Raw genomic sequence first — 57,671 nt, 5'->3', positions numbered from 1 at the left:
GCGGTGGCTACTAACGAATATTGCGGCTCTCACTGATACGCTGCCGCTAATGTTCGGATCCGAAATCATGGATACTGTGGAAGCGCGTATGCATAGCTTCGTCCGCGATGAGCTCTCGACCTCCGCAGCAAATCTGACTGGATCTTTCATGTATCGTACGGAGAAATTTCGTGCTGGCGTCACCGTCCAATCCCCATTCGAACTTTCTACAGTACACGACATTAAGCGTGCCGATACCAACTATGTCAAATCGACCAGTATCGCTGGCCCTGGCACACCATTGGGCGGACGACCCACGCTTTATCTTGGCAAGACCAAAATAGAGATCCCGCTGACAATCGGACTCGGTGCTTCGATACAAGTTACTCCGAAATTCTTAGTTTCCGGAGACATCGAACTGAGATCAACCAGCGGAAACAAATATTTTGTCCGCGCAGAAGAACCGGCCACATCAGAAGATGACCGCAATGTCTTCACGCTGCCGTCCTCAATCTACTATAAGGATTCAACCGAGTCTTCCTACTACGACGCATCAGGCGATCTAGTTGAAATCTACAACGAGTTCGAATTGGGTTATGAGTCGAGCATGCAGATTCGCTTTGGCGCCGAATACATGCTTGCAACAAAGCTCGGCACAATCCCGCTTCGCGGCGGAGTCAGATTCACTCAGCTTCCATTTCGCGATGTAACAAATGTTTACCGAAATCCCTACGGACAGGCGAATGCTGATTTTGAGTTGGGTGACAAGTTGTCGCAGACCAGCTTCACTTTCGGATCGGGAATTCATTGGGAACAGGTTTGGCTTGATTTTGCAGTTGAAATGACCAAGCAAGAACAGTCCGAGTCCGGCATTTCGGCGTTCAATTTCGAATTGACTGATTACAACAATGCTCGTACCAAAGAGACACCGTCATTTATGATGACCTTCACCGGATTCTTCTAAAACCGGTCAACTAACGCAATAAGTTAGAGGGACAAGACTTCGCGTCTTGTCCCTTCTTTTTTAGACCAACCGCAGACAAAGACCTTTTGCTAATTCGCACAAAAAAGTGTTGATAAAATTCGTAAATTGAATAAGTTATTGGTCTTGTAAGTTTAGCCGATAATACTCGAGTAAAGAAGCAGGAGTCTGTTTTTAGATGACCACGAATAAGAAAATGACCAAGCACGAGATGAGAGAAGACCATTTCGTGACCGGCGTCTTTAAGTTTCAGGAATGGGCCGAAGGAAATCTCTCAAAACTCTTGATCGGCGGCGGTATTGTTATCGCCGTGATTGTAGTGGTCGTCTTTATGGCCTGGCAATCAAGCAGCGGGGAAAAGGCCGCTTTTGATAAGCTCGGAAGTGCCGAAGTGTTTGCCCGTACTGGACAAACCCAATTAGCGGTCGCCGACTTCCAGGAAGTAATGAACAAGTACAGCAACTCAGAAGCCGCCTCTCAGGCTGCCTTCAAGCTTGCCGGCCTCTATTTCCAGACCAACGACTTCGCTAACGCCGAACTCGCATTCAAGAACTTCCATGATAAATTCGCTCCCGATGATGTCTTCCGTCGCTCTGCTCAACGTGGCATCGCCGCTTCGCAGGCTGGCCAGGGCAAATTCCAGGAAGCCGGAATCGCATTCTTGAGTTCTGCAAAGGTCGACACCCTTGCTTCTACTTACGAGGAAGATCTTCTTCAGGCAGTCACCAATTCCGTTAAAGCCAATGACGCAGCCACTGCCAAAGAAGCATTCGCCTTGCTCGAAAAGCGCGGAACGACTTCGGATAAGTACCGTAACGCCAAAATCCTCCTGATAGAGCGGGGCATATTAGCTTACGATAAGGGCGAATACAAGTAGCAGGGCAGGGGCAGACAGATGAAGCTCGTTTTCATCTGGCACATGCACCAGCCATATTACAAAGACCTCAAGTCCGGGGAATACTTGATGCCGTGGGTGAGACTCCACGGCTCAAAAGATTACCTCGACATGTTGTTGCTTCTTGACGAGTTTCCCAACATCCGCCAAACATTCAACTTAGTCCCGTCACTTCTTGATCAGATAGTCGATTACACCGACAACGGCGCGTCGGACCGACACCTGTATTTGTCGCGCAAACCTGTCTCTGAGCTAGCCGAAGATGAGCGGCTTGAAATCACCGATACGTTCTTCTCGGCTCATTTCGAAACCATGATCAAACCGTATCCTCGCTATCGGGAACTTCATGCCCGATGCCGAGACTCGTCGCCACGAATGCGCTTAAGTAACCTCTCAGACCAAGACTATCTCGACCTGCAGTTTTGGTCCAACGCGTCCTGGATTGACCCGATGTTTCGCGTCGAGCCCTTTGTCTCTCAGCTATTGAAGAAGGGCCGAGATTTCACAGAAGATGAAAAGAACAGCACCATCGATTACCAGTTATCTATCCTCAAGCGCATTATCCCCGCGTATCAAAAGCGCGCCGCTAACTCAAATATCGAAGTATCATTTTCTCCGTACTATCATCCGATTCTACCGCTGTTGGTTGACACAAACATCGCTCGCATGGCCGTACCGGGCGCCGAATTGCCTTTGCGCCGATTTATGCATCCTGAGGATGCCGATGTCCAAATCGGCCGTGCTGTAAAGCTGTACCAAAGTCTCTTTGGCAACGACGCCCCCGGCATGTGGCCCTCCGAAGGATCCGTCTCCGAAGCCATACTCCCGATCCTTCAGAAACACGGCATCAAGTGGATTGCTACCGACGAAGAAATTTACTACGCTTCAATGAACCTCGCCCAACAAGCAGGCGAACCCGGCATCAGCCCAACGAATGGATTTCATCGCGCCTTCAGTGTCGGTGGACCAGAAAAACCGATCGGTCTGATTTTCAGGGATCACAAGCTTTCCGATAAGATCGGCTTCGTCTATTCTGGATGGGAACCCGACCGTGCTGCTGATGATTTCATCAACAGCGTGCGCCAACTCGACAGAATCCACGCTTCCAGCGGGCAAGAACCGGTTGTTGGCGTCATTCTCGATGGCGAAAACGCATGGGAATACTATCGCAATGACGGCGCTGACTTCCTGCGCGCCTTGTATTCAAGACTCGAGAAAGAGAAGGGCATCACAACTGTTCTCCCGCGAGATTTGTTCGCTCCTGATAAACCTGTCCAAAAACTGCCGCGCCTGTTTGCCGGATCCTGGATCAATCACAACTTCGCGGTGTGGATTGGTCACTCTGAAGACAACTCTGCATGGGATCTCGTTAAGCAAACTCGCGACAAGTTGGTCGAACGTCAAGATTCGAGTACCCCGCCAGATGCAGAATCACTTCAACATGCTTGGGAAGCCATCTACATCGCTGAAGGATCTGACTGGTGCTGGTGGTATGGCGACGATCACCAGACCGATCAATTTCTCACCTTCGACCTGTTGTTCCGCCGGCACCTGACTCGTGTCTGGGAATTGATCGGAGTCGAGCCTCCGTTAGCTTTAATGCGACCCATTCGCAAAGTTCCGCGCTTGTCCGGCGTTCACGAACCGACTGATTTCCTAAACCCGGTTATCGACGGCAAGCAGACCAGCTTTTTCGAGTGGTTTGGCGCTGGGAAAATCGAGTGTCGCAAACTCGGCGGAGCAATGCATCGCGTCGACTCTCGCACGCTCGAAATCATGTTCGGCTACGACGATGACCACGTGTTCTTTCGAGTAGACTTTGAAAAAGAACGCAGCTTAAGCGCTGGCAGCGGTGAGGTTCACATCGAACTCAACTCAGCAACCAAGGCTATTGTGCGTGTTTCGCCAACCGAAGCCGTCTTGACCGGCTTAGACGGACCGGGCGAGCCCACCAAAATCGTGTCCAGTTGGGATCAGGTCGTAGAAGTTGCAATTCCTCGGAGTTTCTTCACCTTTGGCGATGATAAACACCTGCACTTCGCAGTATTACTGCTGGAAGGGCAGAAAATAGTTGAAAGATGGCCTGAGTCCAATTATATACCTATGGAACTACCGAAACCCGGAGATTCATTCTTCTGGCAGGTCTGAGCAAGGAGCTCGCTATGGATGAACAGGATATCAATAACGTCGCTGACAGCGGATACGCTGGACACCCAGGGTCCGATGAAGCCACTCGTACCTATGCAAACGAAGAAGAAATGATCGAAGAGGGGAAGGCAGCAGCCGTCCTCGGTTACGTTCCTTTCCTTTGCTTTATTCCACTCATTAAAATGCGACACAATAAGTTTGCTTTCAGGCACGGAAAGCAGGGTCTGTTCCTCTTGTTCATAGAAATCCTCGCTATCTTCTTCATGTTCGACATCATATCTAACCTCTTTTGGGGTATTTTGCTGATCCTTTCGATTGGCTCCGCTGTTTTTGGAATCCTGTATGCCCTTCAGGGAAAAGAGTTTACGATCCCCTTCGTCGGTGACTCCGCCGACAAGATCAAGATTTAGCTTGTAATTAGTCCACTTTCTGCGTATAATAGTAAGTTGTTACGGATAAGGCGGGCCATCTGCCAGCCAAAAATGGCGGCGATTCGCCCGTTTTCGGTTAGTTGTATGCGGAGGGAAAGGATGCTAATCTTTAAAAAACCGTCGGAAATGGAATTCCGGCAGGTCATGCGGATGGTTGAAAAATACGACATCAGTACCCCGAACGATCTTCCATTGGACTCTTTCACGATCCTTAAGAATGATGACCGAATTCTCGGCTTTGGCGCCTTGCGCTCGCAAGAAGGCTATACCGAACTCGAAGTTGTCGGGGTTGCCGAAGAATTCCGCGGTAAGGGTTGGGGCAAGATGATCATCAAGAAGCTATTGGAAGTCGGTCCCGATACGATCTGGCTTGCCACTGATATGCCGAAGTACTTCGAAAAGTTCAATTTCGTTCCCTCCAAACAAGTACCTCGCGAATTGGCAAGAAAGATCAATCCGGTCGAAACCAACGGTTTTGGTATTGCTCAGCCTTCCAAGCCGGTCACTGGACGCAATCGCGTCAAAGCAATGGTATTCATGCGAAAGAAGTGACTCGCCTCACAGAATCCCTGAGATAAAAAGCGCCCCGCTTAGGCCGGGCGCTTTTTTCGTGTTGTCCTAAATTGCCAAGATCAGCAACCACTGCAAGGCGCTGGTCCTCCGGAGAAGATGAAGCTTATCATGTATACTGCATCGGAAATGCTCAATCCGCCATCACAATTCGAGTCGCCAGCTTCGAGGGGTATTGGAGCCGCTCCTCCGCCAAAGACATAGTTAACCAGATAGACGACATCTGAGATACTTACACCGGCGTTGCCATCAGCATCTCCCGCTACGAATCCACAGCCTGACAACATTATCACTTTGTCCTTGGTTCCGCCAACATTCACAACTACGCCGCTAAGAGTCGAGTCCTGGAAATTCGGATGCTCTACCGTCAGCGTATACGAGCCCGGCTCAACCTCATCCATCATGAACAACCCCGATGCAATCGTCGTGTCCTCATGCTCATGGCCATTCAGATAGACAACTGCCCCTTCGATCGGAAGCGAATCTGAGTCAATCACCATTCCAGCAATCATCCCATGTGCGTGATCGTGATGCAGAAACGTCATTGTACCCGATGACCAACTTCCTGTCGTAGTTCCACCGTCGGTGATCCGGCAATAGACATAGAGCGATGAGTCCTCCGGAACATAAGCAGAATTAACAATAAAGAACCCTTGAGCTGCCGGCGTATGAAGCGATGTCGGCAATAGCACTTCGTTGCCGTTCAAAATTGGCGCGGTATTGTAGAATACCGAAACCCAACATTCGTCCGATTCAGCATCATTGTGGCTCCAACCCACCTTATAGGTATCCAAACCGTGAACTAACATTGTGTCGCCAACCGGTGGATTCACCACAGTAATGACCGGTGCGCCATTTGAAGGCGGATTTATAGTCAATTTGTAGTAGGCGTTTTCTGCACCATTGAACCCTAAGACTCGGGCGTAATACCATCCTTCCGGACGGCCGTTTAGCGATATCGTCTCAACATTGGAAGTGGTGGTCGAAGATGCGATCGAAACTCTGTTCGCATCGTACAGTCTCAAATCCAAGTCACCCTGATTGTTTACCAGATCTATCCGGACAAAGTCCGAAGCCGTACCTGTGCTATTGCAGTAGAATCGATAGTAATCATCATTCCCTGACGCATGAATACTCAGACTGTCTATTACCTTCACAGGATCGCACGGACCAAGATTCGGACTGTTGACTGATCCGACCGGGCGTGCATCGACTTCGTCGAAATTATCACCCGGTTCATATGCGTCGGCGGTATTTGACTCTGGATCGCCTATCACGACCAACACACGCGACGCATTATTCGTCTCCCGTGCTTCTAATATCTTCAGATCGGGATCAACGACCGCTTCCAGCCAGTAGTACCCGTCCGGCACGTCCGTTATGTCAATGCTCTGTCCGGGGAGGTCTTTGCTATAAATATCCGCCCAGCCGACACTCAATCCCTGGATCGTCGACGAGCACGACAAGAACTCGCCGTTAGGATTGTGATTCGGCAGGGACGCATCGTGAATCGTTAAGTCAAGAATACAGAAACTCGTCTTGTCACCAGAAGCCACAATCGCTCCAACTCCTGAGTCGGGGAGCAACTCTCGCAGATGAAACTGGCTCCAGTTCTCGACGTGAATGTGATCGTGCTGCGAGTGAAACACAAACTTTCCCGCGAGACGGTCAAAGAAGCTGCCGTCACTCCGGAAAATGCGTTGCCGAACATCTTGCGTGCCATCTTGGTTGGGCGGCAGTACGCCGTACATGTACAACTTACCAGCTCCGGTGTTTGGCGTCGTTACTGTGAGCCTGATATGACGGCGACCCGGTTCGACCGTCACCGAAATCTCGTTGTCATGCAGGTCGTTGCGTCGAACTGATATGTCCGGAAACAAAGTGTCAACATCACCCGCATCAAACGCCACACCTTCGACATTAATTTCGTAACTTCCTTCGGCGTCGTGATAGCCATCCACGACGATATAGTATTCGCCGGGGAACAGGGCTGCATCCGTAATCCGCGATTGTTTCGTTCCGCACGACGGCGAGTCGTCGTTACAGAACAACGCACTCATATTCTCATCAAGAATCGCAATCTTCGAATCAAACCAAGTAGGGCCGCAGGTTGTCCAAACCGTAAGAAGGGTCGTTGTGTCCGCCGTAAACTTGTACCAATAGTCCGCCGCAACATCAGGTCCCGAAAGCTCACAGCTGATCATGATATCATTGCACGCTCCAACTGTAGTACCTTGATCTGTAAATGGCAGGGAAGTGATCAATTCAGCATTCAGTTGATTTGACCCGCCGGTGCATGGCGGCGGTTGCAACGCCCATGATACATTCAATTGATATTGCCCCGATCCGCCGTTGTATCCGTCAACAACGATGTAATACGTACCTGCATTGAGTGAATGCTCCTCAATCCGTGATTGCACATTGGGAGAGCAAGTCGGATCATCATCGTTGCAGGCTAACAGCGCATTCGCACTGCTGAAGATTCCCAATCTGGTGTCATACGTAGAAGGAAAACTCGAGGCACACGTCGTCCACGCCGTAACGATGACCGGATCAGCAAACGTCACAACATACCACGCGTCCGGCGACGTATCACCGCCTCCCGAAAGGCATGACGGTATCGAAGCATTGTTGCCTTTGCCCACAGTCGTTCCATTATCTAAGTAGTCGTTGCTGGAAATCACCGTTGCACTGCCGGGACCATTCCCACCGTCTCGCGAAAGCGAACCAGCATCAAGTGACGCTTCCGTTTCTTCGCGACGGCCAATCATCTCACCCTCAACTGCGTGCCACAAATCACCTTGGTAGGGAAGTCCAAGTGCTTTTATCGAATCGATCGCCAGTTGAGAGCTTGTCGCCGGCTGCTTTCCAGCAATCGCGAATTGGAAAAGGCTTGCCGCAAGAAGAACTACAGAGATAGGGAAGAAGCGTTTGGAAATCGTCATCAGGACTCCTCAGATACGAAAATGATGGTATGAAAACGAAACAGGAAATATCGCCCAGTATAACCCATTGATTGGTCACGTCGGGTAACACAAATATACTTTATAGACCCTCGAAGTCAATCTTGAAGATATCTCGACCAACTTGCGCCCTCAAACTGGGTTTCCGCGAAAAGGCAATTCGACTCTACAACTTCAAAATCGATCAAAAAACAGCATCTTTTTTGGTGCTGAAAGGCTCCCGAATTGTAAAACGCGTTTATGAAACGCTACGCACCGACTTGCATTTTTTTGACAAATTATTGTTGACGCTAATTGAGTGATATACTATAGCTAGTGCATTGCTGGCCAAGAACAGCAATATATGGTCAATCCAAGATTGGTTGCTGGCCCACTAAATTAATAGTGAAGCCTGCCGACACTTAACACAGGAGTTCAGATTCTGCACAACAGACCTGAACCTGTTGAAAGTGACCAAGATACTCCTTCGACGTACTTTTGCCCGGTGTTGGATGTTCGGGAATAGCACATCTCCGGGTGCCTTACTTCACAAAGAATGGACGAGTTTGTCCGGTTGCGCATGGAATATTTGCTTTTGGGCGCACACCGGAAGTTATTGGACGATAGAGAAATAGGACTTATGACTCCACGGTTTTCTGCCGTAACCTTATCCTCATTTCCCCAAAAGCCTCAATCGGCACAGGCATTGCCTTATATGCGGTTGTCGGAGAGGTAAAAAGGAATTTTTGAGGTGAGGTTGTAATGTCAGATCGCATTTTTGCCAAAATCGCTTTTGTAATATTGAGCTTGGTTGCCATTCTTGCAGTTTCTGCAACGGCTGGACCCGGCACCAATAGCGCAGACTTTCTTAACATCCCGGTGTTTTCCCGTGGCGCCGCCCTCAGCGGTGCAATGGTTGCCAACGCCGATGGCGCAACCGCTCTTTTCTACAATCCGGCTGGTGTTGGCCGCAATGGATCAGGCGAATTCTCCTTCTCACATACCGAACTAATGCAAGACCTGCGCCTTGACAATTTCAGCATGGCAATCCCCATGAAGAACGGCTCAGGCATCGGTCTTGGCCTAACTTACCTTGGTTACGGCAATATCGCCGGCTACGACGTCGCTGGCGTTGCGACTGGGGACTTGTCGGCATACTCTTTTATGGTCAATCTCGGCTACTCCCAGCGCCTTACCGAGACCTTCTCGGCCGGTATTGCAGTAAAGCCTGTGTTCGAGAAGCTCGACAATCTTGAAGCCAGTACCGTCACTTTTGATCTCGGTCTTATGGCCGAATTCGGCCAGTTCTCTGTCGGCGCACAGTACGCCAACCTCGGCGGAAAGCTCAAGTACGTTACCGAAGAGATCAGCCTGCCAGCCACTATGCGCTTAGGCGTATCATACCGGACTTTCGGATCTTCCTCGATGATTTCACTCGCTGGCAACAAAGAGCAAGGTGAAGGCGTTTCACTTGGCGCCGGATTCGAATATGCCTACAATTCCATCCTGACGTTCAGAGCAGGCTACGGCGGCTCACTTGAACAGACGGCTACGTCAGCCGATGGCATGTCGCTTGGAGTTGGACTCCTTCTGGACCACATCGGTCTCGACTATACTTATCGCCCGTCGTCGACAAGCGAAGGCATTCACCAGATTACTGGCTCCTACCGCTTCGGACGTTAACAGCTCAATTGGTCAGACTAAACTATCCCAATTCGCACTCTTTGATTAAGGTTCGTTTTTACCCCATTTTACCTGTGAGATCGCGGAATTGCGAATACCAATGTGTGCATGTGAATGCACCTATTGTGCTATTCATTACTGTGCAAACGACTTAGCTCTCAACTTTGTTAAAATACCCCCTTTGGTTGTGGTTTATTCATAGCTTCAACCGAATCCCGTAACACACTGCAATCTAACTACATGGAACATCAACATTTCCGCCAATATCGATACTTCCTACAACAATCTGAACAATTACCGTTTGGCACCTGATTTGCTCTTAACAGCCTCGAACGGCTACAGTTACTGTGCCAAGAGTAACCAAGGAGCATATTAGAAATGCAGTACACTAAGGACAGAGCAGAGGCTGAGAAGTATCTAAAAGCGACTTCGGCAGCTAGCTACCACTCCGACATCGTTGTTAACGAACGATTCGGCTCGTCGGGGATAACGAGCCTGAAAGAGACGCTGAATGCCGGCCTTCGTAAGGCCCGTTTAGTAGCGAGCGAATACGCTCTCTCTAACGCATTCGTGTTGGCTTTCCTCGCTGCCGCCCGCAGCGATAACTCAACCAAGGCTTCGAAAACCTCGGTTGCCGTTAACCGTATCCAGTTCATGTTTAGCTGGATTGTCGCCTTAGTTGGACTGATTTGTCTTCTGCCGTTGTTCGGTCTTGTCGCCTTGGCAATCAAACTCGATTCTGCAGGCCCGATCTTCTATAAGCAGGAACGCGTCGGAATTAACCGTCGCCGTAATGACCGTCGTCAGCGCCCAGACGATTTGTTAATGTGCAACCGTCGCGCCGACCGCCGTCAGAAGAATGTATTTGGAAAGACCTTCTTTGTATATAAGTTCCGCACGATGGTTTCCGACGCCGAAAAGCGTTGCGGACCAATCTGGGCAACCAAGAACGATCCTCGCATTACCCGTCTTGGCAGATTCCTGCGCAAGACCCGTATTGACGAGTTCCCGCAGTTGATCAATGTCCTCAAAGGCGAGATGTCCGTTGTTGGTCCGCGCCCGGAACGTCCGTTCTTCATCGAGAAGCTCTCGACTGAAGTCCCGAACTATACGCGTCGCCTTGAAGTCCTCCCGGGAATCACTGGACTCGCCCAGGTTGAGGGTGGATACGATGTCACCATCGACGACGTGAAGAAGAAAGTGTCACACGATCTGGAATACATCCGCATTTCGAGCCTTTCCAGCGACGTCAAGATTATGTTCAAGACGGTCGGTGTCATGCTCGGCGCTCGCGGAATGTAGACCAATTTTCCCGACAAATTTTGAAATCAATTTCCGCAAGGTTTTTAACCAAAAAACCTTGCGGACCTTATAAGAACTTCGTTACTTTGCCGATATGGATATTATGAAACTAATTACGGCAAAACGGGTTGCGCTTTGTGTCGGCATGATGCTGACCCTCGCCGGCGCCACCCACGCACAGAACGCAACGGATGCGACTGTAACAGTGACTTCCAACCCCTCTGGGGTTACCGTAATGTTGTCTGGTGATATGACAGTGGCGGGCGTGACACCGGCGACATTCACTCAACGATTAGCAGGGTACTTCAAGATCACTGCCTATCGTGATGGCTACGAAACCTACAATTCCAGCGTCCTGTTATCTGGACGCGAATCCACCACTATTGATCTCAAACTCAAACCGAAGACGCGAGTCAAGGCCGCTTTGCGCTCGATCGTTATCCCCGGCTGGGGACAACGCTATTATGGCGCCAAGACTAAAGGCAACCTGATGTTCGTCGGCGCACTTGTCGGCGGCGCTACAGCCGGAATCATGCACCTTCGCTTCGACAGCAAACGCGATTCCTATCTTGACTTCCTTGCCCGCTATGAAAACGAGCGGTCGGTGTCTGAGAAGTTTCTGATGCTTGCCGAACTTTACGATCGCCAACAAGATGCCTACGATGCCGAACAACAGCGCAATATAATGGGTGCGATTGTTGCCGGAGTCTGGGTCTACAGCGTCCTTGATGCGATGCTCTTTTTCCCTGACTATGGCATCTCGATTTCCGGCGCCAATTTGAGCTTCGCACCAGAGTATGACGGCCAAGCCGTCAAGCTGATGGGGAGGTTGACATTCTAATGAAGAAGATACTTACCATACTTGCATTGGCGTCACTGGCGCTATCCATTGCCTTTATCATTGGTTGTACCGACCAAATTGCTGAACCCTCAAGAACGAATGAAGTCGTTGGCGCTCCCGAAGTACCGCGCAACTTGGCGACATCGGTAGGGGACGGAACGGTGATTCTCTCCTGGGAAATCAGCACTCCGTCAAGAATCTCGCGCTACATGATCTATCGCGGCGACACTACTTTTGCGGCTCCGGAGCTGATTGACTCCACGACAACGCTCAGCTACACCGATACCGGTCTCCGCAATACACTGAGATACATCTATCAAGTGACAGCCATCGGAACCAACGGTTTGGAGAGCGAGCTGTCCAGAGCAGTCTCCGCAACGCCGAATATTTACACCGCTTTGATTAACGACAACTCGCGCTTTACCAATTCTCGTTTTGTCACGGTGTCCTTCGCGGCACCCGTCGGAACTCGGTTGGTCTTATTGGCAAATGACGCAGCATTCACCGGCGCACAATGGGCGAACTTCTCGTCCACACGCAACTGGGAACTCACTTCGGGTGACGGCGTGAAGAGTGTCTTTGCCCGTTTCCGCGATGCCGAAGGCAACGAAGTCGTTGGTACAGTCAGCGACGACATTACCTTAGATACCAGAGCCGAGATTGTCTCTATCATAGAGAATTCTGGTGGTGCAACGCTCACTGCCGGCGAAGAGATTGTCTTCACGATGAACACTGGCGAGACCGAAGGCGAAGCCAGCATCTCTATCGCCAATGTTGCAACGATTCCTCTGCTTGAATCTGGTGCCGGAGTCTATTCCGCAACCTATTCGATTCCTGGCGGCATCGACGCGGTCAATGCCACAATTACCGGCAACTTCACCGACGTCGCCGGAAATCAGGCAGTGGCGATCACGCTGACATCATTCATCAACATCGCTAATCCGCCCGAAGCGGCTCAATTGTCAGCATTCGTAGTTTCGGAAGAATCGATTGAATTGACTTGGACCCGCTCCAATGTCTCCGATTTCCAAGGCTACCAAGTCTTCCGCTCGGAAACCGCTACCGTCAACACTTCGTCGTTGCTCGTAAGGTCCGAAACAAGTGCCGCGAATACAACATTCCGCGACAACGCTCTCGAACCGGGCAAAGATTATTATTACATAGTCTACACTATTGATCGCACCGGCCTCCGGGCAGCGAGCAACACTATCAAATCGACCACCAAAGCAAATGAAACGCCGTCGGCGGTAACCTTGTTCAAGTCCGACGACGATTCAACCAGCGTTTCAATTGGATGGACGCCGAATACCGATTCCGATTTTGAATCATATCGGATCTATCGCTCTGTCACTACACCGGTACAAACCAACACGGCTGTTAACTTGATAGGCGTGCTTACCGGACAGTCGGCGATTAATTTCACGGATGAAAGCATCGATGTCGGCCAGCAATTCTACTATGTCGTAGTTGTCTTCGACAAATACGGCGCACGGTCGGCCAACTCCAATGAGGTGAGAGGACCTAACTAGCAATCTGTGGGTGTGCTTGATAGAGTAAACTTCATAATCGCGACCTATGGGCGGCTGATAGTCGGAATTTTCAACTTCCGACTTTGGCCGCCATTTTTTCTATTCTTCCTTGTCATGTTGCTGCAGATCGTGATGCTGAACAACATGTTCTCGCCCTTGCTCTCGGGATGGTTTATTCCAATCGTCCAGTGGATAGGGGATGCTTCAGTAACCCACTACCCGCAACACATAGCATATATTCCATCGGTCTTTGAGAAGATGAACCTCTTATTCTCCTGGCTGATCGATTCGCTGTTGAGTGCAACAGCTATTCTCATGCTCGCATCGTACTTCAGTCGAGAGAAGATTCAGTTCGTGAAATCACTCAAGACCGCTGTCGGCCACTATCCGAGGTTGCTTCTGATATGGCTGATCGTATTTGTGCCGATACTGCTTCTGTTCTGGACACTTCCCGGACTTTTCGAAGGCTTTGTTGAAGGTGCTCCGCGCCGCAAGATTGCACTGATGGTGGGAATGCAGGGATTGCAGACACTACTTACCGCACTATTCGTCTATGTCGTGCCCTTCATGGTACTCTCAAAGACCTCACTTGGAAAATCTTTCACTCGCAGTTTCTCGCTGTTTTTCCGCAGCTTCTTCACTACCGTCATTTTTGCCGCATTACCTCAGATTCCATTGTTGTTTCTCGTCTACGCCCTTCAAAACACCGGCAGCATCGTGAATAAGTTCAATCCGGAAATCATCGTTTGGATGACAATCGGACTCGCCGCTGCATTGACACTCGCGAACTACTTCACCACCGGTGCCATAGTAAGATTCTTCCGCGAAGCCGCTGAAGACTGATGTTTACCATATACGACCTGGCTGAAATCGGGGCGTGTTTTGCAGCCTTCTTCTCAATGCTGTTTGTACTGGTGCGCAAACCTGGCCACCTATCCGGACATTTCTTCGTCGCAGCCGCATTAACCACGGGGCTCATGTGGGCATTCTTCATTGGAATTATTCCACGCTTCGATATTCTTAGTCACCTCCAGCACGGATTGCTCACCGGCATGCTCTCCAGCGCGACTGGATTCTGGCTGTTGTTTTTGCTCGTCTTTGCCCGTGAACCCGCTGCCAATCTGTTTCGCCGCCGTTCTTTGACTGTCTATGCCATTTTGACTCTGCTGATCCTGGCGGCTATCGGAGCATTCTTTAGCAATTACTTCACAATCGTCAATGACGACGTCGACGGACGGTACATTGAAATCACCGTCGTCGGGCGTTACTACCTGACACTTCTGATTGTCGCTAATGCCTTCGGACTCCTTCAACTTGAAAGCACCTACCGCGCATCGCATGGCCGGCTACGTCGCTCACTCGTATTGCCAATTTTAACAACCGCGCTGCTTCTCGCTGTCAACATTGTCTCGGGAATGATGGGACTCCTCATTGCCCGTGTCGAGTTCATGAGCATCCAGATCTCAGCGTTGCTTATGATGGGATCGTTCGTTCTTCTCGCCCGGTTCGTTGTCTACGAAGAACGCCAGGGGCAGGGCGTCGTGGTATCGCGCGAAGCCGTTTACTCTTCCGTTGCACTAGTCTTGATCGGCGGCTACTTCATCGTCATCGGCGCCGCAGTGAAGTTGCTCGTATCCCTTGGCGGCAGCCCGCAGATATTTCTCTCGGTCCTTGCCGCGTTCGTGGTGATACTATTCTTTGTAGCTTTGATAATGTCCGGCTCTATCCGCAACCGCTGGCGCTCAATCGTTGATCGTTCTATCTACTCCGGCAAGGTCGAGTTGCTCACCGAGATTACCGCATTCGCCGAAGATGTCACTGCCGCTACCGATCGCCAGGAGATGTTCGCCGCAATCGAGCATGTCCTGCAGCATAGATGCAGCATGAACAACACTGTGATCTATCTTCGAGGCGACAAGCTGGGCGAGTTTGTCAAACGTTACCCTGAAACGGTGCTTGGGGCCGAGAGCGCCGCAGAGTTGGAACAGTATTTATTCCGAATCGGACGCATGAGCAACGCCTCGCAGTTTCTTGCTCTTGGCCTGTCATTGAAAAACGATGAGCGTGCGTTCGTCGAGTCGTATTCTTCCTGCGAGCTGATTCCGCTTGTGGCACGCAAAGAATTTGTCGGCTTCATTGCCTGCCAATCGGATAAACCGATCCCCGATGATGTGCGCTTCCTAATCGATTCGATCTCGCACCAATTGGCGCTCTCGCTGCTATCAGTGAAACAGTCTGAAAAATTGCTTGAAACGCGCGAATTGGCTTCATTCACCAAGGTCTCGTCCTTCGTCATTCACGATGTCAAGAATCTGATTTCGATGCTCTCGATGATCATGCAAAATGCCGAACGCAAATTCGATGACCCGCGATTCCAACAAATGACCACGGAAACGCTCCGTGGCGCTCAAGAACGAATGAAGCGCCTGATCAATCGACTCTCGTCTCCATCTGATCATCTCGATTTTGTTCTCACCAATTGCGATTTGCATCAAACTTTACTAAGTTTGATTGAGGAGATGAAATTGTCTGCGCAGAACAAAATCACAGTGGTGACCGAAATCGAAAATCTACCTATGGTCCGCGGCAACGAAGAAAAATTGCGCAGCGTCCTTTCGAATCTCATCATCAACGCCATCGAGGCGATGCCCAATGGGGGAGAGCTGCGTTTTCTTGCCACACAGGACGACAACACAGCGTCTCTTACTGTGCAGGATACCGGCTCCGGAATGACAGCCGAGTTTATGCGCGACCGACTTTTTCGTCCTTTCCAGACCAGCAAGCCAAGCGGTTTGGGTATTGGTCTCTTTCAGTCCCGCGAGTTGGTCGAGCAGATGGGCGGGCAGTTGACTGTAACTTCAGTTGTTGGACAGGGAAGTAGTTTCAAATTGAAACTCAAAAAGGCATGACAATTAAACACACCAAGGTCCTCATTGTTGACGACGAAGAGGGAATTCGCTCTCAACTCAGTTTTGCGCTCGAAGATCAATACGATGTCCTCTCCGCCGCGACTGCCGGCGAGGCGCTACAGCTTGCGCGCGATCAACACCCGAATATCGTGCTGCTCGACATCTCGTTGTCGCCCTACAGCGGCAGTCAAGAGGGTCTGGAGATACTGCCCGACATTCTCGAACTCGATCCCCAAACCAAAGTCATCATGGTGACCGGCAACGGCGAACGCTCCAACGCTCTGACCGCTGTGAAAAAGGGTGCCTTCGATTTCTATGTCAAACCGATCGTATTCGATGAACTCAGCATCGTTATCCGGCGCGCCGCTTATCTTCAGGAATTGGAACGCGAAAATGCCCGGCTAAGCGAATCTCTGCATGACATCAAGGGTTTCAACAACATAATTGGCACTTCAGCGAAGATGCAGAAGATCTTCAAAGTGGTGACAACCGTGGCTCCAGCATCCTACACAGTACTGATCACTGGCGACTCTGGAACCGGCAAGGAACTGATCGCTAAAGCGATACATGAACGATCCGATCGCAAAGATAAACCCTTCATTACCATTAACTGCGGGGCAATCCCTGAAGCATTACTTGAATCTGAGCTCTTCGGCCACGAGAAGGGTTCCTTCACCGACGCCATCGCTCAGAAAATAGGGAAGTTCGAAACCGCTAACCGCGGCACGTTGTTCCTCGACGAAATCGGCGAACTCTCGCTGGGGCTACAGGTCAAGCTTCTGCGCTTTCTGCAGGACCAGATTATCGAACGCGTTGGCGGCAAGAACACAATTCAGGTCGACGTGCGCGTTATCGCCGCCACAAATCGCTCACTCGAAGAAGAGGTCGTTAGCAAGCGCTTCCGTGAAGACTTGTTCTACCGCCTCTCTGTGATCACTATCGAACTACCGCCGCTTCGGGACCGTGAAAACGACATCCTTCTTATCGCCGAACATCTCTTGCGGATCTATGGAAAAGAGAACAAGAAGAACAATCTCACCTTCACCAATTCCGCTCTGCAAGCCCTCTGCAGCTACGAATGGCCGGGAAACATCCGCGAACTCGAAAATCGTATTAAACGGGCAGTGATTCTTTCCGGAACAAGTCGTATCGGCGCCGCTGACCTTGGGTTCACTGCAGCCACTGAATCAGAGAACAGATCGCTCCAGGATGTCCGCGAAGAGGCCGAATCGAACCACATAAAAGCCGCACTGCAACGAAACAACTGGAACGTCACAAAAGCCGCCCGGGATCTCGGAACCAGCCGCACAACTCTTTACGATCTTATCGAGAAATATAAAATTACCCGCGACAAGCACTAAAAGCGAGTAAATGTTAAGCCTCTCTCCGCCGATTATATGAGAAGAGGAGTAACATGAAGAGCATATTGCTCATTGATGACGATCTTAGCCTAACTGAATCACTTACCGGCTTTTTCGACCCCAAAGAATTTCGGGTCGATACAATGGCCGATGCGCCCGGCAGCGTGGAGTTCATTCGCTCTAACACGCCGGATGTCGTCTTGCTTGACGTAAATCTACCTTCGCAATCGGGCCTCGATTTGCTCAAGGAGATTCGCCAAATTACGGACGCTCCTCCCGTTATTGTCATTTCCGGATATGTCTCTACCGACTCTGCAATACAGGCAATGAAAGAGGGCGCTTACGAATATGTCACCAAGCCGTTCCAGATGGAGCGCCTTATGTCGACAATTCATAACGCCACGCGCGAACCAAACGGCGTCGCCAAGACTGTCCGTGAAGGCCACGCGCCGTTGCCGTCAGAACACAAATCTGATCTCGATCCGAATCGTGAGATAATCGGCGTCTCCGACGAAATCGTCGAAATTGCCAAGATGATCGGCCAGGTAGCGAAATCGGACGCCGCTGTTCTTATCTTCGGAGAATCCGGAACCGGCAAGGAACTAGTCGCTCGCGCCATTCACCGCAATTCGAATCGCTCCAAGAATGTGTTCTTGTCGGTGAACTGCGCCGCCTTAACCGAAACTCTACTCGAATCAGAGTTGTTCGGTCATGAGAAGGGCGCCTTTACCAATGCTTACTCTCGCAAAATGGGCAAGTTCGAATTGGCTAATGGCGGCACTATCTTCCTTGATGAAATTGCTGATACTTCACTTGCCACACAGAGCAAGCTGCTTCGCATACTCCAGGAACAGGAATTCGAAAGGGTAGGGGGGGAGGAAACATTGCGCGTTAATGTGCGTGTCCTCGCCGCTACTAACAAGAGCCTCGTTTCCTGCATAAAGGAAGGCAAATTCCGCGTCGACTTGTTCTACCGATTGAAAGTTGTTTCGCTTTACTTGCCGCCGTTGCGCGAACGTTCGGACGACATCGCTCTTCTGGCGAATCACTTCCTCAAGATTTACAACACTGCTTGTGGCAAGAATATTGAAGGCATCACTACGGAAGCCATGAAGATTCTTTCCAAGTACTCCTGGCCTGGCAATGTGCGTGAACTCGAAAACACGATTCACACCGCTGTCGTCATGAGCAAGAACCGTTGGCTCGAACCGGCTGATCTTCCAATCACCAAAGACCGCCGCGATCTGATGAAGATTGATTTCGATGCTCTCAAGGACAACTATTACCAGATGTTCCGCCGCGTAATCGAACCGATCTACGGCAAGATCTTCTCCAATTCGAACGGTCAAATCTATGCACACATCGAGGAAGCCGTCGAGAAGGCACTAATTGAGTTCACCCTTCAGCATCTTCACAACAATCAAGTCAAAGCCGCCGAAGCTCTTGGCATCTCTCGCAATACTCTTCGCGATCGCATCGATCGTTACGGCATCAAGTCGTAATCCATCTTCCGTCTCAATCTGACTGCTTAGATCTCGAAGAGACTCCTTCATGGAATCCCAGCATACTTTCGTGACTGGTTCTTTGCATCTCACTGGATAGCAAATGAAAACCGGGATGTCTGTGCGACACCCCGGTCGGGACCGAAGAATTACGGTAAACCCTAATTCTCGACGAAGCTTGGCGCGGTGATTTCACGCCATGAAGTCTTCATCACGATCGAGATCAACGGCGTTCCCGGAGGAAGTTTGTTCGGATCAAGGAAATCGGTATCGAATTCCCATTCGCGGTTCGGGGGGCTATAATACGAACCGCCCCACGTGCCGGTTGCTTTTTGCGACAACCACAGATCAACTGCCGAACCTTTCCACGTGAACTTCTTGCCACTCCAGTTTTCCAGGAAGCGGGGAAGATTCTCAAAACCGCCGGAATAGGTGTTTCCACCGGTTCCTGAGGCCTTGTTGCCGGTCATATAGGCTGCATTGACTCTCGTATCGGCAGCGGTTCGCGTAGAATTCCAGCTGTTGCCGTCTGTCCAGTTCACAGAAAGAATTGTCAACGCATCAGCCATGATCGAAGCCGGCTTCTTGTTGACAGAGTTGTAATTGCCCACAGTGTACACCGGATTCTCGGAAGCGACCGTAAGTCCTTCCTTCAACTCCGAACCATTCTTCAACCGTGTGGCTACCAGACTGCCAGAAATCTCGTTAGCAGAATAGATGATGCCGCCGTCCGGCCAGTAGCTTGAAGTATTCAGCTTCGCGATATCGATGTCGTAGGATTTGACGTCTTTATTCTCACGACCGTCGCGAAATGTCGATTGTGTCAAAATTCCCGCCGAAGTGAAATCGGTCGTGACATTTTGCCAGCTCGAATCTGGCTGCCGAAAGTAAACTTGACCATCCAGAATCTTCAATCCGGCCTTGTGCTCATAGCTGTCGGCATTGTCGGTTCCTGAACGGCCGATCATATCCATCGGCTCGCCGGAGGCCACCACCGGCAGCTTCAATTCCGTCATGCCGTGGTTCTTGTCCTCGACGCGGCCGTCCCAACGATCGATCGACTTGTTCACCCAGTCTCCGTCATCAGAGTCGAGCCAGGTGTTGTCCGCATTCTTCATGTTCTGGTAAGTTCCCGTCCCGTCCTTGATTTGGACAGTTCCGCTTCCAGTGGACATTCCTGAATTCGGATGACGACCATGCTTGATGTCTCCAGCCGATGTCGTATAAGAATCGATCTTCAGAGAATTGTCCGACTGAAGATACATATCCGAATTCGAATGAACGCGTCCACCCAGCGTCATCGCCGGACCAGGAGCGATTTCAAGATCATTCTCATAGAACACCGCAAACTGGTAAACCGGCACTACCGAAGCATCCACTGTCATCTGCAGTGAAGTTGCCGCATGCACACCTGGCGCAATCGCTGTCGCCGTTACGACATACTCATCGGTTAGGGCATACAGTCCTCGATAGGCGCCTTGGGTCATCGTCTTCGATACCGTGACGCCCGGCTTGGTAATCTCGTACGTCACTGAAAACTTGCCGATTTGAATGGAATCATCCGGCAAGCTTGAAGGCGGTTTCCCGAATTTGTTGTAATAATTCGTGATGTATGCACTGCCTTTCTCAAGGCCGGCCTCGGCCGCATACAGAGCACCCTGCGAGTTCAAGGTATATCCCGCGATATCCACTTCGTTCGTCGATGTCATAATCGCATTCAGTCCGAGAAGCGATAACATCAACAATAACGACAGGAATATCAGCGTCGTAAAACCCGACTCGCGCGATAGTCTTGTAAACATGGTACCTCGCTTGTTACATCGCTAGATTTCTAATCATCGCGCTGGATCGCAGCGTGTCATATCGAAAATCGTTCAGGAATTCGTCATTTCGATCCGATCGTGCCACTACCGATACTTGTACCTCGCGTACATATCGATCCACAACCACTGAATCAACCACAGCGCCATTGGCAAGCACATATCGGAATTGCAGATCGTTGATGTTGTCCGCATAGATTACCGGATTGCCGCCATTCTTGACCATCATCAAATACGAGTGCAGAGTATCGCTATCGTCCACGTAGTACTTGTAGAAGTCCAGGACAAACACTTGGGCGCCTTGAGAGTAGGCCTTCGTCAAGGCAGCAAGGTTGTGGTGGATAATTCCAGTCCCGGCGTCAAAAGCCGTCACAAAGAAGAACTCGCCCGAATCCTTAACCGCATCATAAATGTATGCCCATGAGTCCGCCGTCAGACAGCTTATGTCAGCGTCCTCGCAACGAATTTCCGAGGTTGCCTGACTCATGTTCTCGCTAAGCGAAGCGGTGCAAAGCGGTTCAGCCATAAACACAATCGCTATTGTGTCCGGATTCGAATTCCAAGCAAACAACGAAGTGATCCCCGGTTGAAGTTTGTACCCGGTCTGGCGCAACTTGCCGACCAACTCGTCAACCGTAGCTCTGCCGTTCTGTTGCATATCAGTCACGCCAGCCTGAATCAAGTGACTTTGATTCTGGCTGATAAACAACTGCATACCGGCAGCTATCGCGATGGAAGCGATAATCGAAGCTATCAACACTTCAACTATCGTGAATCCGCCTGACTTGCGGGTTCCACTGAAGTATTTCTTTAGCTTATTCATGTTATTCACCTACCTGTATATAGGTTATGGTGGTGCAGACCTTCTCTACGGCTTTCTCGTCTTCGTAACCGACAACAACCGTAAGCCGCTTCAGGTACGTATCCACGTCTGCAATCTCCCAGGTACGACTCATGCCGCCCCGTACATCGGATCCGCTCGCCATGTCCTCGTCTGGAAGTCTTCGGAATTCCTCAATTTTTTCGCGTGTCGCTTGAACGATCTGAGTCGTTTTGTCCGACCAGACGTTTCCACGAATCGCCACAACCATCATTGAGCTCAGCAACAATAGACCCAGTGTGAAAATTACCAGACCCATCATCACTTCCAGTAGGGTGAAACCGTCTTGCGATTGTATCTTCATTCTCAACCTCATTGTTTTCTTCGTCCGCAAATAGCATTGCAAATCCCGCGCCGAAATTCTGTTCGCTGGCTGTGCCAGCGTAAACCCTTAACAGACAGAACAATAGAAGTCCCAAATTTGGCATTTCCGGCACGTTTCATTATGGCAAAATGCCAATACTATGGGAGCAGGGCTATATCGTGTAGGTTACGAAAGCGATTTCCTCCGAGTTCGCTCACCCTTGAATTGATCCCAGCAACGTCTGATAATATATATTATATAAAGATGCAAAAGCGAGACAAATCAACAAAGACTGCTTAGCCTGCCTTTCCATCGCCGTCCCTTTGAGCTCTACTTTACTACAATGCTTAGGAGCTTTCCCTTCACGTAGATAACTTTGACAATCGTCTTGCCTTCAATGTTCTTCTGACCTTCTCCCGCGACATTGCCAGCGACTTCACAGCTTCTTCATCCGCCGATCGATCAACTTCGATCTCGTCGCGAACCTTGCCGTTGATCTGTATCGCGACAACGACAGTATCAAAGGATATCGCTTTCGGATCATACTTCGGCCAGCTCGACTTTAGTATCGAATCCTTGTGTTCGAACATCTCCCAGGCTTCTTCAGCGAAATGCGGCGTCAACGGCGCAATCACTTGGACGATCTTGCTTGTGATGTACTTGTCGAAGGCGTTACTGGACCCGCCAGTTGGCGAAAACGCACCGAAGAATTCCATTATCGCAGCAATACTCGTGTTAAACTGCAGTTGATCAAGGTCTTCTGAGACTTTCTTGATAGTTTGATTCAAGCGAGTATAAACTTCCTTCGCTTTCGGATCAAGCCCAGCTACATCATAGTGCTTCGCGAGATCAACGGGTCCCGGATGTGCCTTCGCAACTTGCTCAACTATCCGGTAGAACTTGTTAAGGAACCGCTCAACACCGGTAATGCCTTCATTGGACCACGGAATTTCCCGGTCTGCCGGAGCCGCGAAGTACATCGCCAAGCGCGAAATATCGACTCCCCGCTCCTTCATTACATCAATTGGACTCACGACATTGCCCAGCGACTTGGACATGACTCGCCCTTCGGCGTCGCTCACCATCCCATGATTGAACATCCGGACGGCCGGTTCTTCATGCTTGCACATGCCGATATCGTGAAGAAACTTCGTGAAGAACCTGAAATAGATCAGGTGTCCCGTCGCATGCGTGATTCCACCGATATAAAGATCAATTGGCAGCCACGCATCGCATTTAGCGACGTCGTAAGGCGCCTTATCGTTCTTGTTGTCGGTGTATCGCAGCATGTACCACGACGAACAGATGAATGTGTCCATCGTGTCCGGGTCGCGCTGTGCCGGCCCGCCGCACTTCGGACATTCGACATTAACCCAATCGGTTGCATCAGCCAGAGGCGAACGGCCCTTGGGAATGTAGTCAACGCCCTTGGTCGGCAGCTCGACCGGAAGTTTATCAAAAGCAACGGCAACCTCACCGCATTTCGGGCAGTGAATAATCGGTATCGGCGTACCCCAATATCGTTGTCTCGATATCAGCCAATCTCGTAGCTTGAAGTTCACCTTGCGTACACCGAGCTTCTTTGCTTCAACAAAATCGATCACAGCAGAAATGGCATCCGCGCCAATACGACCATTGAATGCACCGGAGTTGACCATTTCGCCTTTTTCAATGTACGCTTCAGTCATTGTCGAAGCATCCGGCGCCGGTCCACCGACCGGGCTGATCACGACCTTTATCGGTACGCCGTATTTCTTGGAGAATGCGAAATCCCGCGTATCATGTGCCGGAACGCCCATCACCACGCCCGTGCCGTACGATGCCAATACATAGTCTGCGATCCAAAGCTGCACCTTGTCGCCTGAGAGCGGATTAATTGCATACAGTCCTGTGAACACGCCATCCTTATCATCCGTGACTGCTTGGCGTTCGATCTCCGACTTGGAAATTGATTTGGCAATGTATTCTGCGACAGCTTTCTTCCGTTCCTCTGGAATTGCCAGCTTCTCCAGCAATTCAGCCTCCGGAGCAATCGCCATGAACGTCACACCGTAAATCGTGTCCGGCCGCGTCGTGAAGACCGGTATCTCGAAGTCCGTGCCTTCCAACTGAAATCTGATTTCACAACCGGTAGATTTCCCAATCCAGTTTCTCTGAATTGTCCTCAGGCGCTCCGACCAACCGTCAAGATGGTCCAGGCTTTCCAGAAGTCTGTCTGCATAATCCGTGATCTTCAGATACCACTGATTCAGCCGCTTCTTGGTGACGGGATTGTGGCAACGCCAGCAGGCGCCGTCTTCGACTTGTTCATTCGCAAGTACCGTATTGCACGTCGCGCAGAAATTGACCAGCGAGTCTTTACGATACGCCAGCCCGCGTTCGTACATTTTCAAGAAGATCCACTGGCTCCAGCGATAGTAATCCGGAAAGCACGAAGCCACTTCGCGATCCCAATCAAAGGAAATCCCGACCTTCTTCAATGTGTTGCGCGAGACTTCGATATTCTTCACCGTCCACTCAGCCGGATGCATTCCACGTTTGATTGCGGCTTGTTCAGCCGGCAATCCAAACGCATCCCAACCGAACGGATGCAGCACATCCTTGCCCAACATCCACTGATAGCGCGCCATCGCGTCGCCAATGATGTAGTTGCGAAAATGACCCATGTGAATATCGCCGGATGGGTAAGCAAACATCACCAGCAGATAATATTTCTCGCGCGGCATATCCGGCGCGTGAAACAACTTCTGCTCGTCCCAGCGCTTTTGCCATTTCACTTCAATTGCGCCAAAGTCATAACCCGAGTGTGGCTCGGATTTTGTTTCTTGATCGGTACTCATATAATTCTTTTCGTCTGATTACGGGTAAAGTCGATACAGCATGCGCGCAAACGGAATCGTCTCGCGAACATGTGGCAATCCGCAAATCCAAGCGACCGTGCGCTCAATTCCAAGTCCGAATCCGGAATGTGGAACTGAACCATACCGGCGCAAATCGAGATACCACTCAAACGGCTCAAGCGGCAAGTTGTGGTGCTTGATCGATTCGATCAGCCACTCCAGGTTGTCCTCGCGTTGTGATCCGCCGATGATTTCGCCGTAGCCTTCCGGCGCCAGCAAATCCGCACACATGACAACTTCGGGACGATCCGGATTGCGCTTCATGTAAAATGCTTTTGCCTCGCGTGGATACTGGTAGATAAACACCGGGCGATCAAACATGTTCGTCAAGACAGTTTCATCTTCGCCGCCGAGGTCCATACCCCAGGTGATCTTGGAACCGACCTTCTGCAAACGCTCGACCGCCTCGTCGTAGCTGATTCGATAGAACGGCTTCTTGACCGCAATCAATTTCATCACATCGCGTTCAAGCGCAACCAAATGATCTGAGGCCTTCTCCAGCACCCAGTCAATGATGTAACACATCATGTCTTCTTGAAGATCCATGTCGCCGTTGATATCCATATAGGCGACCTCGGCTTCGATCATCCAGAATTCAGTTAGATGCCGGCGCGTTTTCGACTTTTCTGCCCTAAACGTCGGACCAAAACAATACACCTTGCCGTGCGACATGCACGCGGCTTCAAGATAAAGCTGTCCTGTCTGTGCGAGGTACGCCTTACCAATATCGAAATACTGAGTCTCGAATAGCGTCGAAGCGCCCTCCCCTATCGCACCGGTCAAAATCGGGGTATCGATCAACACAAACTTGCGTTCATAGAAATACTGCCGGACTGCCTGAATAATCTCATTGCGAACGCGCATGATGTGCCACTGACGCGTCGAGCGCAGCCACAGATGACGGTGTTCCATCAGGAATCCGGTCGAGTGTTCCTTCGGTGTAATCGGATATTCCGTCGCCACCTGGACCACTTGCAGATCCTTTAACAGCAATTCAAATCCACCTACCGAGCGCGGCTCTTCCTTGACGGTACCGCTAATAATCACAGAAGTTTCTTGCGTCAGTTGGTCGAATCGGTTGAAAACTTCTTCGCTGACTTCGCTCTTGACGATAACCGCCTGAATCATCCCGGTTCCGTCGCGGAATATGATAAAACGAATCTTGCCGGATGACCGGGTGTTGTACACCCAACCCTGTAAGGTCACTTCCTGGCCAACAAATTCGCTGATATTCTCAATATGACATGTGTTCATTCTTATTCTCGCTTTGTAAAAAACTTCTGATGAAAATAGGACATAAACATCCCTGCGCAAGCAATTTTTGCAGGCTCGGAAGCGGTGAAACTGCGGGTGAAACCGGACTTAACTTGCGCCGACAGCTCTTCGAGCGACTGGCGTCAGATGGGAAAATCGACTGACAAGGACTGCCTTTAACGCCTCCACACCGGCAACTATACCGCCGTGCAGTTTTCTTCGAATGGTAAACGAGTTGTCGAATTCTGTAATAGGAATCCGCCCTAACGACTCACCTGAGATCGAAAGCGGTGAAGAGCCGAATTGCAGTTCGATTCCGACCTTTCTTACGGCCTGGCGTACTGCAGAGTTTGATCGCCCAAATGGAAACGCAAGAGCCTTGATTTCTTGGCCCGTGAGTGACGATAGCATCCACTTCGATGAATCAATCTCGCTGTGAATCTCGGCATTGCTTAGCAAAGTCAGGTCTCTGTGATTGTGGCCGTGCGAACCAAATTGCGCACCCAGTCCCGCAAGTTCACGAATTTGCTCTTCGCTGAGATGTCGCCTCCGTCCCTTTGCAAACAAGTGATCCCAATCGTTCGGCTTTCCGATGTAAGCGGTCGGCACAAATACCATGATTGGAGTTTGTTGTCGCTTCAGAAGCGGGACTATTTGCATCAGGTCCTCATACCCGTCATCGAAAGTTATCGCAACCTTCGTTCGATCACGTAGTGACTCTTCTACCGTTCCAACCGACAATCCGGCATCATTGACCAGCTTCAACAACGCCTCAAACTTCTCTGTCTGAACACTATGCAGCAGGAGCACTTTGGGGGAGCCTTGTAACCGGCGTCCCCAGATGATTGAAACTGTAGCGAGAATTATGAACGTCAGGAAGGCTATAGGAAGCAGATACGACATCAGCCTCTAAGCACGGACCAATCGACTTGCTTGATAAGTGTCTTCTTCGCCGAACCGAGCGTCACCATTGTCAGTGAGGCCTCATCGAAAATCTTTTGCGCCATCGCACGAACATCCTCGAGTTGCACTGCGTCAATTTCCGCCGCCGTCTGCTCAAGCGTAACAAACTGATTGGCAAACAGCTCATGTCGAGCTAACCGATTCATGCGATTGTACGAACCTTCGAGCGACAGAAGAAGATTCCCCTTCAACTGCGATTTGGTATTTGCAACCTCAAGCTCGGTCACCGAGTTGCTCTTAACTTTTGCCAACTCACCGAGAATCACATTCAGTGCTTCTTTGGCTTTCGCAGTATCTGTACCAAGATAAATTCCGAACAGTCCGGTGTCCTTGTAGAAATCCTGATACGAATAAATTGTATACACCAGTCCGCGCTCTTCTCTAACGGATTGGAACAACCGCGAACCCATGCCGCTTCCCAACAGCGTGTTGAGAATCAGCATTGCGTACTTGTTCTTGTCGGCGAAACTGATACTCGGAAATCCAAGGCAGATATGTGTCTGATTCAAATCGCGATTGTGCACGATCCGTTTGCCTGCGCCGTACTCGGGCGCCGACAAATTCTCCGGCTCACTTGGCTGACCGATCTTCAACTTTTCCCTGGTCAGCGCAACAAAATGGTCATGGTCAATTGCTCCCGCACCGGCCACGACAACCCGGTCGGTCGTGTAATTGCGCCGAATGTAATCGAGCACATCGGTGCGCGTCAGCTTGCGAATTCCCTCGGCATCGCCCATGATAGTCTGCCCCAGCGGATGCGGCTTCCACATCGCGTCGGCAAAGTAGTCATGTACGAGTTCCGCCGGCGTGTCAAAGACATCCTTGATTTCCTCGCAGATGACCTCTTTCTCACGCTCAAGCTCGGCTGGATCGAAGAGCGAATTGGTCAAAAGATCGGCAAGAACATCAAATCCGGTGTCGAAGTTTTCGTCAATGACGCGGCAATAATAGCAGGTATTCTCGCGGCTCGTGAAAGCGTTGAGCGAACCGCCCAGAATCTCAAGACTCTGGGCGATTTCTTTTGCAGTGCGCTTCTCGGTACCCTTGAAGCACATATGTTCAATGAAATGTGAAATGCCGTTTTCGCGCGGCATCTCATTACGGCTGCCGACATCTACCCAGATGCCGATCGACGCCGATTTCAGATACGGCATACTCTCAGAGACGACACGAATGCCGTTCTCCAATACAGTACGCCGATATTCGCTCTGCGTCAATTAACGACGCTCCCGACGAGGACCGCCGCGATGTCCACCGCCGCCGCCGCTGTCACGACGTCGATATCCGCCGCTGTCGCCGCTTCTCTCTTCCGGTTCCGGCATACCTTCCGGGCGTGGAAGCAACGCCTTCTTCGACAGGCGAATCTTGCCATCCTGTTCAACCGACAGCACCTTCACTTCGATAATATCACCTACGCGCATCTCGTCTTCGACGCGCTCCACCCGGTGGTGGGCAATTTCTGAAACGTGAAGCAGTCCATCCGTGTTCGGGATGATTTCGACAAACGCGCCAAACTCGGCAATACGCTTGACCTTGCCCTGATACACCTTGTTGACTTCCGGTTCTTCCAGAAGTCCAAGAATCGTATCGCGCGCCTTGATACCGGCACTGGCATCAACTGATGCGATAACCACAGTACCGTCATCGTCGATATCGATCTTCGCTCCGGTAGCTTCAATGATCGAACGGATCATCTTGCCGCCGGGTCCAATGACCTCGCCGATTCTATCTTGTCTGATCTTGATCGTGATAATGCGCGGAGCATACATCGACAGATCCGCACGCGGTGTCGCAATCGTCTGCTCCATCGCTTCGAGAATCTTGAATCGGGCAATCTTCGCCTTGTCAAGCGCATTGCGCATGATTTCAAGTGTCAGACCGCCGATCTTGATGTCGAGCTGGAATGCAGTAATGCCTTCGCGCGTTCCGGCTACCTTGAAGTCCATGTCACCGAAGTGATCTTCATTGCCAAGGATGTCAGTTAGCACCGCATATCGGCTGCCGTCGAGCACCAAACCCATGGCAATACCGGCTACCGGCGCCTTGATCGGCACACCGGCGTCCATCAAGCAAAGCGTACCGCCGCAAACCGTCGCCATCGAAGACGAACCGTTTGATTCCATGATATCCGAAACGATTCGAATCGTATACGGGAATGCGTCCTCCGCCGGAAGCACCGGCTCAAGCGAACGCTCGGCAAGCGCACCATGTCCAATTTCGCGTCGTCCGGGACCGCGATTCGGTCTCACTTCGCCGACTGAATAAGGCGGGAAATTGTAATGCAACATGTAGCTCTTCTTGGATTCACCCTCAAGCGCATCCACAATCTGCTCGTCCATCTTGGTGCCGAGAGTTGTGACGACAAGTGCCTGCGTCTGACCGCGCGTAAACAGTGCTGATCCGTGCGTTCTCGGAAGCACGCCTACTTCGCAGAAGATCGGACGAATCGTATCGAGATCACGGCCGTCGATGCGCAGACTGCGATCGAGAATTCGTGCACGCAAATCATCCTGCTCAATCTTCTCCAGATATTGCTTGATCCACATCTCGTTTTCCGGGAATTCCGTCTCAAGCGCCTTCAGCACTTCTTCTCTGATCTGCTTGATGGCATCGGAATGCGCCTGCTTGTCGTGGATATCATGTGAAGCAATGATGCGAGCCTTGGCCAGCGATTCGACACGGCCATACAACGCCGCAGGAATCTCCGGCAGAATCACCGCGGCCTTCGGTTTGCCAACTGCGCTGCGAATCTCTTCGACCATCTTGCAGATCTTGCGGATCTGCTCATGGCCGAATGCCAGTGCATCCAGCATCTGATCTTCACTGATTTCCGAACAGCCGCCTTCGACCATCATGATATGCTCGGCGGTAGCCGCTATGACGAGATTGAGGTCCGAAATCTCAAGCTGGGCAAATGTCGGATTGACAACAAATTCGCCGTCAATCAAACCTACACGAACAGCGCCGATCGGCACTGTAAACGGCACGGTGGCGACATTCAAGCATACTGAAGTGCCGATGATACCCAGAATATCAGCATCGTTTTCCTGATCCGAAGACAGCGTCGTAACCATGACCTGCACTTCATTGCAATAGCCTTCGGGGAACAACGGACGGAACGGGCGGTCGATTAATCGCGCTGAAAGAATCTCCTTCTCCGAAGGACGTCCTTCACGTTTGAAAAAGCCGCCGGGAATCTTTCCGGCTGCATAAGTCTTTTCGCGATAATCCACTGAGAGCGGGAAATAACCCTTGCCAAAATCGGGCTTGTCGGCGGCGCATACAGCGGTCATGCTGACCGTGTCACCATATCGCACCCAGCAAGAGCCATCGGCCTGTCGGGCGACACGACCGATTTCAACAGAGAGAGTCCGGCCACCCAGTTCAATTGAGAATGTTTGCATTAAATTTCCTTATCCTTCTACTAGTTCTTAGCGCCGCAGGTCGAGCTGACTGACCAAATGACGATATCCTTCTATGTCGTGCTTGCGCAGATAGTTCAGCAGTCTTCTGCGTTGTCCGACCATCTTGAGCAACCCGTAACGTGAATGCATATCCTTAGGGTTCTTCTGCATATGCAGGGTCATCTCGTTGATTCTCTGGGTCAGAAGCGAAATCTGAACTTCCGGAGAACCGGTGTCGGTGTCATGCAGCCGAAAATGGCTGATGATTTCTTGTTTTTTGTCTTTTGACAGTGGCACTGTTTCTACTCCTTATTTTGCCTTATATCATAATTCAATCTTATCATCTCTTCATCTTTTCCTATCTGGGCAATCAGCTCCGATTCGCGATCAAATCTTATCGGTGGACGTACATACGCCGTCGGAAACACGCTGACTGTCTGCCCATACAAGTCGCCGCTAAAATCAAACAGGTTGACTTCAAGGTCGAAACCCGATTGCGGCGGTTCGCCAATATACATCATTCCAGTCTGCTTGTCAGACCCAATTAAAGAATACGAGGCGTAAACCCCCGCTTTTGGCACAATTTTTTCACCCGGAAGCTTGATATTTATGGTCGGAAACCCGAATTTTCGACCCATTCCCTTGCCATGAACGACCTTTCCAGTCAGCTCCAATTCGTGCCCCAAGAGAGCCGTCGCTTTGTCGTACAAACCTTCCAACAAAAGACTCCTGATCCGACTGCTATTGACGACCTCGCCGCCGACAAGTACAGGATCCAACGCCTGAAGCTCAAATCCATATTGCGGTGCCATTCCCTGCAAAAACTGCACGGTCCCTTCGCGCCGATTCCCAAATGCATGATTGAATCCAATCACGAGAATCGACATTTTCAGTCCGGCCAGAAGGTACCGCACCAGGAAATCAGTCGCACTTACCTTTGCCAAGGCTTCATCGAATCTCAGCACAACCACCGCATCAAGCAATCCGCCCTTCTCCAGAAGTCGAATTTTCTCGGCCGTTGTCGTTAGAAGTTTTGGCGCCTTTGCGGGATTTATCGTCAAGGAAGGATGCGGATCAAAAGTAACAAGTACGGACTTCAGCCCCTTGGCTCTCGCTTTGCGGGACAACTCGAAAATGATCGACTGATGCGCTAGATGAATACCATCGTAGTTCCCGATGGTCACGGCGCTGCCCGCCGCCATCATCGACGATGCTTCTTCAATTGAATGAAATACTCGCACCTACATCACCCTGACATACTCGACTACGGTTTCATCTGCCATTCCGCGAAGCGTGTCGCTCCCGTATAGTGCCCTTCCTACCGCCAAAAGACGATTGTCGGCATTGCGCAAGGCAACTAAGTCGCGCGGACGAATACGAATATCCATATTCACTACATCCAGTCCGCGAATCGGCACTCCGCGATCAACAAAATTCTCGCGTTCGGCTGAGACATAGATAATCGGAAGATTCAATACTCGTTCAATCGAACCAAAGCTTCGCACGAATCGTTCATCAGTGTGCAGTCCCGACGTTTCAGCTTCATGCTGCATGGCGACCAATTCGAGATCTGCCATCAAGATCGCATTCGCGACATCCAATCCGCCGATACTTGTCCGCCTTAGTCCGTAAATATAGCCGCCGCAGCCTAACAGCTCGCCGATATCCTGCGCCAAACTGCGAATGTAAGTCCCCGACGAACAGCGGACACTGATGTTAAGAATCGGGTACGAGTAACTCACAATCCGCAATGACTCGATATGAACGCTGCGCGTTTTCAATTCAACCGGAATACCCTTGCGTGCATACGAATACAGCGGCTTACCTTTGTGCTTCAGTGCTGAATACAGCGGCGCACGTTGGTCAATCGTCCCGACAAATTTAGCAACCGTCTCTTCTACCTGTTCAAGGCTCGGTACCGGTGCATTTTCGATCGGTGTGATTTCGCCGTCGCGATCATAAGTGGTCGAGGTCCCACCAAGCATAATCTGCGCATCGTAGCTTTTATTCGACTCGCTCAAGAACTGCGCCAAGCGAGTGGCTTTGCCGAGACATACTACCAAGAGCCCAGTGGCAAGCGGATCAAGTGTTCCGCTGTGGCCCGCCTTGGATACTTTGAGCAATCGCTTCACACGATTCACAGCATGAGCCGAAGTAATACCCTCGTGCTTGTCAATCAGCAGAAATCCGTTCATCGTCCCAACGCCTTGCCAATCTGCTCCAGTACTCGCAACTTAGCTTCTGCAAACGGAAGCGCTACCGTACAGCCTGCGGCATTTCGATGCCCACCACCGCCGTGGACTGCAGCAATTTCGGCAACGTCATAGTCCTCATGACAGCGAAGCGAGACCTTCGTGCGCGTCGGCTCGGTCTCTCGCAGCAACGCACCGATCTTCACGCCCTTAGTATAGAGCGAATATTCCGAGAGTCCTTCTAACTCATCTGAACCGTTGACATACTTCTCGCGAATCACCTTGTCTGACAACAGCAAGCAACTCTCCCCACTGTGATGCAGCTCCATCTTCGCCAGCAGTTCGCCCAGCATTCTCAATTGATTCGACTCATAGCTCGCATACAGTGCGTCGCTGACCTTTTTCGTGGATGCACCCTGCTCCAACAAGTCCGCGCAGACTCTCATCGCTTCGGGATTCGTACTGCCGAATCGGAATCTTCCGGTATCAGTCAAGATTGCCGTAAACAATTCATCCGCGACATCGCTGTCGATTGCCACACCCGCGGCTTTGAACAGCTCATAAACCATAATCCCGACAGCCGCCACTGACTCATCTACCCAGTTGATACTTCCATAAGTCGTGTTGCCGCGATGATGATCGATATTGATGACTTCATAACCCGGCTGAAGCAATTTCCGCACATTCCCGATTCGCTCGAGATCCGGAGCCTCAAGTATTACCACAAAATCAAATTTGGGGTACGCCACGCCTTCGCTGTAGACGTTGACCAGCGAGTGCTTGCCGAGAAATGCGTACTTGGGAAATGCACTGTCGTGATTGACAATCATCGGTTCACAGCCCAGTCGCTTCACCAATTCATAAAGCGCCAGCTGCGACCCGATTGAATCGCCATCAGGGCTAATGTGCGAAACAATCAGAACCTTGCCGCCCTGTTTCATTCGCGTAATGATGCTATTGATTAGACTAATGCGAGTCGCTGTCATCCGGCTTGTTCTCTTGGATCTGATCCAGTAAGTGCTGTATCCGCAATCCCTGATCAACAGACTTGTCAATCTCAAAGCGCAAACTCGGCACTCGGCGTATTTTCATCGTCTTTCCCAACTCCGACTGAATGAATCCGCGGGCGCGGTCAAGCGTCTTGTTGGTTTCCTTGCGCACCAGCGTGTCGCCGAACACTGAATAGAATACAACTGCTTCGCTTAAGTCGCGAGTGACGGTCACTTCTGTAATCGTGATCATCCCGACATGAGGATCCTTCAGCTTGCGTTGGATAATTTCCGAAATGATCTCTTTGATCTGCACGCGAAGTCGATCCGTGCGTTTGGCATCAGCCATTAATAATCAACTCTCTCGACGTCAATGATGTTGACCTCGGGGTTGGAGGCAATAAATGATTCCACTTGCGACAACACTTGATCAAGGAACTGGCCCTCGTTGGCGACGATGGCAACTCCGAGTGTGGCGCGCTGCCACAAATCGTTGTCGTCAACCTCGGCCACAGAAACATTAAACTTATTCTTCAATCGATCCTTGATCGCCTTGATGACATGCCGCTTGGATTTCAGGGAACGCGATTGCGGAATGTGTAGTACGATACGAAGCGTGCCGAGGTACATCGTCAATTAGAGCTTGCGGGCAATCTCCACCGTCTCGAAGGCCTCTATCAAATCGCCTTCCTTGACATCATCATAGTTCTCGACCTTGATCCCGCACTCCAATCCGGCTGCAACTTCGCGTGCGTCATCCTTGAAACGGCGCAGTGAATGAATGTTGCCGGTATAAATTGCAATGCTGTCGCGGATAATTCTCGCGCGGTCGCTCTTATGAATGGTCCCTGATTGCACCGAACAACCGGCAATGACGCCAACCTTCGGCACTCGGAACAAGTCCTTCACCATTGCAACACCGGTAATGCGCTCTTCGTGATCCGGCTCAAGCAGACCTTCAAGCGCCTTGCGGATATCGCTCTCGGCTTCATAAATAATCGTGTAAAGGCGGACATCAATTTTCTCGCGCGCCGCAACTTCGCGTGCTCGCGAATCAGGTCGTACATGGAATCCGATCACAATCGCATCCGAGGCCGCTGCTAACAAAATGTCCGATTCGGTAATCGCGCCGACGCCGTGATGGATCACATTAACGCGCACTTCAGAAGTGCTGATCTTTTCCAGCGTATCGCGCAGCACCTGTACGGAACCATCGACGTCGCCCTTGATCACGATATTGAGATCTTTGATTTGGCCTTCTTTGATCTGATCATAGACGTTAATCAAACTCACGCGCTTGATCTGTCGATATTCTTGTTCGCGCTTGATTTGCTGGCGCTTCACCGAAATCTCGCGAGCTTCCGATTCGCTGCCAACGGCCATGAATGAATCGCCAGCCTGTGGAACTCCCGAAAGACCCACCACCTGTGACGGCTCTCCCGGCAGCACTTGCTCTTGCTTTTCACCCTTGTCATTGATCAATGCGCGCACTCGCCCGGCATAATTGCCCGCTACAATCGGATCGCCAACATAGAGAGTACCCTTGTCGACAATGATCGTCGCGACAACACCGCGCCCTTTATCCAGCTTGGCTTCAACGACAGTGCCGCGCGCCAAGTGATCCGGATTGCTCGTGAGTTCGAGAACTTCCGCCTGAAGCAGAATCATCTCCATCAGCTTCTCAACGCCAGCGCCGGTCTTTGCCGACACTTCAACGTAAATCGTCTTACCGCCCCATTCTTCGGGAACGAGATTTCGTCCGGCAAGCTGTTGCTTTATATGATCGGGCTTTGCACCCGGCTTATCCATTTTATTTATGGCCACGATGATTGGAACATCCGCCGCACGTGCATGATCCACGGCTTCAATTGTCTGCGGCATCACACCGTCATCAGCCGCAACGACGACGACGACAATATCGGTAATATGCGCACCGCGTGCACGCATCGCAGTGAATGCCTCGTGACCCGGTGTATCGAGGAATGTGATTTCTCCCGAAGCGGATGCCACCTGATAGGCGCCGATATGCTGGGTGATTAACCCCGACTCGCCGGCAGCGACGTTGCTCTTGCGGATATAATCCAACAGAGATGTCTTGCCGTGGTCGACGTGACCCATGATCGTGACGATAGGCGCGCGCGGCCTTTGATCGCCCTCATCTTCCTCTTCTTCTTCTTCCTCTTCAATTCCGATTTCTTTGACTTCTTCGATTTCGAGACTGTACTCGAGTGCCAGCGTCTCAATAGTAGTTAAATCAAGTCGCTGATTGATGGTCACCATCATTCCGAGTTCCATGCACTTGGCAATCAGGTCCGCCGGCTTTACGCCAATGATTGCGGCAATCTCCGCCAACGACATGAACTCGGTGACCTGGATTACATTAGCCTCTTCCTCAACCACTGTGCCGTCCGGTTTTTCCCGGCGCTTGTATTTCTTCACGCGTTTGCCAAGATCAATTTTCGCCATCGTCTTCTTGACGGCAGCCTTGACATCGGCAACGTTGATATCGGTGTGGCGTTTCTTCTTCTTGCGGTCGCGTTTCTTTTTGCGAAGCTGAGTCAACTGCCGCGCATTGCGCTCGATAATCTGCGGCTTAGAGACAATCTTCTCCGTACCCGCAGCTTCGGCTTCCTCGAATACTTCGAGTACCTTCTCCGCGGCATCCTGTTGGATTTTCTTGCGACGGTCGATTTCAAGTTTCACCGACTCTTTTTCAGCCGAGAACTTGGAAGCTATTGCCGCCAGAACATCATCGTCCGCTGTCGACATGTGCGACTTGACATCAAAGCCAAGCTCGCGAACCAACTTGACGATGGCGTCGGAAGATATATTGTAGTCTTTCGCAACTTCGTATAAACGCTTCTTGCTCATGCTCCACTTTCACTGTCGAGGAACCATCCCTGATTTACCTCAACCGGCCCGTCGGCGCTGTTACTATTTCTCTTTGTCTCCACCCGCATCGTCGTCGATCTTGTCGTCGTCGACAAAGAGGTCTTTGATACTCTTCGGACCCTTCTTCTTCTTTGGTACATCAAGAACTTCTTCTTCCTCGTCACCTTCAAGCTGGTCGGCTTCAGCCTTGTTCGCTTGAAGTTGGAAGATGTAATCGCGTGCCGCCTCAATCATCTGGTCGGCCTTTTTCGGACCGATACCTTCTATGTCTGTCAGACGGGATGCCGGTACCTCGAGAATATCCTGAATGAACTTGTAATCGTTCTCAATGAGCTTCTTGATTGTAGCGTCGCCGACCGAAAGCTTCGATACCTCAATCTTCGACTCGGCTTCTTCGCGCTTCTTGTCGAAGAAGTCGGTCTCGGAGAGGATGTTCACCTTCCAGCCCGTCAGCTTAGCCGCTAATCGCGCATTCTGGCCGCCCTTGCCGATCGCTAACGACAACTGGTCATCCTCGACTACGATCACCATCGTGTTTTCTTCGGATACCGTCTCGATGCGAACGACCTTAGTCGGGGCAAGAGCACGCGTGACGAATATTTCCGGATCCGGATGATACGGCACAATGTCAATGCGCTCGTTGTTAAGCTCTCTCACAATCGCCTGAACGCGCACACCCTTGACGCCGACACAAGCGCCAACTGGATCGATACGCTCGTCAGCTGAACTTACGGCAACCTTGGCGCGTTCCCCGGGTTCGCGCGCCACGGCGCGGATTTCAATGATGCGCTCGAAAATTTCGGGCACTTCCAATTCGAACAATCTTATCAAGAATGAATTATTGGCTCGTGACAATACCACCTGCGGACCGCGTTGCTGTTTCTGAACTTCGCTGATAATCGCGCGCACCCGGTCGCCCTGGCGGTATTTCTCTTTGGAAATCTGTTCCTTAACCGGAATGACAGCCTCGGCACGGCCGAGATTGACAATGATGTTCCCCTTGTCAACCTGTTGGACTGAACCGGTAACCAGCTCGCCAATCTTCTTGGAGTATTCATTGTAAACCGTTTCGCGTTCGGCTTCGCGGACCTTTTGAATCAGAATCTGCTTGGCGGAAGCGATTGCATTGCGGCCGAATTCCTCGAATGGAATGTCGATTTCAACTTCATCGCCGACTTCGGCACTGTCGTCAATATCCATCGCATCAAGCAGTGAAATTTCCGTGTACGGATTATCCACCGACTCAACGACCATCTTCACCGCATGCATCTTGATGTCGCCGCTCTTACGGTCGATATCGACCGTGATATTGTCGCCGTCGCCATAACGCTTCTTGGCGGCCGTGACCAGCGAAGACTTCAGGGTATCGATTACATAATCGATTTCCATGTTCTTTTCAGCGGCGATCTGGTTGAGCGCCTCAATGACATTATACTCCATCAACTACTCCGAATAGGATCAAAATATTATCTTGCCCTTTACGACATGCTCCAGAGGGAAAGCTCTTTCTCCCTCTACTGTCATTAGAGTCAAACGCTTGTCTTCTACCTTCAATATCTCGCCGGCGACTTCTATCGTCCGTTCATCTTCCTTCAAAAACAACTTGATCTCTTCACCGATCTTGCGGCGAAAATCCGCTTCCGTCGTCAATGGCCGGTCAAGACCCGGCGACGAAACCTCCAGCGTGTAGCGCCCTTCCAAAGGATCTGCAGTCTCAAGCAGAAACGACACCCCTCTGGAAATGTCAGCGCATTCGTCCAGCGTTATCCCCCCCGGCTTATCAACCAAAAGCCTCACCAATGCGCTCGACTTACGCTGAACTAACTGAAGCTCGACCAGTTCAGCCCCGGCTTCCAAAACCACCGGCTCAGCGATGGCTGTCAGCTTTCCCTCTATCTCTATCTGATACGAACTCTTCATCTTAAAAACAAATTCCACGGCACTGACCGTGGGAATTGAATATGATACGAATTTCCCTCCTCAGGCGCAACAAAAATAATACGCACGATTCCGCTTGCGGCGCAACAACTTCCGAAGATTGCCTGCAAGCGAACATAACCCGACACCCTATCTTCAACTAAAATTGCCTTAACTCATAGAGCATTTGTCAATCTAATACAATCCCGCTATATTGCTGTCATGAATAGAGATAAGTTCGATGTCGTTGTAATTGGCTCCGGTCCTGCCGGAAATTGGGCCGCAATCCAGGCCTGCAAACTCGGTAAGAAAGCCGCCATTATCGAAAAGAACGCCGTAGTCGGCGGTGTCTGCGTCCATACCGGCACCCTTCCCTCCAAGACCCTCCGCGAAACGTCGCTTTACTATGATGGTCTTAAGAAGCGCTCCTTTTATGGTTTTGAAATCGCCTTCAAGAAGAACGTCACGATCCAAGAATTGATGCACCGCAAGAACATCGTCGTTGAAAACGAAATGATGGTTATTATCGATCAACTTCATCGGAACGGCATTTCGCTCTTTGGCGGAGTCGCACGCTTTCTAAATCCGCACACAATCGGAGTATTTCAGGGCGACACGCAAGTCGCCGAACTCGAATCTGAATTCGTTGTCATCGCCACCGGCACTCGGCCAATGCATCTCCCCGGTCTCTACTACGACGGCAAACGCGTTTTCGACGGCGAATCGATTCTCGATTTGCAGAACATCCCAGAGCGAATGGCAATTCTCGGCGGCGGCGTCATCGGTTGCGAGTGGGCTAGCATCTTTTCGAAACTCGATATCAATGTGACCTTGATTGACAAACGTGATCGACTGCTCAGCTTTCTCGATGCAAAATTTGCCGACACGCTTTTTGAACTGATGCGTGAAGGTGGCATCAACCTGGAACTCGGTTCAGCAGCAAGCAACATCACTGCTACCGATGACGGCGTAACTGTGAATCTGGAAAACGGACATGTCGTCAACTCCGATGTGCTTCTCGTGACCGCAGGAAGGCTCGGCAACACCGATAAGATCGGACTCGAAAATATCGGACTCAAAACCGACAGTTATCAACTCATCACCGTAGACGCCAACTTCCGCTCGAAAGTCAAAAACGTCTTTGCTGTCGGCGATGTTATTGGCTTCCCGTCGCTCGCATCCACATCAATGGATCAAGGTCGTCGCGCAACACTTGCGGCCTTCGGCGGAAATGCACGAACCAAGAAGAAAGTCAATCTTCCATTCGGTATCTATACTATCCCGGAAATCTCTTATGTCGGCGAGACGGAAGAGACGTTGCAGGAAAAGAACCGCGCTTACGAAACCGGCGTGGCCCACTTCTATGAACTGCCGCGCGGCCAGATAAACAACGATCACGACGGCATCTTGAAACTAATCTTTGACCGCAACACACGAAAGCTCTTAGGAGTCCACATTATCGGAGAGCGCGCCACAGAGATTATTCACATCGGTCAGGCGGTGATGGCGTTCGGCGGCACCATCGACTATTTCGCCGACACAGTCTTCAACTATCCGACAATCGCCGACGCCTACAAGACGGCAGCTCTCAATGGACTAAACAAATTGGGAATTATCGGCCAACCGACCGCAAAGAGAATGAAAACTAAGTCGCAAACGTAGTCAATGGCGTCATCTGTGTAGGACTACTCCACCCACACTTTCGAAATCGTCCAGCTCACCGCGCGTTCATCATAACATAGCTGGAAGAAATTCGAAGTTGAATCAACGATAGCGAAGTAGCGCAACTTCGCCTGACCGACATCCGATGTCCAATCACCTGTGATGCGGTCAATCTTGTAAGTCTTGCCTTTCCAGCGAAAACGGCATGGCTTGAGGCTCTTCCGCTCGAACACGGCAATGACTTCTATTTCATCATCCAAACTCTGATACATAAGCTTCCCTGTCGAGTCAATCCCGTTGCTGAATCAAGGCTCTTACATCTTCCGCATCAAGCCGACAACCTTGCCGGCGAGATAAAATCCCGGTGCATTCTTCTCAACGATAATCGGACCGAATGCTTCATTCTCCGGTTCAAGCCGAACTCTGCGCTTCTCTGGAAAGAACCTCTTCACCGTCGCCTCGTCGCCGATTACAGCAACAACAATATCGCCCGGATCCGCTGATGCCTGTTTCTTGACTAGCACAAAGTCGCCATCAAAAATGCCCGCATTCTTCATGCTCTCGCCGCGAACCTTCAACGTAAACAGATCCCCCGATGGCAGGAACGAGCGATCGACCACTATTCGGTCAGTAATATTCTCCTCGGCAAGCATCGGCTGCCCAGCTGGAACCTCGCCGACCAGCGGCACCATCACCGCGTCAGATATGCTCTCCTTAATCAGTCGAATCCCCCGAGAGACTGCCGCGGACTTCTCGATGTATCCCTTCTTGATAAGCGCCTTCAGTAGGTCCCTGACGGCATTGGTCGAGCTTAACCCAAACGCCTCCCCAATCTCCCTGATAGTCGGAGGCTGTCCCTCGTGGTTTATGCGCTCTTCGATGTACCGATAGACTTCTCGCTGCCGATCAGTCAAATCCTCGTATGGCGACAAATCAACCTCCTCAAGTTTGTTGCTACTTATACGCCCACGATACTGCACTTGTGTGCAGTCGTCAATCAGTTTTTGAGGATATTTCGCAAAAAAAGTGTATCTCTTAAGCGTTTCGGCTTGTATAAATGTACAAATTGGCCGAAAACTGCGGTAACAATTGAATTATCAGAGGTTTAGCTTTGTCGTTGATACAGTCGATTAAGACGATAATTTCCAAGAGTCACCCTGCCTTAGCATTGTCTATGCTGCTGCTCTTTACTGCGACTTCCCCTTCACTTTTTGCCAAAGAAGATGTCGAGTTAATCGGTGGCCGCTTTGACTTCGGCTACGTTCCATACGGCACAATAATCAAACACCGGGCAACCCTCATCAACCAAAGCAACTCGCTTGTCAAGATCACCAAGGTCGTCCCCGGTTGCGGCTGCACACAAATACCGCTCAAGAAAAAAGAACTCACACCCGGCGAATCCCTTGAAGTTGAAATTCTCCTTGAAACCGACAAAATCCGCCAAGGCATCTTCCAGAAAGCTCCGGTGTTTTATACTGACAGCCGCGAGACGCCGAAGCTGACCATTACGCTGACCGGCTTCAATCTCAAAGCCACTGAGCCGCAGCCGCCGATCAAGGTCAAGCCCAATGTCATCAGTCTCAAAAAGAGCGATGCAAATGCCTCAGGGACAATCGAGATCGTGAACAATACCGGGAGAGGTATTGTACCAAAGCTGGTCGAGGGCGGTTACTCGCCATACCTCAAAATTGAGATGCCATACCACCAGATAAATTCCGGTAAAATGGAAACCATGAACGTAAAATTGATAGCAGGTTCAGTGAGTGAAGATAGAATGGATGAGTCGATAACGTTCGTTTTTAATGATCAGAAACAAACGCGATTTACAATCCCTGTTTCGATATCTCGCTGACACTCATTTACTAAGTACATGACTGAGGAGTAGAGCATGAACGTTAGATACTTATTACTGGGGGCGTTGCTTGTCCTTGGTGCAAGCGTCCTTTTCGCCCAGCAACGAGGCCCCAAAGCCCTCGTTGTAGATCCGCGCTTTGATATGGGCTATATGCCTCAGAATGCGAAAGTCGCCCATACTTTCTGGGTCAACAACATCGGCACGGACAGCCTGCGCATTCACAACATTCAGGTCAGTTGCGGTTGCACCAAAACCAATACCCCTACCGGTGCAATTGCAGTCAATGATAGTGTCCCGATTGAAGTCGTTTTCGATATCGGCACTCGTCGCAAAGCGCAAAACAAGACCGTTCACGTTTCGTCCAACGATCCGGTCAGCAGTTCGCTTGAACTTGCATTTACCGGCTATATCATCGACGATCAGGAACAGGCCGGCCCGGTTAGAATTACCAGAAATGAAAAGTTAAATTTAACGAATACTGATTTTGGCAAGACGATCACGGTCGAATTCGAAAATCGGTCGAAAACCGGCATCCTTCCACGTGCGGTCATGTGGCCCACAGAATTGCTGACCCTCGAAATGCCGAAAGCTGAGATTCCACCGAACGGCATCGGCAAGATACTCGTCAAGCTCAAAGCTGCGCCGCCACAGAAGAACTACACAAAGTCATTCACGATCGAGTTTAATGACGCCTCCAAGAGCCGTTATACCATTCCGGTCCGGGTGGCTGAGTCGCTTAGTTCCGCCAAGGCCAACTTGCAGAAAGGGTCATAATTGGCTGGAGATTGTTACTTGACACTCTTCCCAGTTGGCATTAAAATGACATATTGTACCAATTCACTCCGGAGGATTACTTGAAGAAATTCATCGGCATTGGTTTGTTTAGCATACTTCTGTCCGGCATAGTTTTCGCACAGACGCCACCGGCGACAACACCGCCGGCCCAGCCTGATGCCAAAGCACCGAGTGCGATACCGCCGAGCAAAGCCAAGCTTTATGTTGACAACACTGAGTTTCAATTTGGCTGGATCCCCAGCGACGCTTATGTCAGCCACGCCTATTGGATGCACAGCAAGGGCGAAGATTCGCTCAAGATTCTCAGCGTTCGCCCTGGCTGAGGATGCACCAAAGCACCTCTTCAAAAAGAGGTCATCGCTGTCGGTGACAGCGGCTCGGTAGAATTGATTTTTCACGCCACAGCTTCGCAAAGAGGCCAGTTGGCAAAGGCTGCGACTGTTACGTGCAATGACAATGATCGCGCTTCGTTCCAGTTGCGCCTCAATTGCAGGATTTATAACAGTGACTTCCCCGACTCTCTCACAACTGTGAGCTTGTCGACAAGCAATGTGAAGTTCGCGGCAGAAGAAAGAGCGAAAGAGCAGAAGATTCTCGTAAAGAACGTTTCTAATGCTCCGGTCCGAATGAAATTAGTTAGTGAGCCGGTCGGTTTCGTTGATGTCGACCTCCCCGCTGACGAAGTCAAACCGGGAAAGAGCAAGGAAATCAAGGTTAGAGTTGAGAAGCTCTTTGACGAGAAAGAATTCAAGAAGTCGTTCACCGTCGAACTGAACGACTCGGCGAAAACCAGATTTACGGTTCCTGTGACCTATGGTGTCCAGGAAATCGTTGCCCCGGTGACCAAACCGGTGCCTGGCAAAAAAGTGCCTTTCGTCGATACGACGAAAGCCGGCGCTTCTGTCCAACCAGGCGGCAAGAAATAGCCGCTCAATAGGATAGTCGATTTACGAAGCGCCGATCCCGCGATTGGCGCTTTTCATTTTAGCGGGCGCATTATTGACGCCTATGGATTGTGAAGATGATTAATAGATGTTTTGCTTCTAAACCGAACAACCGGAGGAACCATTGAGAAAGTCTATACTCGTATTAGTCGGTCTCCTGACCGCTTCTGTGCTTGTCGCACAGTCAAGCTCGCCCGAGCTCACTGCATTTCCGCCCAACAAGGCAAAAGTATACGTTGACGAATTGAGCTTCGATTTCGGCCTGATGCCGAACGACGCAAGTGTCAGCCACTCTTACTGGCTGCATAGTCGCGGTGAGGACTCCTTGAAGATCCTGCGCGTCAAACCCGCCTGTGGCTGTACCAAAGCGCCCCTAACGAAAGAAGTCATCGCTCCCGGCGATAGCGGCGAAGTTGAACTTGTGTTCAAAGCCAGCCCCGGACAGCGCGGCAATGTCACCAAGACCGCGACCGTCACCTGCAATGACAACAATAAAGGCAATTTCCAACTGAGCTTCAGCTCCAAGATCTATCCTAAGGAGTACCCCGATTCATTGCAGCCTCTCACCTTGTCAACCGGTTCGGTTAAGTGGGATCAGACTTCCAAGAGCAAGGTTCAGTCCATTGAACTGAAGAACGTCTCTCAGTCGCCGATTAACATCTCCATTGTTGCCCGACCCAAGGGATTTGTTGAGCTCGAAATGTCCGACAAGGAGATCATGCCGGGAAAAACAAAGGAACTGAAGTTCAAAATATCTCCCGAATTCACCGGACAGGAATTCACCAAGTCGTTTACCTTCGCATGTACCAACGCCGAGAAGACGCGCTATTCAATTCCCGTCGTTTTGGCCGCTCAGGTCGCCGCTGTGGCTCCACCGTTGCAGAAACCGACTGCAACCAAAGCTAACGCTGGCGAAGGCAGCACGGGTTCAAACTAGGATATTCGACAACCACGTAAACTGTCGCTAAAACGAAAGCCGTCAGGAAATTCTCCTGACGGCTTCTTTATTGTCCGTGAACATACCCACCCGTCTTACTCGAATCGGATCACCCTCACTTGCCCAATCTGACCTTTGCAAGAAAGTCCCGATATGTCGACTCCAACTTGTCGCGTGATACTTCAATACCGCTGTTGTGTCCACCCTGAATTTCGACAAACTCCTTTGGCTCACTCGCGGCATTGTACAGCTTGCGGCCAAGATGAAATGGAATCACTTCGTCGCTAGGACCATGAATAACAAGAACAGGTATTCTCAGATCATGAACAATTGATTCAGAGTCATACCGCTCACGCAGAAGGATCTTTGTCGGCAAGAATGGAAATCTCGTTTTGGCGACATCGTTCATACTGCTGAAAGTCGATTCGAGTATCAGTCCATCGACTGGATAGTTCGCTGCAAATTTCGCTGCTGCTGCACCGCCCAACGATCTCCCCATTGCGATCACCTTCACCGCGTCTGTGCCATACCAGCTCTTCATGGAATCCGCCAGCACCGCCAAATCGCGGCCAATGGCTTCTTCCGACGGCTCGCCCTCCGAATCCAAATAGCCGCGATACTCAAATGCAACTACGCTGGCGCCCAGATTAAACCAGGTCCGGTACAAGTCAATATTCGCGGAAATGTTGTCGGCATTGCCGTGAAAACAGACGACAACCGCACGCGTCTCCGTTTGAGCAATCCGCCAAACCGTAAACTTGACACTGTCCGACGAGAGCATACTGAAACGCTCAAACGGTAAGCCCACTTCCGTCGGAGTCGAAAATTCGTGTCGATTTGGATGGTAAATCAGTTTGCGTTGCAGGAAGAACGCGGCTGCGCATATCGCTAAATATGCCGCAGCCAAAGTCAATAATGCGGTTAGCAATGCTCGCTTGGGTCGCGTCACGCTTTAACGCAATTGGTCATTTTCGATTTTCGATTCCCACTCCGGATTGGAGATTTCGCCCCTGATACTGGAGTGGACTAATCGGTAATTTCCGTAACCGTCAAGGTCGACGAAGTAACAAATGTCATTACCTGCCTGTCCCGGAAGACGGTAGTAAGTCCATACTTCGTACGGCTTCTGACCCATTGACGAAGGGTGCCTCGTGATGTTATCAGGTTCTCCATACGTTATATAGACTCGGCCGCGATCAGTCTTCCAGCCATCGTCCTTTGTCACTATGGCTGTCGAGTAATACTGATTGGCGTAAGCGAATCGACGGAAGACCTCGTTCTTAAACTCATTGACAGGACTTCCCTGCTTCGGATTTTTGCGATCCCAGAACTGCGCCAGAAATGCCTTCTTGCCCTCGAGATCGAGATCGCGATACATTGCCTTCTCTTCCGCCGAGCTGATGTACTTGATCACTTGCTCCATCAGGATTGCGTCATTTTGTGTAAACGCCGCCGAATCAGACATCGTCGGCGATAACTGCTCGAATCCATAAATCATCATGAATCGTTTCGCAGCTGAGGTCTTCAACCCAGTAGCAAGGTCCTTTATCTCAAGATGCAATTCATATGCCCCGCCCGGCACACCCTTTACTGGAACCGCATCAGTCAAGACTGCTGTAGCTCCCGGCTTCTTGTGCGTGCGTAGCGCATACCGGCGAAGCTCATATCCGAATGCATCGTGAAGCGTGGCTTGCACGGTAAACTCATTGGTCGGAACAGCCTTTTCCGAGAGATTGTAAACTTCGGCATAGAAGTAAATCAGCGAGTCCTCATTCGAGAAATACCGATTGGGATTCGGCAGTATTCTGCGGTTGGCCTTGATTAGCGACGAGCTGCCCTTGGTCGTGTCCTCTGGCTCGATGTCATACGCCATCTCAAGATCCGACATCATCAAACCATCTCCCGAGAAGTCTTTGACATTGACTTCAAATGTAGCAATTCCACTGCGTTTCGTGGTAGCGTCCATTGCTGTAACTTTTAGGCTGTATTTCCCCGGCTCCAGCAAGAGCGGCAGCACTTCGAATATTCGTACATCCTTCTTGTAAGCATCCTCAAGAAACTCAACTGACATCACAACAAATCGTGAACTGCTGTCTGCTAAGACGCCATCCTTATTGAATGCTTCAACGTATAGAAATCCGATTGCCTCAAACGCACCGTTTTTGTCTTCGAACTGAAAATCAGCGCGTTGAAACGCACAATAAATCTCAACATAGCTCTTGGTGCGGTCTTGAAAATGAAGGTACGATGAACCATCCGCCCAAATGCGTATCGGGTCAATCAGAGCCTGCGCCATTGCCGATCCTGCCAAGCTCACCAGCAGGAGTGTCACCAACATTATCCGTTTCATGCTCTCACGATCTCCCTTACTCTCCTTCTATGGTCCCATGCTTCCGCGACTCCGCCAGTCTCCATCATAAGGATACTGAAGCTGGAAATCGCCGTCGCCGCGGTCGTCAACAAAATAGAACTGCCTGCGTTGGCTGTAGTAATACCAAATCTGGTAGGGCTTTCTGCCCAGTTCAAACGGGTAACGATCAATCTGGTCCGGCTCTCCCCAGCGGATGTAAATCGATCCGCGATCGGTCAACCAGCCCTCGCGATTGATCGTCGAATAGTACTGCTCGGTATATCGAATGCGACGATAGTACTCCTCGCGAAATTCATTTTCGGTCGTCGTCGGCGTCGGATCCTTCTTCTTCCACCACGCTTCAAAAGCCGCCGTCCGCTCCGACTCAGGTGCCGCCATCAGCGCCTGCTTATCTTCTTTTGCTATGATATACTTGAGTTGTTCGACGGCATACTCAAAGTCGTTCTTGATGAGCGACTCCATCGACCACTTAAGCATAAACTTCGCATCTCGCTTCGAAAGCTGCTTGTTTTCTGACTCTATCGCCAGTTCAAGCGTGAACTCACCCGGCACCAGTCCCGAGACATCCAGAAACTGCGTCGTCGACACCACTGACGAATCGACCGTCACTGGAATAGTCTTTTCGGTAACTGTGCCCGAACGCTTCGATTTCACACCGGTTATCAGGTTGATTTCTTTGCCTACGTAGTCAGCTAAATACAGTTCACAGTAGAATCCCAGCTTCTGTAGTTCACCGTCCAGTGTCCGCTCGACACTCGGCACAGCCGCCATTCCGCCCTTGCTAAACTGCGAGCTGCTTTCCACACCCGGAACTTCCTGTACAAAGTGAATCTCCGACAAATCGCCGCCCTTGCGATATGCCGGACTCTTGATCTTGGCCTCTATCGAAGATGCCTCATTGGAGTTGTGATCGATCAGTTTGCACTTCATCTCGAATTCACCTGTGGGCAGCGGCATCGTTACTTTGTTTATCAGGAACCCGACATCCGATCTGGTCAATTCATAATTGTCCAGAACGTAGTTACGCTCGACCGAGCGACCGGTCACTTGCTTGTCCTTGTCCCCGCTGACAATGATGCTGATCTCATAATTTGCCACATATTTGTCGCCCTTTTTGACATAGTGCAGACCGTCGTTGAAAATCTTGTAATAGACTTCCAGCCGATTTTCGTTTGAGTCTGCATAAACAGCGTGGTCAATGAAGAATTTCGATCGGACGAGGTTGATGTCTTCGACTTCTTCCCCATACGATTTCGCCGTCAAAAGACACAAAATTGCGGTCGCGACTAACGCAAGCCTTGAGAATATCAACATTCAGCTCTCCTGCTCGATGAGTGCCAACTTATGGCGTTTAAAGACTTCGGCAAGCACAATTTATACGCGCAGCCGCTGGCAATTGTTCAGTCTGATGAAGATTGACATTCGAGGCGATTTGGAGCGCCTAATTCAGGCGGGAATCTGCTGATTTATTCGTAACGAAGGCTAACTATCGGGTCCACGGAAGCGGCACGCCAGGCTGGGACGATTCCGGCAATCAGTCCAACTCCAACCGAGAGCGTGAAACTGATTAAGACACCGGCAAACGGCACAACCATTGGCAATGGCGAAACTGCTGAGATAAGTAGTGCCAAAAGAAGACCGAAGACGATCCCTATGATGCCGCCCGACCCCGACAACGTCATCGCCTCAATCAGGAACTGAAAGAACACGTTAGCTCGCCGCGCTCCTATCGCCTTCCGAACGCCGATTTCCCTTGTCCGCTCGGTTACCGAAACGAGCATGATATTCAACACCCCGATGCCGCCAACCATCAGGCCAATCGACGAAATGCCGATCATGATCAGCCATATGATATTAGTCGCTTCTTCGTACATCTGAGTGGCCGATTCCTGCGTAAACATCGCGAAGTTATCTTCCTGATTATATTTCACCCCGCGAACCCGCCTTAGTGCCTGCCTGATCTCTTCCTGTGCCTTGTCGATCAGCGCTGCATCACGCGCCTTGACGGCCAGAAACAGTTCTTTCTCCCAAGGGTAGAGCTTGGCAAATGTCCCGTACGGCAACGCAATCATGTTGTTCTGGCCGCCGCCGAAGGTTCGCTCTTGCTCCTCAAGTACACCTACAATCCTCAAGCGAGTATTGTTCATCAATATGCTCTTATTCAGCGGATCGCGATTCTCAAACAGCGCCTCCGCCAAATCGCTGCCAATCACGCATACCATCGAGCGATTTTTGTCTTCTGATTCGTTGAAAAACCGCCCGCGATCAACGAAACGATTATTGACCAACTCAAAATCTGCGCTTGTTCCGAAAACACTCGTCCGGTCTGATGACTTGTTTTTGTACTTGACCAAATTTCCGCCGGGTCGGAAATAGTAGTTTTGCGGGCTGACGCCGTCTACCGATGGGCAATTTTCCCGAACGGCCTCGACTTCCACCATGGTAATTGGCTTACGTTTGCGGTCCTCTTCGCTGAGTTCATTGTGATTCATCTCGGGCGGATACTTCATGATATAAATAACATTGCTCCCCATCTGCTCAATGTCATTTGCTACCGCAGAGTTCAACCCTTCAATCAATGCCACCATTGCAATGACCGAACTGACTCCGATCATCACGCCCAGAATCGTCAGAAACGAACGAAACTTGTTCGCTCGAATCGAGTCGAGTGCAAGTAATATGCCTTCTTTAGTCTCAAAGACGTTCACTACTCAAACCTCAACGCTTCGATTGGATCAAGATTTGCCGCTTTCCACGCCGGATAGATTCCGAAAAACAACCCGATGGCGATTGGAATGATCAAACCAATACTGACCGCCAGTGGCGATATCACAAACAATATACCCAGACTATCGGCTACCATATATGATAGCCACAAACCTACCGCCGTCCCGATTATTCCCCCCAGAAGCGACATCAACGACGCCTCCAGAAGGAACTGCGCAAGTATGTTCCTCTGCCGCGCACCAATCGCCTTGCGTATGCCGATTTCACGCGTCCGTTCCGTCACAGACACCATCATGATATTCATAACTACAATTCCCGCGACGACAATGGAAATCATCGGAATTGCAAAAGCAATCAACCGCGCATTACTGCTGAATGACTCGAAGAATTTCATCATCATCTCAGAAGTCAACAACGCGAAATCGTCCGGATCATGATATCCCACGCCGCGCCGCGCTCTCATCACTGTGCGAATTTCGTCCATCGCCGCATCAATCACCGACTCGGATCGTACCTTAACTGTGATGTCGATATCGCGTCGCCGGCCCGTCATCTTAAGCATCGTATTCGCCGGAATACGGCAGTACCGATCCATATTTTCGCCAAACACCGAGCCTTTTTCTTCGCCGACGCCGATGACTGTGAATCTCACTCCCTGTATTGTAAGCTCTTTCCCGAGTGGATTACCAATCGGAAACAACTGCTTGCGAACCTCTTGTCCGATAATCACGACATTCGATCGGTGTTCATCATCCGCCTCAGAAATGAATCGTCCTTCGACTACATCCAAATCCCTCATTAGAATTGAATTGGCGGTGTTGCCAAAGACATTGACATTGAATAGCGTCTCGCTGCCGGCTTTAATTGTCAGATTGTCGTTTACTTCAAGTCCGACTTCTTCAGCCAAAGGACAGCCCTTTTCGATAGCCTTGGCGTCCGCTATCGTCAGTCTCTTTCTCTTTAAGGCTCGCAGGAATTCATCTTCGGACGTGATGATGCCGAAGCGCGTGACAAAGATTGTCGTCGTCCCCTGCTCTTCAAACAGCCGATTAATGCGGGTCATCATCCCCTCAAGCAAGGAGATGATACCGATGACCGATGCAATGCCGATCATCAAACCCAGAAGCGTCAGTCCTGTACGTAGTTTGTTGACCCACAGGGCGGAAGACGCCAATTTGAGGGTCTCAAAGATCATAGAGTCACTGTGTCGCTGGAGGTAATAACTTCCTTCTCAATGTTTCCGTCGCGAATGTAAATCACCCGGTTGGCATGAAGCGCAATTTCCGGTTCATGCGTCACAACAATGATCGTGTTGCCTTCAAGATGCAGCCTCGCGAACAAACCCATTATTTCTTCACCGGTCTTTGAATCAAGGTTTCCGGTTGGTTCGTCCGCAAGGATGATCGACGGATTATTCACCAACGCTCGTGCTACAGCAACACGCTGGCGCTGACCGCCCGACAATTCGTTTGGCTTATGCCCCATGCGATCGCTCAGATCTACCAACTCTAGCGCACGTTTAGCCTTTTCAATTCTGGTCTTTGAATCTGTGCCATTGTAAATCAAAGGCAACTCAACATTGTGCAACGCCGTCGCGCGCGGAAGCAAATTGAACGTCTGAAATACGAATCCGATTTCGCGATTGCGAATGTGCGCAAGCTCGTCATCATTCATCTTCGCAACTTGCCGCTCATTAAGAACGTACGATCCTTGCGAGGGCGTATCAAGACAACCAATCAGATTCATCAGCGTCGACTTGCCGGAACCTGACGGTCCCATGATCGCCAAGTATTCCCCCTTGGCAACCTTCAGGTTGACGCCCTTCAGTGCATGAAGCTCTTCGCCGCCCATCTTGTAGGTCTTCCAAAGATTCTCGGTTTCTATCAGGTGGCTCACTTCTTCTCACCTTCCTTCGATGTTGATTCTACCTTGACCTTGGCGCCATCTTCAAGTGTACGGAGCACCTTGTAACTGCCGGAGATAATCTCATCTTCCAGAGCAAGGCCTTCCTTTATTTCTACATTCTGCTGATCCGAAATGCCCGTCTTAACCCGTACAAATTTCGCGATTCCGTCGACGATCTTGTATACACCTTCGATTTCCTTCGGCTCATTTTTGGAATCACCAGTTCCCGTCGATCCGGTGGTGACCCCTGCCGCTATCGCACCCGATTCCGGTTCCTTTTCCGGTGCCTTATCAAGAGTATCTACCTTCTCGGGACGCATTACAACAGCCTGAATCGGTACATGTACTATGTCAGTTGCCTTAGCTGTGGTAATATCTGCAGTCGCTGTCATACCGGGTTTAATTCCCGGAACCTCGTCGGTAAGCAATATCGTCACCAGGAAGTTCGTGACGCGATCCGTTGTCGATCCCGACGACCGGGCAGCATTGCCAACTTCCACAACTACGCCTTTGAAAGTCGTGTCGGGAAACGCGTCCACCGAGATGCGCGCTTCTTGATCAAGCTGCACTCGCGCAACATCTGTCTCGTCGACTTCAACCTCGACTTCGATCGTGTTCAAATCCGCCACAGTGAGAATCACCGTTCCGGCATTGTTCATCGTACCGATCATCACGATTTCGCCGATTTCGGCATTCAGACTGACGATTGTACCGTCGATGGGCGAGGTAATAATCGTCTTGTCAAGATTGTCTCTGACTTCTGCAAGGACAGCTTCTTGTTGGTCGGTATAATATTTGGCCGATTCCAGATTTGCTTTGGCAACTTGGTAACTCGTCTCTACCTGGATGTAAGTCTCCTCCGAGATCAACTTACCGTCATACATCTCCTTGTTGCGCCGATTCGCCTGTTCGGCTTCAAGCAAGGTAGCTTCCGCGCGCTTTTCAGCGGCACGAGCTGCCGCCAGCGACGCCTCAGCTTGGCCAACAGCAGCACGGTAACGCGTCTGATCCAGTCGAATCAGCACGTCGCCCTTCTTCACGTTGTCTCCGTCCTTAATCGGGAGATCTGTGATCTTGGCCGAAACGTCAGCGGAAATCTTTACAGTCGTTCGCGCGACAACTGAACCGGTCGCGGTCACTTCAGAAACTATCGAGCCCTTCTTGGCTTTGTCGGTTTGCACCATGCTAACGGCGCCCGAGCTCTTGCTTAGATTTGCGATTACGAAGATTGCCAGCAGAACAACGCCGCCAATGACAATCAGAATAGTGCGTTTTTTCTTAGTCATAATCCACTCCGAACTCCCAACTGTGACGATTCACAGCCGCGAATTCCGTTATCTTCCCCCCGTTGCCTTGGCAATATCAGCAATCGCCTTGTTCAAGTCGAAATAGGCCTGAACGAGATTTGATTGCGACTGTGTCAACGACACCTGGGCGTCAAGCAATTCAAGAATTGAAGACGCTCCCAAACGGTAGCGTTCTTGTTGCAACTTCATGTCCTCTTCTGCGGAACGGGCGCCCAACTCGGCAACTTCAAGCTGTAGACGCGACTTGTCATAGTCAAGATAGGCTTGTCTTACTTCTGAGTTAAGCGTGTTCTGGTCGTTCTGATATGATTCGCGTGCTGTCATCTCGCTCAGCTTGGCGCGCGAGTAATCGGTCTTCTTTGCGAAGCCGTCAAAAATGTCATAGCCGATAGAGACACTGAACGAATACGAACGGTCATCGGTCTGATACTTGAACCAATCGCTTCCTTCGGTCGGGCTCCAGCTCCACCCCATGCTCGCCGACACACGCGGCAACCAGGAACGCTTCGACATCCAGACGCCGGTCTTGGCGGCATCCATCTCTGCCTTGCTGCGTTTTAGCGCCGGGTTCATCTCCGCGCTCTTGCGAAGCAGTTCATCGAGCCCTTCGCTCATTGCTTGCGCCCGCATGCTATCCGCTGGATTGAGACGCAAAGCCACATCGCGCTTCATGATCACGTTCAGATTGAACTCAGCGGCGCGGATGCTGTTCTCGCGCTGCAAGAGCTGAAGCGAATCATTGGCGACCGTAACTTGTGCCTTGAGTTTTTCCGACAGTGAGGCCGAACCCAAATCGTAGCGGCTGCTTGTTACTTCTAGCTGCTTTTTCGAGCGCGCCAAGGCGTCTTGTTGTACTTTTTTGAGCATGATTTCGCGCAACAATGTATAGTAGGCGATTTTCACCTGATAAGCAGTGCCGTTGATGGCGTCCTGAAGATCATTCTCTGCTGCGCGCTTCGCCTGGTTGGCTTGCTTAATCCGAAACCAGGTGTAACCGCCATCGAAGAGAGTCATTGATAGTCCAAGACCCGTGCTGTAGCGCTTGGAACCAGGATCGGTTCCGATATAGGCCGTGTCCGGAAGTTGAATGTACATCGGACCATACGACTTCGAGAAACTGTAGCGCGCATCGGTACTCAAACTCGGAAGCGCCGCTCCCCAAGCATCCAGCCTATCCAATCCGGCACGATCTGCCGCAGCCTCTTTCGAGATGATACCCAGATTCTTTTCTAAAGCCATGTCTATGCATTGCTCTAAAGACATGCTTTCAGTCTGCGCTAAAGCGCTTCCTGTGTATCCAAGAACACTTGCTCCTATGATCAATAGAAGAACAACTGCAAGTCTTCCGTTTCGTCCCATTGATATCTCCTTATCAGTAAATAAAACTATCTTCTTACGGAACCAGCATCGCTATGCCGGCAGATATAAGCGCAAAAACTAATGTCGGTGTGAGCACGGTCAGCACTGCCTTCTGAGTGGCAAACTCGTAAACTACCTTCACGCCGATAACCAGCAAAATCATCTGCCAGACAATGAAAACGTCGGTGTATGTGTTTAGCAGTGTATAAAGAACTCCTGAAGTGGTTTCGCCCGGCAACAAAATTGCCAGTGATGTTCGCACGTCTACCGAGTTCTTGGCGACGATCAGAGGCGTCTTCACAATACTGGAAATGACCCACGTCATGAAAGACAGTACAACTACTGAAAAAACTTGCGCAAATCGTGCCTTGCCCCCGAAGATCACATTGCCCATCAGCATTGTCACGCCAAGCGTCAGGAATATCGCGATTGTCCAAACTATGGGAGAAGAAATAACGCCGATCCACTGAAATCCCTGCCCGGCTTCCATCTGCGATTTGATTTCCGCTTTCTGCTCGGCAGTGTAAGTATCCGACCTCTCGATGTAATCGATCTGTGCCTTCTGTATCGCGGGCATCATGAAATATGCCGCCGCTGTCATAGTGACCAGAAACACAATTAACGGAAGGACCCAAGTCGGCTTCTCCTTGATTGCGCGAAAGACCTTTGTCGGCTCGTAGAATATGCTCACTAACATAGACCACGGTGACATCGAATTTGTTTCAACTGTTGCGTTGGCAGCATTAAGATCGTTTGTCATGTTACTCTCCCTCACTTAGTTCTCGATGAACGAAAGTTACGCTCAAAAGTTTCAAAAAACAACGGAATACACAGGCACAAATGCTTGATAGACCCACTTTTAACCAAACTAACATCGACTCCCCAATCGACTCTAAACTCGGGCATTTTCCTGCTAACCTTGATTGCATCAATCCACAATCAAAAAGGCCGGCGCTGTTAAGCGTCGGCCTCAATTCGCTCGCTCAGGCACGAGAATATTTTCTTGCTAACGCCGAATAAAAACGGCTTCAACCTTCGGGAATGTCACGCCCGCCACGCTGCCGATCGGGAAATTAACTCGCCGAATCGGGGTGTAAGGCGACGGAACAGCCTGCGGTAGGTTGCCGCGCAACACTACCAAGTTTGATGGGCGTCGCAAATCATTGTCTGGATTCGGCTCAACCGTCACAAACGCCACTCCGCCGCGGGTGATGTCAAGCGGCCAACGCTCTGCCGGAATCCAGTCAGGCTTGTCCGTCAGGAAATCTTCGCCCGGGAAATTCGGAATCGCCCGATTGTCGCAGTGTTGATTGCTGTAGTCCTGATAGTCCGGGTAGTAGAACTTTCCGGTCGAGATCGTGTCACCGCCATTGAGAGCAACCCAGCCCTCATACAGATAACCGGTATCTGGCAGTACAGGTAATGTCATACCAACATCGAGAAGTTCATTTGCAGGGAAACTGGTCGGGCCGGGAGTCAATCTCAGGAACCAGACTCCGAAGCGTTCGCTTGCAGCATTCTCTTCTCCCAGACTGTACCAGAAACCGTTGGAAAACGTTGAAACGACAAATGTGCCTGCCGGAATACCATCGAAATTCACAGGAAAACGCATAAACGTCGAAATGTCGCGTTCGATTGTGCTTTGAGCTACAACTGTCGCCGACGGCTCTGTGCTTTCGTCAGTCGGATATTCTTCGAGCGTAATCCCGATCATATCCCAATCGTATGCATTGGGATTGTCACCGGGTATATTGAAAATCGAGTCCTTCACCGTCTTGGCGGCATCCGGCGTCAAGAATCTGTATTCGTATTCATCCCAGAAGAATTTACCCAGCGAAACGCTTTCAACCCAATTCGAGTCTTCATCGATATTGACCATCCAGCCCTCATAAACGAGTCCTTCATACAGCGAAGGGAATCTCTCCGGGCGCAAGAGAACGGCGTTTGCAGCGTTTCCATTCCCATCTTCAGGATCCTTGCTACAACCGGAAAACGCGGCTATTGAGATCATCAAGATTCCGCATGCAATCAATCTCTTAATCATTTCGGGTCATCCTCCCAAACCATATAAAAAACAACAACTTCCGACAGATTTCCAAGCCATCAGAATATCGGCTGTCGGCAACTGTGTCAAGTGATAATTTTCATACAGTCTATATGACGAATCAACCCTCAATTTGACTAAAACTATCCCGCCAATATGACGATAAAACCAATGATTCGAATCCTTTAACATTTTTGCGGGAGTACTATGATCGAGTGCAGCAAATGCGGTTCTGAGAATCATTTTGACGGCGCAGCTTTCTGCAAACGTTGCGGGGCGGAACTCTCCGCAAAAGTTGCTGTCGAAGTCATCGCTGAACCTTCCCAGCTAAACAAGACGGAAAAAATCCGTCTCAAAAACAAACCGGCCGAGCAGCCGGTTGAATCCACCGGCGAAGAGTTTACCGTCGAAGACGTCTCTGATCCTGAAGAGACCGCTGCTGAACTCAAGAGACTCAGCCCCTCTTCACAGGAAGGCGGTATCGATAAGCTGCTAAGTCTCTACGGCAGTGACGGTCCGGTCGAAAACGCTCAATCGACCATCGAAGATAATACCGAAAACACCCCATCTCTCGGCATCGAAACCGCCTCAGACTACCTCCTTCGCGAACAATCTCAGCGCGAGATTTCACGTCCACAACCGGCAGTCGAACCAGTTCAGGCGGTTGAGCAACCGGTCGTCAAGCCAGTCGATAAACTTTCTGAAATCCAGTCAAAACTGACCCAGATCGACGACACGGAGCCGGAAGTCAAGAATCCAATGGGCTCGCCAAAACGCAAAGCTGTAGAATCAGCCGTGCCCGCTGACGAAAAAAGTCGACTTCTCGAGAGTCTCAACAAATCGCTTCATATTGAACCACAGCCCGAACCGGTGAAACCGGTCGAGCACTACCGGGACCCGATGTCGAGTTCAAACACGCCCGAGCAAGAGCCTTTCCAGGCTAATTCCGAAGTGATCGCAACATCGGCTTTACCTGAAACTGAATCCGCCACAGCGGCTCTCGAACCTGAGTTGTCCGTTCCGACCATTCCCGTGGTCCAGATTCGCGGTCACAAGCTCACCTTGCCTAATAATGTCCGTATGTTGCCCGGCGACCGCCTTATTCACAACGATCAAGAGTATGTCGTTCGCAAGGGTGCCATCGACAGACGCAGTTGGGTTCTCGGCGGTGTTCTC

Annotated in this window: 50 protein-coding genes and 1 pseudogene (2 of these 51 running past the window's edge); 21 read left to right on the top strand and 30 right to left on the bottom strand. The window is 50.6% G+C overall.

The window, feature by feature from the left end; translation table 11 throughout:
* The 6 genes from IPH59_02070 to IPH59_02045 form a co-directional block, all read left to right on the top strand.
* On the top strand, nt 1-14 hold the final stretch of the coding sequence (locus IPH59_02070; protein ID MBK7090501.1) for a hypothetical protein. The gene continues 604 nt to the left of window position 1, outside the view; only the last 14 of its 618 coding nucleotides appear in the window; the start codon falls outside the window, past its left edge; it ends in the stop codon at nt 12-14.
* A 74-nt stretch (nt 15-88) separates the two neighbouring features.
* The gene (locus tag IPH59_02065; GenBank protein MBK7090500.1) at nt 89-943 is read left to right on the top strand and encodes a hypothetical protein; all 855 of its coding nucleotides are present in this window, start codon (nt 89-91) and stop codon (nt 941-943) included.
* A 196-nt stretch (nt 944-1,139) separates the two neighbouring features.
* Complete coding sequence (locus IPH59_02060; GenBank protein ID MBK7090499.1) at nt 1,140-1,838, top strand: tetratricopeptide repeat protein; 699 nt, start codon at nt 1,140-1,142, stop codon at nt 1,836-1,838.
* 18 nt (nt 1,839-1,856) lie between these two features.
* Nucleotides 1,857-4,004 (top strand): alpha-amylase/alpha-mannosidase, encoded by a 2,148-nt coding sequence (locus tag IPH59_02055; protein ID MBK7090498.1) that lies wholly within the window; start codon nt 1,857-1,859, stop codon nt 4,002-4,004.
* A 14-nt stretch (nt 4,005-4,018) separates the two neighbouring features.
* On the top strand, nt 4,019-4,414 hold the full coding sequence (locus IPH59_02050) for a hypothetical protein (GenBank protein MBK7090497.1): 396 nt from the start codon (nt 4,019-4,021) through the stop codon (nt 4,412-4,414).
* A gap of 120 nt (nt 4,415-4,534) precedes the next feature.
* Complete coding sequence (locus IPH59_02045) at nt 4,535-4,987, top strand: GNAT family N-acetyltransferase (GenBank protein MBK7090496.1); 453 nt, start codon at nt 4,535-4,537, stop codon at nt 4,985-4,987.
* Nucleotides 4,988-5,067: 80 nt separating this feature from the next.
* Here IPH59_02045 and IPH59_02040 read toward each other — a convergent pair whose 3' ends face one another.
* The gene (locus tag IPH59_02040) at nt 5,068-7,950 is read right to left on the bottom strand and encodes a carboxypeptidase regulatory-like domain-containing protein (protein ID MBK7090495.1); all 2,883 of its coding nucleotides are present in this window, start codon (nt 7,948-7,950) and stop codon (nt 5,068-5,070) included.
* A 759-nt stretch (nt 7,951-8,709) separates the two neighbouring features.
* On the opposite strand from IPH59_02040, the gene IPH59_02035 reads away from it, so the two are divergent.
* The 8 genes from IPH59_02035 (at nt 8,710) to IPH59_02000 (ending at nt 19,074) form a co-directional block, all read left to right on the top strand.
* Nucleotides 8,710-9,630 carry a PorV/PorQ family protein gene (locus IPH59_02035; protein MBK7090494.1) on the top strand — a complete coding sequence of 307 codons (921 nt, stop codon included), beginning with the start codon at nt 8,710-8,712 and terminating at the stop codon, nt 9,628-9,630.
* Nucleotides 9,631-10,284: 654 nt separating this feature from the next.
* Nucleotides 10,285-10,932, top strand: coding sequence for a sugar transferase (locus IPH59_02030; protein ID MBK7090493.1), 648 nt, complete (start codon nt 10,285-10,287; stop codon nt 10,930-10,932).
* A gap of 103 nt (nt 10,933-11,035) precedes the next feature.
* Entirely contained in the window at nt 11,036-11,773 is a 738-nt protein-coding gene (locus tag IPH59_02025) for a PEGA domain-containing protein (GenBank protein ID MBK7090492.1), read from the top strand.
* Nucleotides 11,773-13,302: a hypothetical protein gene (locus IPH59_02020; protein MBK7090491.1), complete on the top strand. Its 1,530-nt coding sequence runs from the start codon at nt 11,773-11,775 to the stop codon at nt 13,300-13,302. The genes IPH59_02025 and IPH59_02020 overlap by 1 nt, the downstream gene beginning before the upstream one ends.
* A gap of 12 nt (nt 13,303-13,314) precedes the next feature.
* Nucleotides 13,315-14,145, top strand: coding sequence for a hypothetical protein (locus tag IPH59_02015; GenBank protein ID MBK7090490.1), 831 nt, complete (start codon nt 13,315-13,317; stop codon nt 14,143-14,145).
* Nucleotides 14,145-16,211 carry a PEP-CTERM system histidine kinase PrsK gene (prsK, locus tag IPH59_02010; GenBank protein MBK7090489.1) on the top strand — a complete coding sequence of 689 codons (2,067 nt, stop codon included), beginning with the start codon at nt 14,145-14,147 and terminating at the stop codon, nt 16,209-16,211. The genes IPH59_02015 and prsK overlap by 1 nt, the downstream gene beginning before the upstream one ends.
* Nucleotides 16,208-17,572, top strand: coding sequence for a PEP-CTERM-box response regulator transcription factor (gene prsR, locus IPH59_02005; GenBank protein ID MBK7090488.1), 1,365 nt, complete (start codon nt 16,208-16,210; stop codon nt 17,570-17,572). The genes prsK and prsR overlap by 4 nt, the downstream gene beginning before the upstream one ends.
* A gap of 53 nt (nt 17,573-17,625) precedes the next feature.
* On the top strand, nt 17,626-19,074 hold the full coding sequence (locus IPH59_02000) for a sigma-54-dependent Fis family transcriptional regulator (GenBank protein ID MBK7090487.1): 1,449 nt from the start codon (nt 17,626-17,628) through the stop codon (nt 19,072-19,074).
* A gap of 161 nt (nt 19,075-19,235) precedes the next feature.
* Here IPH59_02000 and IPH59_01995 read toward each other — a convergent pair whose 3' ends face one another.
* The 17 genes and pseudogenes from IPH59_01995 to IPH59_01915 form a co-directional block, all read right to left on the bottom strand.
* Nucleotides 19,236-20,876 carry a hypothetical protein gene (locus IPH59_01995; GenBank protein ID MBK7090486.1) on the bottom strand — a complete coding sequence of 547 codons (1,641 nt, stop codon included), beginning with the start codon at nt 20,874-20,876 and terminating at the stop codon, nt 19,236-19,238.
* A gap of 13 nt (nt 20,877-20,889) precedes the next feature.
* A complete protein-coding gene (locus tag IPH59_01990) occupies nt 20,890-21,717 on the bottom strand; it encodes a prepilin-type N-terminal cleavage/methylation domain-containing protein (GenBank protein MBK7090485.1) in 828 nt (275 codons plus the stop codon).
* 1 nt (nt 21,718) lies between these two features.
* Entirely contained in the window at nt 21,719-22,078 is a 360-nt protein-coding gene (locus IPH59_01985) for a prepilin-type N-terminal cleavage/methylation domain-containing protein (GenBank protein MBK7090484.1), read from the bottom strand.
* Between the two features lie 330 nt (nt 22,079-22,408).
* A pseudogene (locus tag IPH59_01980) lies at nt 22,409-24,918 on the bottom strand (leucine--tRNA ligase).
* A gap of 18 nt (nt 24,919-24,936) precedes the next feature.
* Nucleotides 24,937-26,232 (bottom strand): asparagine--tRNA ligase, encoded by a 1,296-nt coding sequence (gene asnS, locus IPH59_01975; protein MBK7090483.1) that lies wholly within the window; start codon nt 26,230-26,232, stop codon nt 24,937-24,939.
* 108 nt (nt 26,233-26,340) lie between these two features.
* Nucleotides 26,341-27,135, bottom strand: coding sequence for a polysaccharide deacetylase family protein (locus tag IPH59_01970; protein MBK7090482.1), 795 nt, complete (start codon nt 27,133-27,135; stop codon nt 26,341-26,343).
* Nucleotides 27,135-28,412, bottom strand: coding sequence for an insulinase family protein (locus IPH59_01965; protein MBK7090481.1), 1,278 nt, complete (start codon nt 28,410-28,412; stop codon nt 27,135-27,137). The genes IPH59_01970 and IPH59_01965 overlap by 1 nt, the downstream gene beginning before the upstream one ends.
* The gene (gene pnp / locus IPH59_01960; GenBank protein MBK7090480.1) at nt 28,413-30,599 is read right to left on the bottom strand and encodes a polyribonucleotide nucleotidyltransferase; all 2,187 of its coding nucleotides are present in this window, start codon (nt 30,597-30,599) and stop codon (nt 28,413-28,415) included.
* Between the two features lie 27 nt (nt 30,600-30,626).
* Nucleotides 30,627-30,890, bottom strand: a complete 264-nt coding sequence (gene rpsO / locus IPH59_01955) for a 30S ribosomal protein S15 (protein ID MBK7090479.1) — start codon at nt 30,888-30,890, stop codon at nt 30,627-30,629.
* 11 nt (nt 30,891-30,901) lie between these two features.
* Nucleotides 30,902-31,840 (bottom strand): riboflavin biosynthesis protein RibF, encoded by a 939-nt coding sequence (gene ribF, locus IPH59_01950; GenBank protein ID MBK7090478.1) that lies wholly within the window; start codon nt 31,838-31,840, stop codon nt 30,902-30,904.
* Nucleotides 31,841-32,794, bottom strand: coding sequence for a tRNA pseudouridine(55) synthase TruB (gene truB, locus IPH59_01945; GenBank protein ID MBK7090477.1), 954 nt, complete (start codon nt 32,792-32,794; stop codon nt 31,841-31,843).
* Nucleotides 32,791-33,777: a bifunctional oligoribonuclease/PAP phosphatase NrnA gene (locus IPH59_01940; GenBank protein ID MBK7090476.1), complete on the bottom strand. Its 987-nt coding sequence runs from the start codon at nt 33,775-33,777 to the stop codon at nt 32,791-32,793. The genes truB and IPH59_01940 overlap by 4 nt, the downstream gene beginning before the upstream one ends.
* Nucleotides 33,758-34,129, bottom strand: a complete 372-nt coding sequence (rbfA, locus tag IPH59_01935; GenBank protein ID MBK7090475.1) for a 30S ribosome-binding factor RbfA — start codon at nt 34,127-34,129, stop codon at nt 33,758-33,760. Before rbfA ends, IPH59_01940 begins: the two co-directional genes overlap by 20 nt.
* The gene (locus IPH59_01930; protein ID MBK7090474.1) at nt 34,129-34,416 is read right to left on the bottom strand and encodes a DUF503 domain-containing protein; all 288 of its coding nucleotides are present in this window, start codon (nt 34,414-34,416) and stop codon (nt 34,129-34,131) included. The genes rbfA and IPH59_01930 overlap by 1 nt, the downstream gene beginning before the upstream one ends.
* Nucleotides 34,417-36,651 carry a translation initiation factor IF-2 gene (infB, locus tag IPH59_01925; GenBank protein MBK7090473.1) on the bottom strand — a complete coding sequence of 745 codons (2,235 nt, stop codon included), beginning with the start codon at nt 36,649-36,651 and terminating at the stop codon, nt 34,417-34,419.
* A 63-nt stretch (nt 36,652-36,714) separates the two neighbouring features.
* On the bottom strand, nt 36,715-38,112 hold the full coding sequence (gene nusA / locus IPH59_01920; protein ID MBK7090472.1) for a transcription termination factor NusA: 1,398 nt from the start codon (nt 38,110-38,112) through the stop codon (nt 36,715-36,717).
* An 18-nt stretch (nt 38,113-38,130) separates the two neighbouring features.
* A complete protein-coding gene (locus IPH59_01915) occupies nt 38,131-38,592 on the bottom strand; it encodes a ribosome maturation factor RimP (protein ID MBK7090471.1) in 462 nt (153 codons plus the stop codon).
* 219 nt (nt 38,593-38,811) lie between these two features.
* Here IPH59_01915 and sthA point away from each other — a divergent pair, with 219 nt between their 5' ends.
* A complete protein-coding gene (sthA, locus tag IPH59_01910) occupies nt 38,812-40,251 on the top strand; it encodes a Si-specific NAD(P)(+) transhydrogenase (protein MBK7090470.1) in 1,440 nt (479 codons plus the stop codon).
* A 23-nt stretch (nt 40,252-40,274) separates the two neighbouring features.
* Here the strand turns inward: sthA and IPH59_01905 are convergent, their stop codons facing one another.
* Nucleotides 40,275-40,511, bottom strand: a complete 237-nt coding sequence (locus IPH59_01905) for a hypothetical protein (GenBank protein MBK7090469.1) — start codon at nt 40,509-40,511, stop codon at nt 40,275-40,277.
* Nucleotides 40,512-40,565: 54 nt separating this feature from the next.
* A complete protein-coding gene (gene lexA / locus IPH59_01900) occupies nt 40,566-41,183 on the bottom strand; it encodes a transcriptional repressor LexA (GenBank protein MBK7090468.1) in 618 nt (205 codons plus the stop codon).
* Between the two features lie 179 nt (nt 41,184-41,362).
* Here lexA and IPH59_01895 point away from each other — a divergent pair, with 179 nt between their 5' ends.
* The 5 genes from IPH59_01895 (at nt 41,363) to IPH59_01875 (ending at nt 44,782) form a co-directional block, all read left to right on the top strand.
* Complete coding sequence (locus tag IPH59_01895; GenBank protein ID MBK7090467.1) at nt 41,363-42,103, top strand: DUF1573 domain-containing protein; 741 nt, start codon at nt 41,363-41,365, stop codon at nt 42,101-42,103.
* A gap of 36 nt (nt 42,104-42,139) precedes the next feature.
* Nucleotides 42,140-42,880 (top strand): DUF1573 domain-containing protein, encoded by a 741-nt coding sequence (locus IPH59_01890; protein MBK7090466.1) that lies wholly within the window; start codon nt 42,140-42,142, stop codon nt 42,878-42,880.
* Between the two features lie 80 nt (nt 42,881-42,960).
* Nucleotides 42,961-43,224 carry a hypothetical protein gene (locus IPH59_01885; GenBank protein MBK7090465.1) on the top strand — a complete coding sequence of 88 codons (264 nt, stop codon included), beginning with the start codon at nt 42,961-42,963 and terminating at the stop codon, nt 43,222-43,224.
* Nucleotides 43,225-43,452: 228 nt separating this feature from the next.
* Complete coding sequence (locus tag IPH59_01880; protein MBK7090464.1) at nt 43,453-43,827, top strand: DUF1573 domain-containing protein; 375 nt, start codon at nt 43,453-43,455, stop codon at nt 43,825-43,827.
* A gap of 142 nt (nt 43,828-43,969) precedes the next feature.
* The gene (locus tag IPH59_01875) at nt 43,970-44,782 is read left to right on the top strand and encodes a DUF1573 domain-containing protein (GenBank protein MBK7090463.1); all 813 of its coding nucleotides are present in this window, start codon (nt 43,970-43,972) and stop codon (nt 44,780-44,782) included.
* Between the two features lie 115 nt (nt 44,783-44,897).
* Here the strand turns inward: IPH59_01875 and IPH59_01870 are convergent, their stop codons facing one another.
* The 10 genes from IPH59_01870 to IPH59_01825 all read right to left on the bottom strand — a co-directional run bounded on the left by IPH59_01870 (nt 44,898) and on the right by IPH59_01825 (nt 56,495).
* Nucleotides 44,898-45,731 carry an alpha/beta hydrolase gene (locus IPH59_01870; GenBank protein ID MBK7090462.1) on the bottom strand — a complete coding sequence of 278 codons (834 nt, stop codon included), beginning with the start codon at nt 45,729-45,731 and terminating at the stop codon, nt 44,898-44,900.
* Nucleotides 45,732-45,734: 3 nt separating this feature from the next.
* Nucleotides 45,735-47,132, bottom strand: coding sequence for a GWxTD domain-containing protein (locus IPH59_01865; GenBank protein ID MBK7090461.1), 1,398 nt, complete (start codon nt 47,130-47,132; stop codon nt 45,735-45,737).
* A 27-nt stretch (nt 47,133-47,159) separates the two neighbouring features.
* Entirely contained in the window at nt 47,160-48,467 is a 1,308-nt protein-coding gene (locus tag IPH59_01860) for a GWxTD domain-containing protein (protein MBK7090460.1), read from the bottom strand.
* A gap of 152 nt (nt 48,468-48,619) precedes the next feature.
* Nucleotides 48,620-49,861: an ABC transporter permease gene (locus IPH59_01855; protein ID MBK7090459.1), complete on the bottom strand. Its 1,242-nt coding sequence runs from the start codon at nt 49,859-49,861 to the stop codon at nt 48,620-48,622.
* Nucleotides 49,861-51,075, bottom strand: a complete 1,215-nt coding sequence (locus IPH59_01850; protein ID MBK7090458.1) for an ABC transporter permease — start codon at nt 51,073-51,075, stop codon at nt 49,861-49,863. The genes IPH59_01855 and IPH59_01850 overlap by 1 nt, the downstream gene beginning before the upstream one ends.
* Nucleotides 51,072-51,767 carry an ABC transporter ATP-binding protein gene (locus IPH59_01845; GenBank protein MBK7090457.1) on the bottom strand — a complete coding sequence of 232 codons (696 nt, stop codon included), beginning with the start codon at nt 51,765-51,767 and terminating at the stop codon, nt 51,072-51,074. The genes IPH59_01850 and IPH59_01845 overlap by 4 nt, the downstream gene beginning before the upstream one ends.
* A gap of 5 nt (nt 51,768-51,772) precedes the next feature.
* Complete coding sequence (locus IPH59_01840; GenBank protein MBK7090456.1) at nt 51,773-53,071, bottom strand: efflux RND transporter periplasmic adaptor subunit; 1,299 nt, start codon at nt 53,069-53,071, stop codon at nt 51,773-51,775.
* Between the two features lie 48 nt (nt 53,072-53,119).
* The gene (locus IPH59_01835; protein ID MBK7090455.1) at nt 53,120-54,451 is read right to left on the bottom strand and encodes a TolC family protein; all 1,332 of its coding nucleotides are present in this window, start codon (nt 54,449-54,451) and stop codon (nt 53,120-53,122) included.
* 34 nt (nt 54,452-54,485) lie between these two features.
* On the bottom strand, nt 54,486-55,211 hold the full coding sequence (locus IPH59_01830) for a YIP1 family protein (protein ID MBK7090454.1): 726 nt from the start codon (nt 55,209-55,211) through the stop codon (nt 54,486-54,488).
* A gap of 246 nt (nt 55,212-55,457) precedes the next feature.
* On the bottom strand, nt 55,458-56,495 hold the full coding sequence (locus tag IPH59_01825; GenBank protein ID MBK7090453.1) for a hypothetical protein: 1,038 nt from the start codon (nt 56,493-56,495) through the stop codon (nt 55,458-55,460).
* A 207-nt stretch (nt 56,496-56,702) separates the two neighbouring features.
* Here IPH59_01825 and IPH59_01820 point away from each other — a divergent pair, with 207 nt between their 5' ends.
* Nucleotides 56,703-57,671: the start of a carboxypeptidase regulatory-like domain-containing protein gene (locus tag IPH59_01820; GenBank protein MBK7090452.1), read on the top strand. The gene runs 1,251 nt beyond the window's last position; only the first 969 of its 2,220 coding nucleotides appear in the window; its start codon is at nt 56,703-56,705; the stop codon falls past the right edge of the window.

It is taken from the genome of bacterium (assembly GCA_016708315.1).
Lineage (GTDB): Bacteria > Zixibacteria > MSB-5A5 > CAIYYT01 > CAIYYT01 > JADJGC01.
Note: the sequence above shows the minus strand (reverse complement) of the source record. Positions and strands in the feature narration are given on the sequence as shown.

Excerpts from the sequence above, each read along its gene's own strand:
- IPH59_02065 (MBK7090500.1), top strand. The coding sequence starts at position 89 with ATGCATAGCTTCGTCCGCGATGAGCTCTCGACCTCCGCAGCAAATCTG.
- IPH59_02060 (MBK7090499.1), top strand. The coding sequence starts at position 1,140 with ATGACCACGAATAAGAAAATGACCAAGCACGAGATGAGAGAAGACCAT.
- IPH59_02055 (MBK7090498.1), top strand. The coding sequence starts at position 1,857 with ATGAAGCTCGTTTTCATCTGGCACATGCACCAGCCATATTACAAAGAC.
- IPH59_02050 (MBK7090497.1), top strand. The coding sequence starts at position 4,019 with ATGGATGAACAGGATATCAATAACGTCGCTGACAGCGGATACGCTGGA.
- IPH59_02045 (MBK7090496.1), top strand. The coding sequence starts at position 4,535 with ATGCTAATCTTTAAAAAACCGTCGGAAATGGAATTCCGGCAGGTCATG.
- IPH59_02040 (MBK7090495.1), bottom strand. The coding sequence starts at position 7,950 with ATGACGATTTCCAAACGCTTCTTCCCTATCTCTGTAGTTCTTCTTGCG.
- IPH59_02035 (MBK7090494.1), top strand. The coding sequence starts at position 8,710 with ATGTCAGATCGCATTTTTGCCAAAATCGCTTTTGTAATATTGAGCTTG.
- IPH59_02030 (MBK7090493.1), top strand. The coding sequence starts at position 10,285 with ATGTTTAGCTGGATTGTCGCCTTAGTTGGACTGATTTGTCTTCTGCCG.
- IPH59_02025 (MBK7090492.1), top strand. The coding sequence starts at position 11,036 with ATGAAACTAATTACGGCAAAACGGGTTGCGCTTTGTGTCGGCATGATG.
- IPH59_02020 (MBK7090491.1), top strand. The coding sequence starts at position 11,773 with ATGAAGAAGATACTTACCATACTTGCATTGGCGTCACTGGCGCTATCC.
- prsK (MBK7090489.1), top strand. The coding sequence starts at position 14,145 with ATGTTTACCATATACGACCTGGCTGAAATCGGGGCGTGTTTTGCAGCC.
- prsR (MBK7090488.1), top strand. The coding sequence starts at position 16,208 with ATGACAATTAAACACACCAAGGTCCTCATTGTTGACGACGAAGAGGGA.
- IPH59_02000 (MBK7090487.1), top strand. The coding sequence starts at position 17,626 with ATGAAGAGCATATTGCTCATTGATGACGATCTTAGCCTAACTGAATCA.
- IPH59_01995 (MBK7090486.1), bottom strand. The coding sequence starts at position 20,876 with ATGTTTACAAGACTATCGCGCGAGTCGGGTTTTACGACGCTGATATTC.
- IPH59_01990 (MBK7090485.1), bottom strand. The coding sequence starts at position 21,717 with ATGAATAAGCTAAAGAAATACTTCAGTGGAACCCGCAAGTCAGGCGGA.
- IPH59_01985 (MBK7090484.1), bottom strand. The coding sequence starts at position 22,078 with ATGAAGATACAATCGCAAGACGGTTTCACCCTACTGGAAGTGATGATG.
- asnS (MBK7090483.1), bottom strand. The coding sequence starts at position 26,232 with ATGAACACATGTCATATTGAGAATATCAGCGAATTTGTTGGCCAGGAA.
- IPH59_01970 (MBK7090482.1), bottom strand. The coding sequence starts at position 27,135 with ATGTCGTATCTGCTTCCTATAGCCTTCCTGACGTTCATAATTCTCGCT.
- pnp (MBK7090480.1), bottom strand. The coding sequence starts at position 30,599 with ATGCAAACATTCTCAATTGAACTGGGTGGCCGGACTCTCTCTGTTGAA.
- truB (MBK7090477.1), bottom strand. The coding sequence starts at position 32,794 with ATGAACGGATTTCTGCTGATTGACAAGCACGAGGGTATTACTTCGGCT.
- IPH59_01940 (MBK7090476.1), bottom strand. The coding sequence starts at position 33,777 with ATGACAGCGACTCGCATTAGTCTAATCAATAGCATCATTACGCGAATG.
- rbfA (MBK7090475.1), bottom strand. The coding sequence starts at position 34,129 with ATGGCTGATGCCAAACGCACGGATCGACTTCGCGTGCAGATCAAAGAG.
- infB (MBK7090473.1), bottom strand. The coding sequence starts at position 36,651 with ATGAGCAAGAAGCGTTTATACGAAGTTGCGAAAGACTACAATATATCT.
- nusA (MBK7090472.1), bottom strand. The coding sequence starts at position 38,112 with ATGGAGTATAATGTCATTGAGGCGCTCAACCAGATCGCCGCTGAAAAG.
- IPH59_01915 (MBK7090471.1), bottom strand. The coding sequence starts at position 38,592 with ATGAAGAGTTCGTATCAGATAGAGATAGAGGGAAAGCTGACAGCCATC.
- sthA (MBK7090470.1), top strand. The coding sequence starts at position 38,812 with ATGAATAGAGATAAGTTCGATGTCGTTGTAATTGGCTCCGGTCCTGCC.
- IPH59_01890 (MBK7090466.1), top strand. The coding sequence starts at position 42,140 with ATGAACGTTAGATACTTATTACTGGGGGCGTTGCTTGTCCTTGGTGCA.
- IPH59_01865 (MBK7090461.1), bottom strand. The coding sequence starts at position 47,132 with ATGAAACGGATAATGTTGGTGACACTCCTGCTGGTGAGCTTGGCAGGA.
- IPH59_01860 (MBK7090460.1), bottom strand. The coding sequence starts at position 48,467 with ATGTTGATATTCTCAAGGCTTGCGTTAGTCGCGACCGCAATTTTGTGT.
- IPH59_01850 (MBK7090458.1), bottom strand. The coding sequence starts at position 51,075 with ATGATCTTTGAGACCCTCAAATTGGCGTCTTCCGCCCTGTGGGTCAAC.
- IPH59_01840 (MBK7090456.1), bottom strand. The coding sequence starts at position 53,071 with ATGACTAAGAAAAAACGCACTATTCTGATTGTCATTGGCGGCGTTGTT.
- IPH59_01835 (MBK7090455.1), bottom strand. The coding sequence starts at position 54,451 with ATGGGACGAAACGGAAGACTTGCAGTTGTTCTTCTATTGATCATAGGA.
- IPH59_01830 (MBK7090454.1), bottom strand. The coding sequence starts at position 55,211 with ATGACAAACGATCTTAATGCTGCCAACGCAACAGTTGAAACAAATTCG.
- IPH59_01825 (MBK7090453.1), bottom strand. The coding sequence starts at position 56,495 with ATGATTAAGAGATTGATTGCATGCGGAATCTTGATGATCTCAATAGCC.